36 protein-coding genes are annotated in these 41,491 nt (G+C 64.8%); 16 read left to right on the top strand and 20 right to left on the bottom strand.

What is annotated here, in order from left to right:
* Positions 1 to 40: 40 nt before the first annotated feature.
* Positions 41 to 1,288 (bottom strand): DUF6745 domain-containing protein, encoded by a 1,248-nt coding sequence (locus J1M81_RS18975; protein ID WP_206498587.1) that lies wholly within the window; start codon positions 1,286 to 1,288, stop codon positions 41 to 43.
* A 141-nt stretch (positions 1,289 to 1,429) separates the two neighbouring features.
* Positions 1,430 to 2,410, bottom strand: a complete 981-nt coding sequence (locus tag J1M81_RS18980) for a sugar-binding transcriptional regulator (protein ID WP_155289507.1) — start codon at positions 2,408 to 2,410, stop codon at positions 1,430 to 1,432.
* 122 nt (positions 2,411 to 2,532) lie between these two features.
* Between J1M81_RS18980 and J1M81_RS18985 the strand changes: the two genes are divergently transcribed.
* From J1M81_RS18985 to J1M81_RS27030, 5 genes are all read left to right on the top strand, one after another.
* Positions 2,533 to 3,387 carry an MIP/aquaporin family protein gene (locus J1M81_RS18985; RefSeq protein WP_027494674.1) on the top strand — a complete coding sequence of 285 codons (855 nt, stop codon included), beginning with the start codon at positions 2,533 to 2,535 and terminating at the stop codon, positions 3,385 to 3,387.
* Positions 3,384 to 4,901, top strand: a complete 1,518-nt coding sequence (glpK, locus tag J1M81_RS18990) for a glycerol kinase GlpK (RefSeq protein WP_032373528.1) — start codon at positions 3,384 to 3,386, stop codon at positions 4,899 to 4,901. Before J1M81_RS18985 ends, glpK begins: the two co-directional genes overlap by 4 nt.
* Positions 4,898 to 6,604 carry a glycerol-3-phosphate dehydrogenase/oxidase gene (locus J1M81_RS18995; protein ID WP_032373527.1) on the top strand — a complete coding sequence of 569 codons (1,707 nt, stop codon included), beginning with the start codon at positions 4,898 to 4,900 and terminating at the stop codon, positions 6,602 to 6,604. The genes glpK and J1M81_RS18995 overlap by 4 nt, the downstream gene beginning before the upstream one ends.
* 167 nt (positions 6,605 to 6,771) lie before the next feature.
* Positions 6,772 to 8,286 (top strand): alkaline phosphatase, encoded by a 1,515-nt coding sequence (locus J1M81_RS19000; RefSeq protein WP_206498588.1) that lies wholly within the window; start codon positions 6,772 to 6,774, stop codon positions 8,284 to 8,286.
* Between the two features lie 61 nt (positions 8,287 to 8,347).
* Positions 8,348 to 8,533 (top strand): hypothetical protein, encoded by a 186-nt coding sequence (locus J1M81_RS27030; RefSeq protein WP_327212954.1) that lies wholly within the window; start codon positions 8,348 to 8,350, stop codon positions 8,531 to 8,533.
* Here J1M81_RS27030 and glgX read toward each other — a convergent pair.
* Complete coding sequence (gene glgX / locus J1M81_RS19005; RefSeq protein ID WP_094644170.1) at positions 8,464 to 10,506, bottom strand: glycogen debranching protein GlgX; 2,043 nt, start codon at positions 10,504 to 10,506, stop codon at positions 8,464 to 8,466. The genes J1M81_RS27030 and glgX overlap by 70 nt on opposite strands.
* A 122-nt stretch (positions 10,507 to 10,628) precedes the next feature.
* On the opposite strand from glgX, the gene J1M81_RS19010 reads away from it, so the two are divergent.
* The gene (locus J1M81_RS19010) at positions 10,629 to 13,004 is read left to right on the top strand and encodes an ATP-binding protein (protein WP_206498589.1); all 2,376 of its coding nucleotides are present in this window, start codon (positions 10,629 to 10,631) and stop codon (positions 13,002 to 13,004) included.
* Between the two features lie 8 nt (positions 13,005 to 13,012).
* On the opposite strand, the gene J1M81_RS19015 is transcribed toward J1M81_RS19010, so the two are convergent.
* Positions 13,013 to 13,399, bottom strand: a complete 387-nt coding sequence (locus J1M81_RS19015) for a DUF5313 family protein (RefSeq protein WP_032388038.1) — start codon at positions 13,397 to 13,399, stop codon at positions 13,013 to 13,015.
* Positions 13,396 to 13,848, bottom strand: a complete 453-nt coding sequence (locus J1M81_RS19020; RefSeq protein WP_027494667.1) for a MarR family winged helix-turn-helix transcriptional regulator — start codon at positions 13,846 to 13,848, stop codon at positions 13,396 to 13,398. Before J1M81_RS19020 ends, J1M81_RS19015 begins: the two co-directional genes overlap by 4 nt.
* A 210-nt stretch (positions 13,849 to 14,058) precedes the next feature.
* Between J1M81_RS19020 and J1M81_RS19025 the strand changes: the two genes are divergently transcribed.
* On the top strand, positions 14,059 to 15,045 hold the full coding sequence (locus tag J1M81_RS19025; RefSeq protein ID WP_032367851.1) for an alpha/beta hydrolase family protein: 987 nt from the start codon (positions 14,059 to 14,061) through the stop codon (positions 15,043 to 15,045).
* Between the two features lie 24 nt (positions 15,046 to 15,069).
* On the opposite strand, the gene J1M81_RS19030 is transcribed toward J1M81_RS19025, so the two are convergent.
* Complete coding sequence (locus J1M81_RS19030) at positions 15,070 to 16,455, bottom strand: VOC family protein (protein ID WP_283348140.1); 1,386 nt, start codon at positions 16,453 to 16,455, stop codon at positions 15,070 to 15,072.
* Between the two features lie 184 nt (positions 16,456 to 16,639).
* Between J1M81_RS19030 and styD the strand changes: the two genes are divergently transcribed.
* Positions 16,640 to 18,124 carry a phenylacetaldehyde dehydrogenase StyD gene (gene styD, locus J1M81_RS19035; protein ID WP_206498591.1) on the top strand — a complete coding sequence of 495 codons (1,485 nt, stop codon included), beginning with the start codon at positions 16,640 to 16,642 and terminating at the stop codon, positions 18,122 to 18,124.
* Between the two features lie 40 nt (positions 18,125 to 18,164).
* A complete protein-coding gene (locus J1M81_RS19040; protein ID WP_206498592.1) occupies positions 18,165 to 19,694 on the top strand; it encodes a GMC family oxidoreductase in 1,530 nt (509 codons plus the stop codon).
* A gap of 30 nt (positions 19,695 to 19,724) precedes the next feature.
* Here J1M81_RS19040 and J1M81_RS19045 read toward each other — a convergent pair whose 3' ends face one another.
* The 11 genes from J1M81_RS19045 to J1M81_RS19095 form a co-directional block, all read right to left on the bottom strand.
* Positions 19,725 to 20,630: a helix-turn-helix domain-containing protein gene (locus J1M81_RS19045; protein WP_206498593.1), complete on the bottom strand. Its 906-nt coding sequence runs from the start codon at positions 20,628 to 20,630 to the stop codon at positions 19,725 to 19,727.
* A gap of 1 nt (position 20,631) precedes the next feature.
* A complete protein-coding gene (paaK, locus tag J1M81_RS19050; protein ID WP_027494661.1) occupies positions 20,632 to 21,939 on the bottom strand; it encodes a phenylacetate--CoA ligase PaaK in 1,308 nt (435 codons plus the stop codon).
* A gap of 18 nt (positions 21,940 to 21,957) precedes the next feature.
* Positions 21,958 to 23,052, bottom strand: coding sequence for a 1,2-phenylacetyl-CoA epoxidase subunit PaaE (gene paaE / locus J1M81_RS19055; protein ID WP_094651604.1), 1,095 nt, complete (start codon positions 23,050 to 23,052; stop codon positions 21,958 to 21,960).
* The gene (gene paaD / locus J1M81_RS19060) at positions 23,052 to 23,513 is read right to left on the bottom strand and encodes a 1,2-phenylacetyl-CoA epoxidase subunit PaaD (protein WP_052055184.1); all 462 of its coding nucleotides are present in this window, start codon (positions 23,511 to 23,513) and stop codon (positions 23,052 to 23,054) included. The genes paaE and paaD overlap by 1 nt, the downstream gene beginning before the upstream one ends.
* 41 nt (positions 23,514 to 23,554) lie before the next feature.
* On the bottom strand, positions 23,555 to 24,472 hold the full coding sequence (paaC, locus tag J1M81_RS19065) for a 1,2-phenylacetyl-CoA epoxidase subunit PaaC (protein WP_206498594.1): 918 nt from the start codon (positions 24,470 to 24,472) through the stop codon (positions 23,555 to 23,557).
* 28 nt (positions 24,473 to 24,500) lie between these two features.
* On the bottom strand, positions 24,501 to 24,878 hold the full coding sequence (gene paaB, locus J1M81_RS19070; protein WP_032373518.1) for a 1,2-phenylacetyl-CoA epoxidase subunit PaaB: 378 nt from the start codon (positions 24,876 to 24,878) through the stop codon (positions 24,501 to 24,503).
* A complete protein-coding gene (paaA, locus tag J1M81_RS19075) occupies positions 24,875 to 25,822 on the bottom strand; it encodes a 1,2-phenylacetyl-CoA epoxidase subunit PaaA (protein ID WP_027494656.1) in 948 nt (315 codons plus the stop codon). Before paaA ends, paaB begins: the two co-directional genes overlap by 4 nt.
* A 153-nt stretch (positions 25,823 to 25,975) precedes the next feature.
* Positions 25,976 to 26,746, bottom strand: a complete 771-nt coding sequence (locus J1M81_RS19080) for an enoyl-CoA hydratase/isomerase family protein (protein ID WP_206498595.1) — start codon at positions 26,744 to 26,746, stop codon at positions 25,976 to 25,978.
* Positions 26,743 to 27,594, bottom strand: coding sequence for a 3-hydroxyacyl-CoA dehydrogenase family protein (locus J1M81_RS19085; RefSeq protein ID WP_206498596.1), 852 nt, complete (start codon positions 27,592 to 27,594; stop codon positions 26,743 to 26,745). Before J1M81_RS19085 ends, J1M81_RS19080 begins: the two co-directional genes overlap by 4 nt.
* Entirely contained in the window at positions 27,591 to 28,313 is a 723-nt protein-coding gene (locus J1M81_RS19090) for an enoyl-CoA hydratase/isomerase family protein (RefSeq protein ID WP_167329803.1), read from the bottom strand. The genes J1M81_RS19085 and J1M81_RS19090 overlap by 4 nt, the downstream gene beginning before the upstream one ends.
* Positions 28,310 to 29,509: a thiolase family protein gene (locus tag J1M81_RS19095; protein WP_206498597.1), complete on the bottom strand. Its 1,200-nt coding sequence runs from the start codon at positions 29,507 to 29,509 to the stop codon at positions 28,310 to 28,312. Before J1M81_RS19095 ends, J1M81_RS19090 begins: the two co-directional genes overlap by 4 nt.
* Positions 29,510 to 29,619: 110 nt before the next feature.
* Here J1M81_RS19095 and J1M81_RS19100 point away from each other — a divergent pair, with 110 nt between their 5' ends.
* The 5 genes from J1M81_RS19100 (at position 29,620) to J1M81_RS26875 (ending at position 34,216) form a co-directional block, all read left to right on the top strand.
* Positions 29,620 to 30,231 (top strand): TetR/AcrR family transcriptional regulator, encoded by a 612-nt coding sequence (locus J1M81_RS19100; protein ID WP_027494651.1) that lies wholly within the window; start codon positions 29,620 to 29,622, stop codon positions 30,229 to 30,231.
* Between the two features lie 111 nt (positions 30,232 to 30,342).
* A complete protein-coding gene (paaZ, locus tag J1M81_RS19105; RefSeq protein ID WP_057472494.1) occupies positions 30,343 to 32,370 on the top strand; it encodes a phenylacetic acid degradation bifunctional protein PaaZ in 2,028 nt (675 codons plus the stop codon).
* Positions 32,367 to 32,684, top strand: coding sequence for an EthD family reductase (locus J1M81_RS19110; RefSeq protein ID WP_206498598.1), 318 nt, complete (start codon positions 32,367 to 32,369; stop codon positions 32,682 to 32,684). The genes paaZ and J1M81_RS19110 overlap by 4 nt, the downstream gene beginning before the upstream one ends.
* A gap of 23 nt (positions 32,685 to 32,707) precedes the next feature.
* Positions 32,708 to 33,076: a hydroxyphenylacetyl-CoA thioesterase PaaI gene (paaI, locus tag J1M81_RS19115; RefSeq protein ID WP_206498614.1), complete on the top strand. Its 369-nt coding sequence runs from the start codon at positions 32,708 to 32,710 to the stop codon at positions 33,074 to 33,076.
* A 30-nt stretch (positions 33,077 to 33,106) separates the two neighbouring features.
* Positions 33,107 to 34,216, top strand: coding sequence for a CdaR family transcriptional regulator (locus tag J1M81_RS26875; protein WP_206498599.1), 1,110 nt, complete (start codon positions 33,107 to 33,109; stop codon positions 34,214 to 34,216).
* Here J1M81_RS26875 and J1M81_RS19125 read toward each other — a convergent pair.
* Complete coding sequence (locus tag J1M81_RS19125; protein ID WP_219519219.1) at positions 34,194 to 35,609, bottom strand: FAD-binding oxidoreductase; 1,416 nt, start codon at positions 35,607 to 35,609, stop codon at positions 34,194 to 34,196. The two genes, J1M81_RS26875 and J1M81_RS19125, sit on opposite strands and share 23 nt — an antisense overlap.
* Positions 35,610 to 35,892: 283 nt before the next feature.
* Here J1M81_RS19125 and J1M81_RS19130 point away from each other — a divergent pair, with 283 nt between their 5' ends.
* Positions 35,893 to 37,194 (top strand): MFS transporter, encoded by a 1,302-nt coding sequence (locus J1M81_RS19130; protein ID WP_032400660.1) that lies wholly within the window; start codon positions 35,893 to 35,895, stop codon positions 37,192 to 37,194.
* 321 nt (positions 37,195 to 37,515) lie between these two features.
* Here J1M81_RS19130 and J1M81_RS19135 read toward each other — a convergent pair whose 3' ends face one another.
* Positions 37,516 to 38,736 carry an acetyl-CoA C-acetyltransferase gene (locus J1M81_RS19135; RefSeq protein ID WP_032399669.1) on the bottom strand — a complete coding sequence of 407 codons (1,221 nt, stop codon included), beginning with the start codon at positions 38,734 to 38,736 and terminating at the stop codon, positions 37,516 to 37,518.
* Positions 38,737 to 38,808: 72 nt separating this feature from the next.
* Positions 38,809 to 39,822, bottom strand: coding sequence for an SGNH/GDSL hydrolase family protein (locus J1M81_RS19140; protein ID WP_032365669.1), 1,014 nt, complete (start codon positions 39,820 to 39,822; stop codon positions 38,809 to 38,811).
* Between the two features lie 95 nt (positions 39,823 to 39,917).
* Here J1M81_RS19140 and J1M81_RS19145 point away from each other — a divergent pair, with 95 nt between their 5' ends.
* Positions 39,918 to 41,303, top strand: a complete 1,386-nt coding sequence (locus J1M81_RS19145; protein ID WP_027496256.1) for a cystathionine beta-synthase — start codon at positions 39,918 to 39,920, stop codon at positions 41,301 to 41,303.
* Positions 41,304 to 41,491 lie beyond the last annotated feature (188 nt).

Below are 41,491 nucleotides of genomic sequence, written 5' to 3' on the forward strand. Positions count from 1 at the left end.
GGGTAGTTGTGGGGTGGGTATCGATGGAGGTCGTGCGGAGTCACGTACGGCGGAGGAGCCGGGCGTAGTCGGCTCCGGCCAGACCGTAGGTCCAGCCTGCCGCGTCGACGGCGGAGGTGAAGGCAGCGGGGACCCGCAGCCCGTAACGGCGCCGTCGACCGTCGCGTTCACGGGAACCGTTGACGGCGAGCAGAATTCGTCCCCCGTCCTGCCAGCCCTCTGGTGCTGCGTACAGCTCCAGGGTGCAGCCCGGGTTCCCCGGATCCTGGCCGGTGTCGACAAGACGTAGGCCTGCCTGCTCCAGATAGATGTCCCAGCCGATCCGTTCGATGGCGCTTCGTCGCACTTCGACGTTGCGTTCGACGGTGATGCGGTCGACCGTGGGGTTGTCGATCACCCAGCTCGGAACGACGGTGCCGCTCAGTACGTGGACTGCGCTGCCGTCGGCGAACTTCACGGCCGGACCCTCCGAATTGTGCAGCCGCACTTCACCGTGCGGTGAATCGGGTAGCGGTTCGACGTGTACGGCGGTGGGCCGTTCTGCCATCACTGCGATGTTCTCGAACGCCCACCACCAGCCCGTCGACTCGATGAGGGCGGTTTGGACGTCGAGTAGTTCGACGTCTTCGAAGGAGAACCGGGCGAGGCCGTGGCGACGGAAAGCGTCGTAGTAGGCGACGCGATGGGCTTCCTGTTGGCCGTACCAGGTGATGGAGCCGAACGGGCGGGGAGTGGTCGTGCGGATGGAAGTGGCAATTCCGTCGAACAGGCTGGTGTGCAACGACGTACGGACGGTCCGGTCGATGATGGGATCCGGGCTGATACCGGCGAGGGCCGCCTCGATCGGGGTACCGCGGGCGACGATGCCGCGGGCTCGAAAGTCGTTGCTGCCGTTGACCGTCGACCACCGATTTTCCCGCGGCCATTCGATGTGGCGGCGCTCGATGATGCGGTCCATACGGTGCCGGGAGTCGGACAACATGGTCGCGATCGCGGCGTCCACCTCGGTACCGGCGGTGGATATCGACGGTGTTCTCGCCAAGTGTCTGCCGGCGATGAAGGTCGCTGCAGCCCGAGGCGACGGCACCCAATGGAACTCGGGCTCGTCGAACCCGGAAGATCGATACAGTTGTGCCACAGCATGTTCCGCGACAGATCTGTCGGCTGGGCCGGCTTTCAATCCGTAATCGAGCCACCGGTCGCGTTGCGCACAGACCGCGCGAATGTCTTCGGCGTAGGAATCGGGATCTTCGGAGAATGTGCCTCGACGGGGGAATGTCGACGGCATCGGCACGGCGCTCACTTCGGTGAGGCGGTGTCCGCCTTTCCTGTTGTCATGAACCAAGAGTGACACGAGAATCGGCCGAGCGCAAGGGTTGCCCACGTGCGCGGAAGTTCGTAGCAGGGGTCGAGTTTCCACTCACATGGGTCAGCGCGAGCGCAACACCAATTTCGCGGCGCTGATGTCGTCGATCACCAGATCGGTGATCAGGCCACCGCGCAGTGCGGCGGTGAGGGCGTCGAGTTTGGACTCTCCCGCCACGATGGCGACTCTGCGCGGGACGGCCTTGAGCCGATCGAGACTCGGCCCACTCGATCTGTCGTTCAACGCAATTCGGTTGTAGCTGCCGTCGGATCGGAGGAACACCGTGGCGATGTCGCCGACGACGCCGTCACGTTGCAGCTCGGCTCTGTCCTCGCGTTCGAGATAGCCGGCGCTGTAGACGTGACTCGGAACGGCTCCACTCATGACGCCGATGCTGAAGACGGCGAGGTTCATGCGATCCTGAAGTTCGAGCACGCGCCTGATGCTGCGCTCGCGCCACAGGTGCTGTCTCGTTTCCGGATAGTCGAAGAATGCGGGGACCGGAAATCCCTGTGCCGCAGCCCCGTACGCGTCGGCGAACGTCCGGATGATGTCGGTGGCATACGAGACCCCCGTGGTGCGCATGTTGGCTGCCCCGTTCAGTTGCACCACGCTCGAGTTGTGGGTTCGTTTGGGGGCGAGCTTGCGGCTGACGGCGCTGACGGTGGTTCCCCAGGCGACACCCATCACCATGTCCGACTCGAAGAACGACGTCAGCAGTCGGCCGGCGAAGGTCGCGACCCGATCGAGACGCTGCAGTTCGTCGACCGTCTCCGCGACCGGCACCACGTGTGCACGAATGTCGTACAGATCGGCGAATGCACGCTCGATCCGCGGTGCCTGACCGAGTGGGGTGGAGATCTTGATTTCCACCAGTCCCGACGCCCGCGCGAACGTGATGAGTCGTGAGACTGTCGAACGAGATACGCCCAGCTCACGGCCGATGGCCGCCATCGTCATGTCCTGGAAGTAGTACAGCCGCGCCGCCTGGGTGGCATGGCCGGTCCGCAGGTCGGATTCGGGAGTGATGCCGTTGTCCGTCACCGGCACCAGTGTACGACCGAATTGCACATATGTGCATCAGCTGTGAAACGCAGTGCAGGCCGTCTACCGTGGCAAATGGCACGCAATGTGGCGTGTATCACTGACTGTGTGGAGGCTGGAAGATGGCACGTAAGGAACCGGAATGGGGGCTACCGGCGCACATGGCCGCGGAGTTCGCCGGAACCATGATTCTCATTCTGTTCGGTGTCGGCGTCGTCGCTCAGGTGGTCTCGGGTGGTGAGTCCGGCAGCCTCGGCGGTCACGACTCGATCGCCTGGGCGTGGGGGCTGGGCGTGATGTTCGGTATCTATGTCGCGGGCCGTATCACCGGCGCGCACCTCAATCCCGCGGTGACCATCACGTTCGCACTCTTCCGCGGATTCAGCTGGAAGATGGTTGCGCCGTACATCCTCGCGCAGACCGCAGGTGCCTTCGTGGCAGCACTGCTGGTGCGCTGGAACTACAACGACATGATCAACGCGGTCGACCCCGGGCACACCACCGCCACCCAGACCATCTTCTCGACACTGCCCGGTAACGGGACACTGCCGGTGAGTGTGTCCTCGGCGCTGATCGACCAGATCATCGGTACCGCCATTCTGCTGTTCCTCATCGTGGCCGTGACCGATTCGCTCGGCACCGCGCCGATGGCCAACATGGCTCCCCTGATCGTGGGCCTCATCGTCGTCGCCATCGGATTCGCCTGGGCCACCAACGCCGGCTACGCGATCAACCCGGCTCGAGATTTCGGACCTCGCCTGGCGTCGTACATCACGGGCTACGGTGGAGCGTGGCGAGATCAATACGGTGGCCTGTACTTCTGGGTGCCGATCGTCGGACCTCTCGTAGGTGGACCGATAGGAGTGTTCCTGTACGACCTGTTGATCGGTAAGAACCTACGCAAACAAGAAGGTTCGACGCCCGAGCCGCCATCACGACTCCCAGCAGACACCCAGACCACAGGAGAGAAGCCATGACCGAGTTCGCAGGAAAGTACGTCGCCGCGATCGATCAGGGAACCACGTCCTCACGCTGCATGATCTTCGATCACGCGGGCACCGTCGTCGCCGTCGATCAGAAGGAACACCAGCAGATCTTCCCGCAGGCCGGTTGGGTCGAGCACGACGCGTCGGAGATCTGGGACAACGTGCGCGCCGTCGCGGCGGGTGCCATGGCCGCAGCGGATCTGACGCGCGAGGACATCGCCGCAGTCGGTATCACCAACCAGCGTGAGACGGCACTGGTGTGGGATCGCGAGACGGGCAAGCCGATCTACAACGCCATCGTCTGGCAGGACACCCGTACCGATCGCATCGCGACCGCACTCGGCGGCGGCGATGCCAACAAGTACACCGCCAAGACCGGTCTCCCGTTGGCCACCTACTTCTCCGGGCCGAAGATCAAGTGGATTCTGGACAACGTCGACGGTGCACGGGCCAAAGCCGAAGCGGGAGAGCTGTGTTTCGGCAACATGGACACCTGGGTGCTGTGGAACATGACCGGCGGAACCGACGGCGGATTGCACTACACCGATCCGACCAACGCCTCGCGCACGTTGCTGATGGATCTCGACACCCTGCAGTGGGACGAGGGCATCTGCGCCGACATGGGCATTCCGATGTCGATGCTGCCCGAGATCAGGTCGAGTTCCGAGGTGTACGGCACCGGCCGTGAACGCGGACCGTTCCGCGGTGTGCCGATCTCCGGCATCCTGGGCGACCAGCAGGCTGCCACCTTCGGGCAGGCCTGCTTGTCTCCCGGTGAGGCCAAGAACACCTACGGCACAGGCAATTTCGTGCTGCTCAACACCGGCACCGAGAAGGTCATGAGCAAGAACGGCCTGCTCACCACCGTCTGCTACAAGATCGGCGACCAGCCGACGGTGTACGCGCTCGAAGGCTCGATCGCGGTGACGGGTTCGCTCGTGCAGTGGCTGCGGGACAACCTCGGCATGATCTCCTCGACTGCGGACATCGAGACCGACGCGCGTTCGGTGGACGACAACGGCGGCGCGTATTTCGTGCCCGCGTTCTCGGGTCTGTTCGCTCCGCACTGGCGTGCCGATGCTCGCGGTGCCATCGTGGGATTGACGCGATTCGTCAACAAGGGCCACCTGGCCCGTGCCGTACTCGAAGCCACCGCGTACCAGACGCGTGAGGTCATCGAGGCCATGAACGCCGACTCCGGCGTCGACCTCGAGGTACTCAAGGTCGACGGCGGAATGGTCGTCAACGAACTGTTGATGCAGTTCCAGTCCGACATCCTGAACGTCGACGTGGTGCGGCCCGTCGTAGCCGAAACCACCGCTCTCGGAGCGGCATACGCGGCAGGCCTTGCCGTCGGGTACTGGGCGAGCGAGGACGACATTCGCCAGAACTGGGCCGAGGACAAGACATGGACACCGTCCATGGACGAAGACCAGCGGGCAAAGCTGTACGCCGGCTGGAAGAAGGCAGTGACACGTACTCTCGATTGGGTTGATGAAGAATGAGTTCCACCACAACGGCTTTGAGTCCAACCGCGCGCGCCGAGGCGATCGCACGGATGGAAGCCGAAGAGCTCGACATTCTGGTGATCGGCGGCGGCGTCGTCGGCGCGGGAACGGCTCTCGACGCGGTGACACGTGGTCTGAAGGTCGGACTGCTCGAAGCACGCGACTATGCGGCCGGCACGTCCAGTCGCTCGAGCAAGCTGTTCCACGGCGGTCTGCGGTACCTCGAACAGTTCAACTTCTCGCTGGTGTTCGAGGCCCTCAAAGAGCGCTCGCTCGTGCTGAACACGTTGTGCCCGCACCTCGCTCGGCCGGTCCCGTTCATCTATCCGCTCGAAAAGGTGATCGACCGTCCGTACGTGGGGCTCGGCATCGGCGTGTACGACGTCATGGGTGCCGGACGCGGCGTCCCGAGTCATCACAAGCACCTCGGTAAGAAGAAGACGCTCGAATCCTTCCCTTCCGGTAAGCGTTCGGCGATTCGCGGTGCGGTGAAGTTCTACGAGGGCCAGGTCGACGACGCTCGGCACACAATGATGATTGCGCGGACCGCAGCCGCCTATGGGGCGTTGTGCGCCAACAGCACTCGCGTCACGGGCTTCCTTCGTGAGGACGACAAGGTCGTCGGAGTCTTGGCGAGCGATCTGGAAACGGGTCGTTCGTTCGAGGTGCGTGCCAAACAGGTCATCAACGCCGCGGGTGTGTGGACCGACGAGGTCCAGCAGATGGTCGGCGGGCGTGGACAGTTCCAGGTTCGCGCATCCAAGGGCGTGCACCTGGTGGTGCCCCGCAACCGCATCAACAGCGCCACGGGCATCATCACGCGCACCGAGAAAAGCCTGCTCTTCGTCATCCCGTGGGGAAGCCACTGGATCATCGGCACCACCGATACCGACTGGAAGCTCGATCTCGCTCACCCGGCCGCGAGCCAGAGCGACATCGACTACATCCTGGGGCACGTGAACAAGCTGCTGGCCGATCCACTGGACCGCGCCGATGTCGTCGGGGTCTACGCAGGTCTGCGGCCGTTGCTGTTCGGAGAATCCGACTCCACCAGCACGCTCTCCCGCGAGCATGCGGTGTCCAGCCCGGTGCGAGGACTGACCGTCATTGCCGGTGGCAAGTACACCACCTACCGCGTGATGGCCAAGGACGCAGTGGATGCCGCGGTGCACGGGCTCGAACGCACAGTGCCCAAGTGTGTCACCGAGAACATCCCACTCGTCGGGGCCGACGGCTACCTCGGGGCGTACAACTCCCGCAATCTGACGGCCGAACGCACCGGCATGCGGGTCTCACGCGTCGAGCATCTGTTGGGTCGGTACGGCACCCTGATGGGTGAGGTGCTGGATCTGATCGACGCCGATCCCGAACTCGGGAAGCCTCTCGACAGCGCACCGGAGTACCTCAAGGCAGAGGTTGTCTATGCCGCGAGTCACGAAGGCGCGCAGCATCTCGAGGACATCCTGACCCGGCGGACCCGTATCTCCATCGAGGTTCCCGATCGTGGTGAAGCAGCAGCCGAGGAAGTGGCTCGGCTGGTGGCTCCGATTCTGGGCTGGGACGATCAGCACCGGGCCGAGGAGATCGAGCACTACCGTCTTCGTGTTCTGGCAGAACGGGATTCACAGCAACAGCCCGACGACGAGACCGCCGACGCGGCCAGGCTCGGGGCACCGGACGTGCGCGCCGGGGTGAGCTGACCCCTCACGGCGGTTCGGTGAGGTAGCGCCGCAGGGTCGGGATCGGTGGTTGTGTTTCCGACCCTGCGGCCGCGTTCCTCGTCGCAGGGCGCGACGAGCTGCAGTGGAACTCGTCTGTCTTCCTGGGCGCTACGAGCCGTTCATGTCGATGCTGGACGGTGAAGGGCATGCAGCTCACCCGTCGATCCCTCCTCCGATATGCCGCTCTCGGTGCCGCTGCCACGCCTGTGCTGGCATGCAGCCCGGCGTTGGTTCGCACCCGGCCGGTGCTGACACACGGTGTCGCCAGCGGTGATGTGCGTGCCGACGGAGCGCTGGTGTGGGCACGTTCCGATACTCCGGCGACGATGATCGTCGACACGTCCGCGACGGACTCGTTCTCCTCTGTGACGACGATGCGGGGGCCACTGCTGACTCCGCAGTCGGACGGCACGGGGGTGCTGCGCCTGACCGGATTGCCTGCGGGACAGAAGGTTCACTATCGCGTCACGCTCGAGGGCGAGGACGGTGCGACGTCGGAGCCCGTCACCGGAATGTTCTCCACAGCTCCTGACGGCCCATCCGACATTCGCCTGTTGTGGGGTGGCGACACCGCAGGCCAGGGTTACGGCATCAACCCCGACATCGGCGGTATGACCATCTTCTCGGCGATGGCCGACAGGCAGCCGGATCTGTTCCTGCACAGCGGCGACGTCATCTATGCGGACGGCCCGCTCGAGGAGCGCGTGACACTTCCCGACGGTCGAATCTGGCGAAACACCATGAGCGAGGCCAAGTCCAAGGTCGCCGAGACGCTCGAGGAGTACCGCGGCCAGTACGCCTACAATCTCACCGACGACAACTACCGCCGCTTCAATTCGTCTGTCGCTCAGATGGTCCAGTGGGACGATCACGAAACCGTCAACAACTGGTATCCCGGTGAGATCCTCGACCTGGAGCAATACACGGTGAAGGATGTGGACCTGCTGTCGCAGAGAGCGTTGCAGGCGTTTCACGAGTGGTTGCCCATCGCGCCCACAGAAGCCGTCGACGGCCGGGTGTACCGCAAGATCGCCTACGGGCCGCTGCTCGACGTCTTCGTCCTCGACATGCGCACGTACAAGGATGCGAACGGTGCGAACACCGCTGCGTCAGGGGAGATCCTCGGCTCGGCGCAGCGTCAGTGGTTGATCGACGAGCTGTCCCGCTCCACCGCGACGTGGAAGATCATCGCGAACGACCTGCCCCTCGGACTCGTCGTTCCTGATGGGAAGGTCGCGCAGGAAGGCGTCGGCAACGGCGACCCCGGTGCGCCGTTGGGCCGTGAGACCGACATCGCGCAGGTGCTCACCGCGATCGACCGGAACGACGTCACCGGCACCGTCTGGCTCACCGCCAACGTGCATTACACAGCAGCGCATCACTATTCGCCGGAGCGGGCGGCCTACCAGGAATTTCGCGAGTTCTGGGAATTCGTCAGTGGGCCGCTCAACGCCGGCGCGTTCGGCCCCAACGACTTGGACGGCACCTTCGGCCCGGAGGCAGTGTTCGTGCACGCGCCACCAGAACCGAACGCGTCGCCACTCGACGCGTTTCAGCATTTCGGTGAGGTGCTCATCGACGGGGACTCGCGCGATCTGACCGTCAACCTCTGCGACGCGACCGGGGCCGTGCTGTTCACGAAGGTACTGCCTGCCGCCTGATCGCTCGGGTCCGTCGATTCGTCGGGGTCAGGTCGGCGAGAGCGACTGCGGTCGAACGGACATCGTCCGCCGTACCGACAGCGGCCCCGCCGTCCTCGTCCGGCCCGACGGATACATCGCGTGGGCCGGACGCTCCGAATCGGAGGAGTGGCTACAGATTCTCGAACAATGGACCGATCAGCCCTGCAGCAACGTGAACGAATGCTCGCGAATCAGAATGGACGGCCCGCCCGCCTCGTACGCCTGATCCGGATCACTCGACGTCGACTGACTCCACTTGCCCTCTGGCAGCGTGAATTCGACTGTCGCAGGTGAGGCGTTGACCATCCAGGCGAACGCCGCGTCTCCCTCTCCCGCACGCATCAGAATCAGAATGCTGTGTGCGTTGCCGTCGGACCAATCCTCGTCGACCATCTTTTGACCGTCGGCGCGGTAGAAGTCGACCGTATCGGGTCCTGCCCCGTCCTCCTCGGAATCGCTGTCGTGCCGGAACCAGGTGGGACGCAACGCCGGATGCTCGTCACGCAGCGAGATCAGGTGGGTGGTGAAGTCCACGAGATCCTGATCGACCGTGCTCCAGTCGAACCAGGAGACCTCGTTGTCCTGGCAGTACGCGTTGTTGTTGCCGTTCTGCGTTCGGCCCAGTTCGTCGCCGCCGAGGATCATCGGGACGCCGGCCGAAAGGAGCAGTGTGGCAAGGTGATTACGCTGCTGGCGGGCGCGGAGTGCGTTGACGCCCTCGTCGTCGGTCGGGCCCTCGGCACCACATCCCCACGAACGGTTGTCGGATTCGCCGTCCTGGCTGTCCTCGCCGTTCTCCTCGTTGTGCTTCTCGTCGTAGGAATTGAGGTCGGCCAGGGTGAAGCCGTCGTGGGCGGTGATGAAGTTGACACTCGCCAAGGTTGGGCGCCGGGTGCTCTCGTACACGTCGGGGCTGCCGGTGACACGTTGCGCAAGAGCGGACAATGCGCCGTCCTCGCCGCGCCAGAAGTCACGAACATCGTCGCGGAATTTACCGTTCCACTCCGACCACCGGGCCGGGAACCCGCCCACCTGGTAGCCCTGGGTGTCCCAGGGCTCGGCGATGAGTTTGACCGGCGCAAGCGTCGGATCCTGGTGTACGAGATCGAGGAACGCGCTGTGGACGTCGAGGCCGGAGTCCTGACGGGTCAGGGTGCTCGCGAGATCGAAACGGAATCCGTCGACGTGCATCTCCGTGACCCAGTACCGCAGGGAGTCCATGATCAGGCCCAGCGCCGCGGGATGTCCGACGTTGAGGCTGTTGCCGGTGCCCGTGGTGTCGTAGTAGGCGCTGCGGTCGTCGTCGACGAGTCGGTAGTGCGAGCCGTTGTCGATTCCTTTGAGCGACAACGTCGGTCCCAGGTGGTTGCCCTCGGCTGTGTGGTTGTAGACGACGTCGAGGATGACCTCGATACCGGCCTCGTGCATCGCCTTGACCAGTGCCTTGAATTCGTCCACCTGGCCGCCGGTGTCGCCGGTGCTGGCGTACTCGTTGTGCGGGGCGAAGAAGCCGATGGAGTTGTAGCCCCAGTAGTTTCGGCGGCCCTCTTCGAGCAGGTGCGAATCCTGGACGAACTGGTGGATGGGCAGCAGCTCCACTGCGGTGACGCCGATACGCTTCAGGTGCGCGATCGCGGCGGGGTGGGCCAGTCCTGCGTACGTTCCTCGAATGTCTTCGGGAACATCGGGATTGGTGGCGGTGAAGCCCTTCACGTGGACCTCGTAGACGACAGTGCGGTCCAGCGGAGTGCGCGGTGCCTCGTCGCCGGTCCAATCAAAGTTCGATTGCACTGCAACGGAATACGGCATGTGCGGCGCGGAGTCCTCGTCGTTGCGGGTCTCGGGCTCCGCATGCAGATGCGAGAACACCGATTCGTTCCAGTCGACCTGGCCGGTGACGGCCGTGGCGTACGGGTCGAGCAGTAGCTTCGCCGGGTTGTGGCGCAGTCCCGAGGCGGGATCCCACGGGCCGTCGACGCGGAGACCGTATCGCGTTCCCGGGGTGACGTCGGGCACCAGATCGTGAAAGACGTGACCGGTGCGAAGCGTCAACGGTGTTGTACTGCGCTCTGTTCCGTCTTCGTTCATCACGACGACGGACACCGAGTCGGCTGTTTCGGAGTAGACGGCGAGGTTGGCTCCGTCGTCGGACAGACGCGAGACGCCCAGGGGATACGGGAGACTGGATGAGGTGGGCATGAACGGCCGATTACCCCCGGCGCAGGTGAGCGAAACGCATGCCCACCTGGTGCTCGGATAGAATCGACGAGGAGTTTGCGCCCGTCCTTGACCTACGGCCGCATGTGACTAAGGACGAGGCCATGAATCCCGCAGTACCCGGTCCCGGTTCGGCTCGGCTCGACGAGCTGTTTCCCGGTGACAATGCCACCGAGGCTCGGTTTCGCGAGCTGGATTGGAGCTCCACGGAGCTGGGACCGGTGGAGCAATGGCCGTACGAATTGATCGCGGCCATCCGCACGGTCATGCCGTCGACCATCCCGATGTTGATCTGGTGGGGGCCGCACCTGGTCCAGATCTTCAACCACTCGTACACCGATTTTCTCGGTGACAAGTTTCCCGCCGCCGCAGCGCAGCCGGCCAGGGACTGCTGGGCAGAGATCTGGGACGAGATCGGCGCATTGGCCCATCAGGTCGTCGACGGCGGCACTGCGGTGCACGGTGCTCGCCAACAGTTCATGATGAATCGGTACGGGTTCCTCGAAGAGACGTACTGGACCTTCTCGTACAGTCCGATTCACGGTCCCGAGCGCGCGGTCCTCGGCGTGTTCGTCGCGACGTCGGAGGTCACCCAGCAGCTCCTCGGCGAACGCCGCATGCAGGCGTTGCTGAGCCTGGGCACGCTGACGGGCAACGACACCGACGGTGCCGTGGACATCTGCCGTGCGGCAGTGGGTGTGCTCGCGGCCGAAGCATCGGAGTTTCCCCTCGTCGCCGGTTACCTCCGCGAAGATCTGAATGCGGACGGCCCGGTGGAGTGTGTCGTGACCGGCGGCGACGCCGGGTACCAGGCTGCGACGTGGGAGTGCGCCGACATCTCTCGAGTTGCCGACGGTACGGTCGCCTGCGCGACCGTGCAGGTGGACGGCAACGTTCCGCAGGCCGTCGTCGTGCCGTTGACGATGGCCGGTCGGGTACAGCCGGTCGGGGCGTTGTTGATCGGAGTGAGCAGCCATCGGGTGATCGACGATGCCTTCACCTCGTTCTGCGTCGTCGTCGCCGAACGCCTGTCCACCGCACTGACGGCCTCGCACGCGTTCGAGATGGAGCGCAGCCGGGTGGCGGCCTTGGCCGACGCCGATGCTGCGAAGACTCGGCTGCTCGAGAACGTCGGGCACGAATTCCGCACCCCGCTGACGTTGCTGACGGGCCCGCTCGATTCGGTACGCGAGAACGCTGCTTCGGTGCTGGACGCGAACGACCGCGAATCACTCGACGTCGTTCATCGCGCGTCGATGCGGCTGCGCAGGTTGGTGGACGACCTGCTCGACATCGTCAATGCCGAGGCCGGCCGACTCGTCTCTCGACCCGAGCCGGTGAACCTCGGCTCGGTGACACGCGATTGCGCGACGATGTTCTCGGCCGTCGCGTCGGCGCAGGGGCTCGAGCTCGTCGTGGATGCGGCCGAGGACGTCGTGGTCCTGACCGACGCCGAAATGTGGTCGAAGGTGGTGTTCAACCTCGTCGCCAACGCCGTCAAGTACACCCCGGCCGGACGGGTGTCGGTTCGTCTGGTCGCGGACGAGAACACCGCTCGGCTCGTGGTCGCAGACACCGGACTGGGAATTCCGGCCGAGGACCTGCCTCGAATCTTCGACCGGTTCCACCGCGTCGAACGAGAAGGCGCGCACAGCATCGAAGGGTCCGGAATCGGGCTTGCCCTGGTGACGGACTTGCTGACCGCCTTGAACGGGCGCATCGACGTCGACAGCGACGTGGGCCGGGGGACTACCTTCACCGTGCAGGTGCCGCGGTTGCCCGCAGAAGCTGCCGCTATCGATCGACCCGGCGCTCCGGCCGATCCGATCTCGGCGATCTTCCCCTCGATCGAGCCCGTTCCCGAGACGTCCGATCGCGCCGACGTCCTGCTCGTCGAGGACAACGTCGACATGCGCAACTACCTCGCGCGCCTGCTGACCGACGAAGGGTGGTCCGTCTCGACAGCGGGGGACATCGAGACCGCTCTCGATCGTGCCCGGACGATGCTGCCGGGTCTCGTGCTCTCCGACGTCATGCTGCCGGGGCGCAGTGGTCTGGATCTGGTGGACGACATCCGCGGCGACGCCGAGTTGAAGCGAATACCGGTCATCTTGCTGACCGCTCGTGCGGGAACTGATTTTGTGCTCGACGGACTCGGACGCGGTGCCGACGATTACATCGTCAAGCCGTTCCACGACCGCGAACTCGTCGCGCGCGTTCGCGTGCACCTCGAACTGTCACGGATGCGCGAGCAGCTGATCGCGGAGAGCGGCAATCAGGCCGCGACACTGCGCACGGCGCTCGAGACCCGCGGCACGATCGGCCGAGCCGTCGGCATCCTCATGTCGGTGTACCGCATCGACGCCGACGCCGCGTTCACGCAATTGACCGAACTCTCACAGAACACCAACCGCAAGACGCGGGATCTGGCCGTCATGATCGCCGACGACTTCACCGCCGGCCTCGCCCGCGAGCACTGACCGGCCGGTCAGTGGTTGCGGCGGTAGTTCTCGCGTTCGCGTTCGAGTTCCGCCGTCTTCTTCTCGCTCTTCAGATCGGCGGGCAGTCCGTGAATCTCGAGACGACGAGCGCGGTTCTGGTCCATGTATGCGGCGGTGTAGAACAGCGCGAGCAGCAGGGCCAACAGGACCATCGAGGCACGTAACCAGATCGCGCCGGGAAAGAGCACGAAGAACCCGATGAAGATGGGCAGGAACGGGATCATCGAGCGCAGGATGTGACGCGGTGTCGCGCCGGGGCCGACGAGGTCGCGTCGAACCCAATCCTGCATCGAGTCGGGGAGTTTGCGGCCCAGGACGGCGTAGCCCAACCATTGGCCGACGTTCGGACGGGTGCGCTGGGGTCGTGCGCTCATGTCAGTGCTCCTGCTGCGATCGCCGCGTCGTTGACGCGAGTGAGGACGCGGCGCAACTGCTCCAGTTCGTCGAGTGACGCACCGAGTCTCGCCACGACCGCGGATGGAATCTTTTCGGCCTCGGCGCGGAGAGCGGCTCCGGCGGGGGTGAGGGATACAAGCAGAATGCGCTCGTCTTCCGTGCTGCGTGTGCGGGTGAGCAGGCCCATCGATTCCAGACGCTTGAGCAGCGGAGACAGGGTGGGCGAGTCGAGTTGCAGCGCTGAGCCGATCGCTTTGACCGACATCGGCGACTCGCCCCACAAGGCCAACATCACGAGATACTGCGGATGGGTCAGGCCCATCGGTTCGAGCAACGGCCGATACACCGACAGCACAGCCCGGTTGGTGACGGCCAGGGCGAAGCAGACCTGGCGATCGAGCGCGAGTGGATCCTCGGTGGTGGTCACGATGGCCAGAGTAGCAGAATTGATTAGTGCACGAATTGTTCGTGTACGACTCGAATGATGAAAAAGGGCGGAGGTTCAGGTTCGCCACCTCGATCGGGTATCGAGTCTGCGACAGTGATGAAAGTTTGCCCACAACGTGTTACCGGGCGCGCAATTGTGCAATGCTGCACCTCGATTCACCCTTACCGTGATAATCCCGAGAGGATCGCCATGCGTCGCCGACGCATCTCCACCACTGTCTTCGTCGCAGCGTTGTCCCTGTCGATCGCCTCGGGAGGTATCGCATCCGCCGAGCCGGCTGCGCCCTCCGCCCGCATCGTCGACACCGTCCTGACATCCGACACGCTGCGCACGCTGAAGGTCGACTCACCCGCTATGGGGGCCGTCGTCGAAGTGCAGGTGCTCACGCCCGCGGTGAAGACCGGACCGCGTCCGACGCTGTACATGCTCAGCGGCATCGGCGAAGAGGATCCGCACAACAGCATGTGGTTGCGGAAGGGGCAGGCAGCGGAGTTCTTCGCCGACAAGAACGTCAACGTCGTCCTGCCGTTGGCCGGGCCAGGCAGCTTCTACACCGACTGGCAGCGCGACGACCCGAAACTCGGCCGGTACCAGTGGGAAACGTTTCTCACCGAGGAACTACCTCCGCTGATCGACGCGGCCGTGGACGGCAACGGCCGCAACGCGATCGCGGGACTGTCGATGGGCGCACAATCGGCGATGATGCTCGCCGCACGTAACCCGGACGTGTACTCCGGCGTGGCGTCGTACAGCGGCTGCTTCGCGTCCGCCGAGCCGTTGGGCCAGGCCAGTATTCGAGCCATCGTCGCAGCTTTCGGCGGCAATGCCGACAACATGTGGGGCGGACCCTTCGATCCTGCGTGGGCCGAACATGATTCGGTGGCCAATGCCGAAAGTCTGCGCGGTACCGATGTCTACGTGTCGGTGGGAACCGGAGCACCCGGACGACACGAAAGCTTCGACACTGCAGCGGGATGGGACAGGGTGGTGGTCGGTGGCCTCATCGAGGTCGGGTCCAACTACTGCACACACCGACTCGCGGATCGGCTCGGCCAGTTGAACATTCCTGCAACGTTCGACTTCACCGAGACCGGAACGCACTCGTGGCCGTACTGGGTGGAGCAGCTACCGAAGAGTTGGCCGACCCTCGCCGGATCCCTCGGTATCTCGGGCTGATACTCGGTATCTCGGGCCGATTGCTCAGTGGGTCCATGGGCAGTCGAGAGGCTTCGTCAGGCCGAGGTGCTTCTCGACTAGCGTCACCGACTGGTCTCGGAGGCGGTCGTAGATCCGGTACGGGTCGTGCAGGGTCCGTCCCAGAACGCTTTCCATCGCCTCCGCATCGAAGGCTGCCGCGGTATTGTCGGAATTGCGTGTGCCGTCGGATTCGAGATTGGACCTGAAGATGCCCGCCGCCGACTTGGGCAGGAAGTCCTCGTACACGATCGGGTCGGCCGCGAGAACACCCGACCTGACCAGATCGACGAGGCCACCGTCCCGGTCTGCAGCGGACGGGTTGGTCCCAGTGACTCGAAAGGTGAAGTAGGCGAGGTCTTCTGCCATCCACAGTGTCTCGTCGTCCGGCACCAGCGACGACCACAGTGCGGACGCGTCCTCGGGTTCCTCGGTATCGAGTCGATCCAGATACTCGTCGTAGCGACGTCGTCCGAGTGCGGTAGCTGCCGCGCCCCTGGCTTCGACCTCGCCGAACCGCACCCGTAGATGGCCGGGTTCGACGTTGCCGTTCTCGTCGAGAAACATCCGCTGCTCGTCCAGCGCTCGGAACGACGTCTGGCGCAACAGCAATCCGGGACCGGACGTACGAGGAGGCCCCTGGATGGTGTCGATCATCGCCACCCCGTGCTCTCCCATACGGCGATGCAGAAGGTCGATGTCCAGAACCCTCGGTGTCAGATGGTTGATGTGGGTGGAGGAGACACCACCGATGTCGGCGGCCACCGCCGAGACTGCCTCGAGTTCGCGGTACCACGCTCTGTCGACAGGGTCGGTCGACAACGCGAACGCCGCCGTCGCGAGGTCCAGAAAGGTAGCGGACTCCTCCGCTGCGAGGCCGTTGTCCCTCTCGCACGTGGCTGCCAGCTCGAGCAGTAGCGGAGGGAACAGTGTTCTGCGATCGAGGAATTCCGCCAGGCGACGGCCGAGATCCGGGTCGAAGAACCGTCGATCCGACGCCACCAGCATCGAGGTGAAGATCCGGAACGGGTTGATCGCCAGCTCGGCCGGATCGATCGGCCGGAACGCAGTCGACACCACCGGAATCGAACTCGACGCAGTGTCACGCAGATCGTAGAAACCCACCGGATACATGCCCATGGCACCGAATATCAGTGCCACCTGCGACATCTCACGTGCATTGCCGACCCGAATCGCCCCGTGCCGCTCGGCGGTGACGCGATCGATGGAGCCGAAACGTTCCGCATCGGCACCGCTGGTGCGCATCGTGTCGGCATTGATCGACGCGGTGACATCCAACAGCGTCGTGTACGCGGGAACCTCCCGCCCGTACAAAGTCGACAGACGAAGGGCGAACTGCGCTCGCAATTGCGTCGGTGTCACGTTCACCACCTCATACTGCGCTTTTCGTCGCCGGCACGGAACCCGTTCGACTGCCTGCTGCACTCTCGCGACTGTGCGCATCTACCGCACAATGTGTGCGCGATCACACAAGACCGGCGCGTTCGCCCGGGCGCAGTCTGGAGCAGACATGCGAGAGGTGCCTGCACACGGCACCGAGAAGGAGCGAAAACACATGACCGCAGTACAGGTAACGGCCGCACCGTCGCTGCCGACCGGCACCGCCACCGAGCTCTGCATCGCGGGGCAGTGGCACGGTGCATCCGACGGAGGAACCTTCACCGACTTGAACCCGACCACCGAGCAACCCCTGGCGGAGATTGCCGCAGCCACCGCGTCGGACGTGGACGCAGCGGTGCGTGCGGCCCGTGCCCAGCTCGGTGGTGAGTGGGGTGCTACCCCCGGGGCAGTCCGGGGCCAGCTGCTCAATCGGGTGGCCGATCTGATCGAGCGGGACGGTGACCTTCTCGCTCGACTCGAAGCTCTCGACGTCGGCAAGCCGGTCGGTCAACCGGCAATGCTCGACATCCCCAATGCTGCAGCCACTTTCCGGCACTTCGCGGGCTGGGCCGACAAGATCACCGGCAGCTCCATCCCCACTGCGGGCTACTTCGGGCAGCCGACGCACTCGTACACCGTCCGTGAGCCGGTGGGCGTCATCGGCATGATCGTTCCCTGGAACACCCCGCTGATGATCGCGGCGTGGAAGCTTGCTCCCGCGCTGGCCGCGGGGAACACCGTCGTCGTCAAGCCGCCGGAGGACGCGCCGCTGTCCATCCTGCACCTGGCTCGACTGATCGACGAGGCAGGAGTACCGGCCGGAGTGGTCAATGTTGTTCCAGGACTGGGTGAAGTGACGGGTGACGCCTTGGTCGGGCATCCTGACGTCGACAAGATCAGCTTCACCGGCAGCCCCCGGGTCGGCAAGCTCATCGCGAAGAAGGCTGCCAACACGTTCAAGCGGACGACGCTCGAACTCGGCGGCAAGTCCCCGCAGATCATTCTCGAGGATGCGGATCTCGACGCGGCGATCAACGGAACCGCGATGGGACTGTTCTTCAACCAGGGCCAGGTGTGTGCGGCCGGAACCCGAGTGCTGGTGCATCGCTCGCTGTACTCACAGGTGGTGGACGGATTGGCCGCAGCGGCCTCGGCTCAGGTGCTGGGCGATCCGTTCGATCCGTCGACGACGATGGGTGCCCTCGTCAACGCGAAGCAACGAGACAGTGTGCTGGGGTACATCCAGACGGGACGCGACGGCGGAGCTCGAGTCGCGGCCGGTGGCGGACGTCCCGACGGTGCCGGCTATTTCGTCGAGCCGACGATCTTCGCCGATGCCGACAACGACATGAAGATCGCCCAGGAGGAGATTTTCGGACCGGTCGGAACGGTAATTCCGTTCGATACGGCCGACGAGGCGATCTCCATTGCCAACGACACCGTGTACGGGTTGGCCGCCTCGATCTGGACCCGCGACGTGTCGAGGGCGCACATACTGGCCGGGCAGGTCCGTTCCGGCGCGGTGTGGGTGAACGGCTGGGCTGCAATCGATCCCGCTCTCCCCTGGGGCGGCATGAAGTCCAGTGGCACGGGCCGGGAACTCGGGTGGGCCGGTATCGAGGCCAACACCGAAGAGAAGGTCGTCACCGTAGTTCTGTAGCCCGACTCCCTCGTGCAGCAACGAAACAGCAAGGACTGACATGCCGAAGAAATCGACCGACTACGTCGTCGTCGGAGCAGGATCAGCAGGAAGCGTCATCGCCAGGAGGCTCCTCGACGCAGGCCACACCGTCCACGTGATCGAAGCCGGTCCCGTGGACACCGATCCGGCAAGCCATTCACCGCAGGGCTGGCCGATGCTGTTGGGCGGACCGCAGGACTGGGGACTGTTCACCACCCCGCAGAAGCACGCCAACGATCGGCGAATCTTCTGGCCACGCGGACGTGTCCTCGGCGGCAGCTCGTCCCTCAACGGAATGATCTACGTGCGAGGGCATTTCAGCGATTACGACGGATGGGCCTCTGCGACCGGTGATGCGGGATGGGCCTGGGAGAACGTGCTGCCGCTGTTCAAGCGTTCGGAGTCACACGAGCTCGGTGCCAACGAGTTCCACGGCGGTGACGGGCCACTGCCGGTGTCCATCATGGGTACCCCGCACCCCTTGGCGGCAGCCTTCGTCGATGCGGCCGTCGAACATGGTCACAAGCTCATCGACGACTTCAACGCCGACGAGATGGTCGGTGCCGGCTACAACCACACCACCACGCGCGACGGTGAGCGGATGAGCGCCTGGAAGAGCTTCGTCGGCCCGGTGCTCGACAATCCCGACTTGACGGTGACCACCGGTGCGCTCGTTCATCGCGTGGTGCTCGAGAACGGCCGAGCGGTGGGCATCGAATACAGCCGCGGAGATGGCGAGCTGGAGCGAGCGTTCGCCGATCACGAGGTCATCCTGTGCGGCGGAGCCCTCGGCTCTCCGAAGACCCTGCTGCTCAGTGGAATCGGACCGTCCACACATTTGGCCGAACTGGAAATCGACACCGTCGTCGACCTGCCGGGGGTGGGCGAAAACCTGCACGATCACCTGCTGCTGAGCAACATCTACGAGTCCCTCGAGCCGCTCGCAGCCGGTACGAACAACCTGCTCGAAGCGCAGCTGTACGCCCGCAGTACCGGATGGGCCGGCGCTGCACCCGATCTGCAGCCCCTGTTCATGCACATCCCCTACCCCGCCGACGGATACCCGGTGCCCGAGAACGGCTACACGATCGCTCCGGGAATCGTGGCTCCGTGTTCACGCGGCACGCTGCGATTGGCGTCCTCGGATCCGAATGAACTGCCGCTGGCGGATCCGAACATCCTGGCCGATCCGTACGACCTCGAGGCGATGGTCGACGCGGTGGAGATCTGCCGGGAGATCGGTGCCTCCGATGTCTTCGCGCCGTGGCGTAAAGCGGAGGTGGTACCGGGACCGAGCGCCCGCACCCGCGACGACCTGCGGGCGTACGTCCGACAGACTGCCGGTACGTACCACCACCAGGTCGGAACCTGCAAGATGGGAGCCGAGTCGGACTCCGATGCCGTTGTCGGAGCCGACCTTCGGGTCCGCGGGGTCGATGGATTGCGGGTGGCGGACGCGTCGATCATGCCCACGGTGCCGTCGGGCAACACCAACGCGCCGTCCATCATGGTCGGTGAGCGGGCCTCGGATCTGATCCTCGGAAAGTAGTTCGTGGTCGGGTGAGGGCGGCGTGCGCTCTCACCCGGCGCGGTACTCCCGCGGCGACATGCCGTACGTCTCCTTGAACAGCTTCGAGAAGTTCGAGGAATCGATCAAACCGTGACGCGCACAGACGGTTCCGATACTGTCTGCGGCGAAACGAGGGTCACGCAGGTCGCGGTGGCACCTCTCCAGACGCCTGGATCTGATGCAGCCGGCCACCGTGCGACCGTCCTGCTCGAAGAGCTTCTGCAAGTAGCGCGTCGAAATATGCAGGTGCGCAGCGAGAGACGCCGTGGACAGTGTCGGATCGGACAGCTGAGATTCGACGAGACTCTTGGCCTCGATCAGGAGTGTGGATCCCGGCGCATCGTGGGGAGCCGCGTCGTCGAGAGCGGCGCAGAGCAAATCGAGGACGGCGTTCTCGAGCATCGGTGTCGTTGGTAAAGTGCCGTCGGCGGCGTTGCGACGCAAATTGAACAGGAACGGCGACACCAGCGCGCCGACGCCGTGATCGCCCTCCACACGACGCGCGGCAACGGTCGTCAAGTCACGGGAATCGATGCGGAGCGCGTCGCGTGGAAGCATCACCACGAACATCTCGAAGTCCCCGGCGAAGTGCAGATCGTAAGGGGCACTGGTGTCGTAGACCGCGAAGTCGCCAGGATGGAGCACGGCCTCGCGCTCGTTCTGGACGATCGTGCCGCACCCCGTCAGTTGCAGACCCACCTTGATCAATCCCGGGTCGGACCGCCGGATGGTCGCGCGTGTGCGCCTGACGTCGACCTCCCGGCCGGTCACCTCGCTCAGTTGCAGCGCCCCGAGCGTCGACGACACCAGCGTGCCCTGGAACGACGACGGCCCGGTGGACACAGCGTCGAGAGGCACGAACGCCGTGGAGACGTTCTCGCGCCATTGCTCGAAATCCTGTGCCACCGGGCTCATGTCATACGGTCGGACGGTTGTCGATCAGACGGCGGGCCTTACCGATGGAACGCTCGAGGGCCGCCGGTGCAACGACGTCGACCGCGACGCTGACGCCGATCCGGTCCTTGACCAGCTTCTTCAGCGTTGCTGCGGCAATCGGATGCGTGTCGAGCGCGGCATCGGGTCGGGCTTCGACGAGGACGGTCAGTGAGTCCATGCGTCCGGCACGCTCGAGCACACACTGGAACTGCGGTGCCAGAACGGGAACCGTCAAGATCAGCTCCTCGATCTGCGTCGGGAAGAGATTGACCCCGCGCAGAATGATCATGTCGTCGGTGCGGCCGGTGACCTTCTGCATCCGACGCATCGTGCGAGCCGTGCCCGGCAACAGTCGCGTCAGATCGCGGGTGCGGTAGCGGATGATCGGCATCGCTTCCTTGGACAAGGACGTGAACACCAATTCACCCTCCTCGCCGTCGGGCAGAACCTCGCCGGTCACCGGGTCGATGACCTCCGGGTAGAAATGATCCTCCCAGATGTGGAGTCCGTCCTTGGTTTCGACGCATTCCATCGCGACACCCGGTCCCATGACCTCGGACAGGCCGTAGATGTCGACGGCGTCCATGTCGAGAGTCTTCTCGATCTCCTTGCGCATCTCCTCGGTCCAGGGCTCCGCGCCGAAGACACCGGTTTTCAGCGAGGTCTTCGCCGGATCGATGCCCTTCTTGACCATCGCGTCGACGATCGTGAGCATGTACGACGGCGTGACCATGATGGCGTCGGGCTCGAAGTCCTCGATGAGCTGGATCTGACGATCGGTCATACCGCCCGACATTGGAATCACCGTGCAGCCCAGACGTTCTGCGCCGTAGTGCGCGCCGAGTCCGCCGGTGAAGAGGCCGTACCCGTAGGCCACGTGCACCTTGTCCGACGGCTTGACGCCGCCGGCGCGGAGGCTGCGGGCGATGAGATCGGCCCAGTTGCTGATGTCGTTCGCGGTGTAACCGACGACAGTGGGACGTCCGGTGGTGCCCGAGGACGCGTGGATGCGCGAGACCTTGTCCTGCGGCACCGCGAACATGCCGAACGGGTAGTTCTCCCGCAGGTCCTTCTTGGCGGTGAACGGGAACTTCGCCAGATCCGACAGATCTTTCAGATCGGTCGGATGCACCCCGGCGTCGTCGAATGCCTTCGTGTAGTGCGGAACGTTGTCGTACGCGTGCTGCAGCGACCATCGCAGGCGCTCCAACTGCAGCGTGGAAATGCGGTCCCGAGAGGCGAACTCGATGTCGGGGGTATCGGTGGGGGCGGACAGCACACTGGTCATGATCGGTCTCTCGTGGTCTCAGGCGTCGAAGTCGACGGTGACGGTGTCGCTGAGTGGGAAGGTTTGGCAGGTGAGCACGAAGCCGGCATCGACCTCGTTGTCTTCCAATGCATAGTTACGACGCATGTCGACCTCTCCGAAGGTCACCTTCGCGCGGCAGGTGCCGCACACTCCGCCCTTGCATGCGAAGGGGAGGTCCGAGCGCAGCTGCTCGGCCGAATCGAGAATCGACTCGTTCTGCGGCAGAGCGCCTTTCACCTCGCGGCCATCGAGGATGATCGTGACCTCACTGCTGGGGCCGGTGATACCGGGCTCGCGGTGCTGCTCCTGCGGCGGCGGTACATCGTCGACGTAGAACAGTTCGTGGTGAATGCTGCTCTTCGCGACGCCGAGTTCCTTCAGAACGTCCTGGGCATCGTTCACCATCCCGAACGGACCGCACAACCAGAAGTGGTCGATGTCCGGTGTTGCGACGACGGTGTCGAGTATCTCGCGAAGCCGGTCGGCATCGAGCCTGCCGCTGAACAATTCGACTTCCCGTGGCTCGCGAGACAGTACATGAATGACGTCGAATCGACTGCCGTACTGGTCCTTCAGATCGGCGATCTCCTCGGCGAACATCACCGTTCGCGTCCGGCGATTGCCGTACAGCAGAACCACTTCGGAGTCGGGATTCGCCAGAACGGATGCCGCAATCGACAACATCGGGGTGATACCGGAACCGGCGGCGATGAGCACGTGCCTGCCGGCCTGGGCCGGATCAGCGTGGAAGGTGCCGCTCGGGCCCTGCACGTCGATGCGGTCGCCTGCTTTGACGTCGTGAACGAGCCAGGAGGAGAACAGACCGTCGGACACCTCACGGACACCGACGCGGGGACGCGCACCCGCCGGGGCGCAGATGGAGTATGAGCGGCGGTGCTCGACGCCGTCGACGGTGCGGCTGAGCATCAGTGACTGGCCCGGTCGAAAGTCGAACTCTTCGCGCAATTCTTCCGGGACGTCGAACGTGACGGCAACGGCGTCGTCGCAGAGCGATTCCACGTCGGCAACGGTCAGTGAATGAAAAGGCTTGTTGCGTAAATTCTTCTGAACGGGCTCGGCGGTGACGGTCATCAGATTTCCTTCACGTGGTCGAAGGGCTCGAGGCAGTCGTCGCACCGGTACTGGGCTTTGCAGAGCGTGGCGCCGAACTCGGACGTGAGCCGGGTGTTGCGCGAGCTGCATTGCGGGCAGGTGAGCTGACGGGGTTTGACGGTCAAGGTCAGCGGCACCGGGCCGGATGTACGTTCCGGGGCCGGACCCGGAGTGGAGTAGCCGGTCTCGCGCAGCTTGCGCAGGCCCTCCTCGGAGATCCAGTCGGTACTCCATGCCGGCGTCAGGCTGGTGACGATCTCGACATCCGCGTAGCCGTGGTCCTGAAGCTTGTGAGCGATGTCGTCCCGCATCGTCGCCATGGCGGGGCAGCCGGAGTACGTCGGAGTGATCGTGACGAGCACGCTGCCGTTCTCGCGTACCTCGACGTCGCGCAGGACGCCGAGGTCGTCGAGGGTGAGCAGCGGCATCTCCGGATCCATGACGGTAGCTGCGATTTCGCGTGCGGTTCGTTGAAGTGTGGTCACCAGACTCCCTCCGGATGTGCCCTCGCCACGACCTGCATCTCGGCAATCAGCGGACCGAATGCTTCGGTGTGAATGCCGCGACGGCCACCACGGCCGCCGATAGTGCCCACGGACTTGCCCTCGGGGGCGTCCAGCTCCGCGGCGTGCAGCACCTGTGCGAGAACCGAATCGAACTCCTCGCGGACGTCACGGGGATCGACGGCGACACCGACTTTCGCGAGCGCGGTCTCCTCGTCCGTCGGAATGAACAGTTCCGAGACGTACGGCCAGATCCGAGTCACGGCGTCGCGGACGCGTCGCTTCGATTCGTCCGTGCCGCAGCCCAGGGTGACGACCCACCGGGCGGCGTAATCACGGTGGTAGGTCAACTCTTTGACGCCCTTGTTCGCAACCGCGGCGAGAACGGGATCGCGGGATTCCTGCAGGCGAGTGAAGACGGCGAGCCGCCACGTCGAGAACACCAGCAGACGAACCAGCGACTTCGCGAAATCGCCGTTGTCGAGCTCTGTGAGCCGAACGTTGCGGAAGTCGGCCTCGTCGCGAAAGAACGCCAGAGCATCCTCGGCGGGTGCGGGTGACGTGTCCGAGATGAACGGCACCACTGTCGGATCGGCTTTCGCAGCGCGGGCCAGTAGCAGCCGGGCCTGGCCGAGCAGATCGAGGCCTACGTTGGCCAGCGCCACCTCTTCTTCCAGTTCCGGTGCGCGAGTGCTCCATTCGGCGAGGCGCTGGGAGCTGATCAGCGCATCGTCGCCGAGCATGAGGCAGTACGCGGCAAGGGCTTTCAGGTCGACGTCGTCGGGAACGGTGGTGTCGACTCCGGCGAGCGGGTCGTCGAAGCTCGTCCCGAATGCCCACTGCCCGTGCGAGTCCTCGTCGACGAGGCCCTCGTAGGCGCTGTCGTGATCGGTCATGAGTGCTAGTCCTCTGGGAGTATGGGTCTCACATGTGGGGAACGTTGTCGGGGATCTCGTAGAACGTCGGGTGGCGGTAGACCTTGTCGCCACTCGGCGCGAAGAACGGATCCTTCTCCGACGGCGACGACGCGACGATCGAGTTGGACGGAACCACCCAGATGCTGACGCCTTCGTTGCGGCGGGTGTAGACGTCGCGAGCATGCCGCAGGGCCATGTGGTCGTCGGCGGCGTGGAGTGATCCGACGTGTACGTGGTTCAGGCCGCGCTTGCCGCGGAGGAACACCTCGTACAACGGCCAATCGGCTTTGACCGCTTCCCTTTTCGGCTCGACCGGAACACCCTCGGTGGGCACTGCGCCGTGGCCGCCCTCGGCGGTGAACTGGGCCTCTTCAGGGCGTGTCATGATGCTGCGTTCCTTTCGGCGAATGCGGTTGCGGCCTCACGGACCCAGGCTCCGCCGTCGTGAGCTGCTCGACGGTTCGCGATGCGCTCGACGTTGGAGGCACCGTTGCCCTTGATCACCTGCATGAACTCGGACCAGTCGGGCTCACCGAAATCGTGTGACTTGCGCTCCTCGTTCCACTTCAGGTCCGGGTCGGGGAACGTGACTCCGAGTGCCTTCGCCTGCGGGATCGACATGTCGACGAAGCGTTGGCGCAGTTCGTCGTTGGTGTGGCGCTTGATGCCCCACTTCATGGACTGCTCGGTGTTGGGGGACTCGTCGTCCGGCGGGCCGAACATCATCAGTGCCGGCCACCACCAGCGGTTGACCGATTCCTGAACCATGGCGCGCTGTTCGTCGGTGCCGCGCATCATCGTGGCGAGCAGTTCGTAGCCCTGGCGCTGGTGGAAGGATTCTTCCTTGCAGACCCGGATCATCGCGCGTGCGTACGGACCGAAGCTGCTGCGGCACAGGGGAACCTGGTTGCAGATCGCCGCACCGTCGACCAGCCAGCCGATGGTGCCCACGTCGGCGTACGTCAGGGTGGGGTAGTTGAAGATCGAGGAGTACTTCTGCTTGCCCTCGATGAGCTTGACCGTCAGGTCGGCGCGGTCCGCTCCGAGCGTTTCAGCGGCGGAGTAGAGGTAGAGACCGTGACCGGCCTCGTCCTGCACCTTGGCCATCAGGATCGCCTTGCGGCGCAACGACGGTGCGCGGGTGAGCCAGTTGCCCTCCGGCTGCATGCCGATGATCTCGGAGTGCGCGTGCTGGGCGATCTGGCGGATGAGCGACTTGCGGTAGCCGTCCGGCATCCAGTCACGGGGCTCGACGCGCTGCTCGTGGGCAATGGTCTCGTCGAACCCGTCCTGCAGCGTCTCGGTGGACAGGGTATTTGACGTGGTCATAAGTCCTACTTTCATTACCGAATGATCGGTTGGTAACCAGTATGCATCGAAGTGACCCCGGGCACAAGAGCGGCTTCGCCGCACGTGCGTGAAAGTTCGTAGCAGGGGTCGAGTTTCTGTTCACATGGGTCGTTCCGCAGGCTCCACTCCCGCTCACCTGCCGACGAAGGAGGCTCTCTTCTTCGCGAGGAAAGCATCGACGGCGGCCTTGTGGTCGGCGGTCTGTCCCAGAGCGGTCTGTGCCTGCGCCTCGCGGTCCAGGGCGTCGGACAGACCGGACCGCGCGATCAGCGACTTGACCTGCTTGTACGCCAGGGTGGGTCCCGCAGCGAGCGTTGTGGCCAGCGTGCGCGCGGTCTCGAGAACGTCGGCATCGTCGACGACGCGATGCACCAGACCCCAGTCGAGAGCCTGCGCGGCGGTGACCTTGTCTCCGAGCAGCATCAGTCCCGCGGCCCGGCTCGCTCCCAGTGCGTCGACCAGCGTGTAGCTCAACCCCGAGTCGCTGGCCAATCCGATGCCGGTGAACGCCGTGGCGAACGACGACTTGGTGCCGGCGACGCGGATGTCTCCGGCGAGTGCGATCCCGAGACCGGCACCGACGCACGCGCCGGGGATGGCCACGACGATCGGCACCTCGAGCGCTGCGAGCTCTCGGATGACCGGGTTGTAATGCTCGCCGACGGTATCCATCGCCGTGGCCGGGTCGGCTTCGAGTGCGGTGACGTGCTCGCCGAGGTCCTGGCCGACGCAGAAGTTCTTGCCCTCCGCGGTGATGAGCACCGCGCGCACACTGGGTGCGGCGGCGTTCTGCACTGCAGACATCAGGCCGACTTTCGTCATGACGTCGAGGGCGTTGTGTGCCTCGGAGCGCGCGAGGGTGATGGTCGCCAGGCCGTCGGTGACATCGAACCGTACCGTCATGCGTTCGTCCAATCGTAAAAGCCGCGACCGGACTTGCGTCCGATGTCGCCGCGAGCAACCATGTCTCGCAACAACTGCGGGGGAGTGAACCTGTCGCCGAGGGTCGACGCCAGGTGTTCTGCGATGGCGAGCCGAACGTCCAACCCGACGAGGTCGGTGGACCGCAACGGACCCATCGGATGCTTGTAGCCGAGTTCCATGGCGCGGTCGATCGATTCGGCGTCGGCGACGCCTTCCTCCAGCATCCGGATGGCCTCGAGTCCGAGGCACACGCCGAGCCGGGAGGTAGCGAACCCGGGGGAGTCGTTGACGAGCACCTCGGTTTTGCCGAGCAGTGACACCCACTGCTGCACTCGCTGCACGACGTCTAGGGAAGTGGCCGGAGCGCGCACGATCTCGACGAGGGTCGACGCCGGAACCGGGTTGAAGAAGTGCATCCCGATGAAGCGGCTCGGATCGCTCAATGCTGCGCCGAGTTCCGCGATGGAGATCGAGCTCGTGTTCGACGCGATGACCGTGTCGGGCCCGGCGATCTTGTCGACGAGAGCCAGTACCTCGACCTTGAGCGACGGAATCTCGGGAACCGCTTCGACAACCAGGTCCAGGTCGGCAGCAAGATCCGCGGGGCCGGCGACGGTGGAGACCCGGGCGAGAATCGCAGCGGGGTCCTCGCTGAGCTTGTCGCGCTCGTGCGCCCGGTCCAGCCCGGTCGAGACTCGTCCGAGGGCTGCAGTCTGGTCGGCTGCTTCGGCGATGACGACGATGGAGCCGAGGGCCGCGAAGACCTGCGCGATACCCGCGCCCATCCGTCCGCCACCGACGACACCAACTTTCACAGGAACTGTCATTTCTTCTTCTCCAGAAATGCCGTCATGCGGCGTTGTTTGTCTTCGGTCTCGAACAGCACGGCCTGCGCGATGTCGTCGGCCCATGGGTGCGAACCGGGTGCATCGAGAATCTTCTTGGTGAGTGTCAGTGCCAGTGGTGCTTGCTTGGCGATGCGATCCGCGAGGGAATGCGCTGCGGCCATGGGCTCGTCGACGACGTCCAGCACCAGACCGGATCGGAGTGCCACCTCTGCGTCGAGTGTCCGGCCACCGAGAAGCACCTGCTTCGCTACGGACGCGCCCACCAGCGTCGGCAGCCGGTAGCTGGCTCCGGCGGCAGCCATGATGCCCAGTCCCGGTTCGGGATTACCGAACACGGCAGTCGACGACGCGATCCGGATGTCGCAGGCATAGGACAGTTCGGCTCCACCGCCGAGCGCGTATCCGCGGACGGCTGCAATCGTCGGCAGGGGCAATGCTGCAATGCGATCGAACAGGTTTCGGTTGATGCCGCGCAGTGCGTCGTCGCGAGTGCGGGCCCGCAACTGGTTGATGTCGGCACCGCCGGCAAAATGCTCGCCTGCTCCGGTCAGGATCACGATCCTGGGATCCTGCTCCACGAGCGCGCACACCTTGTGCAGCTCGCTGATCATGTCGGAATCGATTGCGTTGCGCTGCTTCTCGCGACTCAGGGTGACGACAACGCGGTCCGTCGACTCCTCGACGATGAGCGTGTTCACGGTGCCTCGATCAACATCGACACGCCTTGCCCGACGCCGACGCACAGTGTCGCGAGCCCACGGGAGGCCTTCTCTCGTTCCATCCGGCCCAACAGCGTCAACAGAATTCGAGCACCCGACGAGCCGAGGGGGTGGCCGAGGGCGATGGCCCCGCCGTCGGCGTTGACGATGTTCTCGTCGAGCTTCAGCTGGCGGATGACGCCGAGGGACTGTGCCGCGAAGGCCTCGTTGAGTTCGACGGCACCGAGGTCGTCGATCGACCATCCCGCGCGAGTGAGCGCCTTCTGCGTGGACGGGACCGGACCGAGTCCCATGATGTGGGGCGCGATGCCGGCGCTCGCGCTGGTGACGATGCGGCCGCGAACCTCGAGGCCGTACGTGCGCACGGCTTCTTCCGAGGCCACCACCAATGCCGATGCCCCGTCGGTGAACGGTGACGACGTGCCGGCGGTGACGATTCCGCCCTTTCGGAACACGGTCTTCAGGGTGCCGAGCTTGTCCAGAGTGGTTCCGCGGCGCGGCGTCTCGTCCTCGGTGACATCGCCGTTCTTGGTCGTGACGGGCACGATCTCGTCGGCGAAGCGTCCGGAATCCTGTGCGGCGACGGCACGCTGCTGACTGCGGAAGGCGAAGGCGTCGGACTCTTCACGGGTGATGCCCTCGCTGAGCGCGACCTCTTCGGCGGTCTCGCCCATCGACAGGGTGATCTTGGGGTCGATCCCCGCGTCGTGCGCTGCGAAGGTCGGGTTGGTGAATCGCCAGCCGAGGGAGGTATCGAAGATCTCGCCGGGCTTGGCCCACGCCGTCCCGGGCTTGGCCATGACCCACGGCGCGCGCGTCATGGACTCGACGCCACCGGCGACGATGATGTCGGCCTCACCGCTGCGAATGGTGCTCGCGGCGTTGGCTACTGCGGTCAGTCCGCTCGCGCACAGGCGATTGACGGTGTATCCCGGCACCGACTGGGGCAGACCTGCGAGCAGAACCGCCATTCTGGCCACATCGCGATTGTCCTCGCCTGCCTGGTTGGCCGCACCCAGAATCACCTCGTCGATTCGATCGACGGGTACGCCCGCTCTGCGGACCGCTTCGGCCACGACCAGCCCGGCGAGATCGTCGGGGCGCACCGAGGCCAGGGCGCCGCCGTAGCGCCCGTGCGGGGTACGTGCGCCGGCCACGAGAAATACTTCGGCCACTTCGAAACTCCTTCGTCGGTTGCGTCATTAATAACCGAACATTCGGTCGTTTGGCAAGGTCTGCTGCCCGTGGTGCTGTGGAATCGTCCGCCGACTGCGAAGATGTGGCAATGACAACCGCACGCGCGCCGCGCAAGACCGGACAGCCAGGGCGGCCGGGATACGACCTGGATTCCCTCTTGGCCGTGGCGGTCAAGGTCTTCAACGACCGTGGGTACGACGGCACCAGCATGGAGATTCTGGCGAAGCGGCTCGGTATCACCAAGTCGTCGATCTACCACCACGTATCGGGCAAGTCCGAGTTGCTCGAACTCGCGCTGTCGCGGGCTCTCAATGCGCTGTTCGCCGTGACGACCGAGGATCGGGCGACCACCGGGCGGTACATCGATCGCCTCGAATACCTGGTGCGTCGCAGCGTCGACATCTTGTGCGCGGAACTGCCCTACGTGACGCTGCTGCTGCGGGTGCGGGGCAACACCGACGTCGAGCGGCGCGCTCTCGCCCGCAGGCGCGAATTCGACACGTTCGTCACCGGGCTCGTCGTCGCCGCCGCCGAGGAGGGCGACCTGCGTCCCGGTGTCGACCCGGCTCTGGCGTCCAAGCTCGTCTTCGGCACGGTCAACTCGCTCATCGAGTGGTACCGCCCGCGCACCGGCGGATCCGTCGAGGAATTGGCCGACGCCGTCGTGGCTCTGACCTTCGACGGCCTGCGCCGCACGTAGCGAGGACATGCTCAGCCGGGTCGTTCCGCAGGCTCCACTCCTGGTCTTGACTTCTCGGCGTTCGGCGGCGATGGTAATTACCGACCGAACGTACGGTGAGATGGAGGCGTTGTGAGCAGACTTCTGGAAAGCTATGCCCAGGGCACGTGGTATTCCGCGACCGACGAGGGAACGCCGCTGCTGAGCGCCGTCGACGGCAGTGAGATCGCCCGGGTGTCGTCCAGCGGTCTCGACGTCGCAGGCATGATCGATTACGCCCGCACCGTCGGCGGCCCCGCGCTCGCAGCCCTGACGTTCCACGAACGTGCAGCCCTGCTCAAGCAACTGGGTCTGACACTTTTGGCAGGCAAAGAGGAGTTCTACCAACTCTCCCGGCACACCGGAGCTACCACCCGCGATTCCGGCGTCGACATCGACGGCGGTTTCGGCACCGTGCTGAGCTACGCGAGCAAGGCTCGACGTGAACTCCCCAACGAGACGGTCTACCTCGACGGCGCCATCGAGCAGCTCGGCAAGAAGGGCACCTTCCTCGGTCAGCACATCTACACCTCCCGGCGCGGCGTCGCCGTGCAGATCAACGCGTACAACTTCCCCGTCTGGGGCTTCCTCGAAAAGCTGGCACCCGCGTTCATCGCGGGCGTGCCCTCGATCGTCAAGCCCGCCAGCCAAACTGCGTACCTGACCGAGCTTGTCTTCCGTCGGATCATCGAGTCGGGGTTGCTGCCCGAGGGGTCGGTTCAGTTGCTGTGCGGCAGTGCCCGCGGTGTCCTCGACCACCTCGGCGGCCAGGACTCGGTGGCCTTCACCGGATCGGCCGATACCGCTGCGACCCTGCGCTCACACCCCAACGTCGTCGGCGAGGGACTCCATTTCACGGCGGAAGCCGATTCTCTCAACGCGTCCATCCTGGGTTCCGATGTGGCACAGAGCGATCCGGAGTTCGATCTGTTCGTCAAAGGTGTCTTCACCGAGATGACATCCAAAGCCGGCCAGAAGTGCACGGCCATCCGCCGCGTGCTGGTGCCGCAGGACTCGGTCGAACCCGTCATCGAGGCGCTGAAGGCCAAGCTCGACAAGGTCGTCGTCGGTGACCCGCAGGACGACGGCGTCACAATGGGTGCACTCGCCAGCATCGACCAGCGCGACGAGGTCCTCAAATCCATTCGTGGACTGATCAAGTCGGCCACCGTCGTCTTCGGTGATCCCGACTCCGTGGATTCACGGCCTGGTGCCTTCATGGCGCCGGTCCTGTTGAAGGCCGGCGACAAGAGCGCACCCGAACCGCACGAGATCGAGGCATTCGGGCCCGTCTCCACCGTCATCGGTTACGACAGCACCGCGGACCTGCTCGACCTCGTCGCCCGCGGAAAGGGCTCTCTGGTCGCATCTCTGGTGACCAAAGATTCGGCCATCGCGCGCGAGATCGTCCTGGGCACCGCTCCGTATCACGGGCGCATCCTGGTCCTGAATTCCGAGGACGCCAAGGAATCGACCGGTCACGGTTCGCCGCTACCGGTACTGGTGCACGGCGGACCCGGCCGCGCAGGCGGTGGTGAAGAACTCGGCGGTATCCGCGGCGTCCTGCACCACATGCAGCGCACCGCAATCCAGGGAACCCCGGACGTGCTGACGGCCATCGGCAACAAGTGGGTCACCGGAGCGAAGCAGACGACCGGCGACGTTCACCCGTTCCGCAAGAACCTCGGCGAACTGCGACTGGGCGATACCATCGTCGGTGGCCCACGACAGGTCACCCGCGCCGACATCGATCACTTCGCCGAATTCACCGGCGACACGTTCTACGCGCACACCGATCCCGAAGCGGCAGCGGCAAATCCGTTGTTCGGCGGCATCGTGGCGCACGGCTACCTGGTGGTCTCGCTGGCCGCAGGGCTGTTCGTCGACCCGGCACCGGGCCCCGTCCTGGCGAACTTCGGCGTCGACAGCCTGCGCTTCCTGACGCCGGTCAAGGCCGAGGATTCGCTGACGGTCACGTTGACGGCCAAGCTCATCACACCGCGCCAAAGTGCCGATTACGGCGAGGTGCGGTGGGACGCAGTGGTCGTCAACCAGGACGGTGACCCCGTCGCCACCTACGACGTACTCACTCTGGTCGCGAAGCCCGAGGCCGCGTCATGAGCGTGCGAGTAGCCGTCTGTTACGGAATACCCGAGGACCCTGCCGCCTTCGATCGGCACTACACCAAGGTGCACGTGCCCCTCGCTCGCGCAGTTCCCGGCCTGGTCGACTTCACCTGGGGCACGCTCGACTCGCTCGACGAGTCCCCGCCGCCCTACTACGCAATCGCAAGTCTGTACTTCGCGGACGAGGCATCGCTGAAGGCAGGGTTGGCTTCGCCCGAGATGACAGCGGCAGGCAAGGATCTGCGGAACTTCGCGACCGGTGGCGTCACGATGTTCACCCAGAACGAGCAGTCGGTGTTGCGGCCGTGACCGATTCGCCTATTGCGCGGGAGATGTTCGAGGTCGATGCCGCGTCCCGCAAGCTCGGCATCGAACTGATCGAGCTGTCACCCGGCCACGCCAGAATGTCGATGGTCATCACCGAGGACATGGTCAACGGCTATGCAATCACCCACGGCGGCTACGTGTTCCTGCTTGCGGACACCACCTTCGCGATGGCCTGCAACTCGCACGAGGACTCGGCCGTCGCGGCACGATGCGACATCCGCTATCTCCGTCCGACGAAGGCCGGTGACGTGCTGGTTGCGGACGCCATCGAGCGTGCGCGGTTCGGCCGGAACGGCCTCTACGATGTGTCGGTGACGTGCCGAGACGAGCTGATCGCCGAATTCCGAGGCGACAGTCGCACGATAGCGCGCTAGCGATCCGGCGCGTGGAAGTACTGTGAGTCGGTGACCACTGCAGACCTGTCGGCGCTGGCAGACGCCACGGCGGCTGCTGTGGGCGGCGCGGTATCCGTCATGGACCCCGCCGGCTACGTCGTGGCCTACTCGTCGCTGCCCGGGCAACCGATCGACGACGTGCGACGCGACGGAATTCTCGGCAAGCAGGTGCCGGCCGAGTACATGGCGCACCACACCGACGAGGAATTCCGGCGCAGTTCCGCGGTGCGGGTCGTCGCCGTAGCCGGCGTGCTGCCTCGCCTGGCCGTCCCGGTAACCGGTGGCGACGAGTATCTCGGTTCTATCTGGTGCATTGTCCCCACCGCGGAGGTATCGCCGCCCGAGCCGACGGCTGTGGCCGCATTGCAACGGGCAGCAGCTGATGCAGCGCCGTTGTTGAGCCAGCGAGCGCAGGCTGCTGGCATCGAACGCCCCAGGGCGCGTGAGTTACTGACCGACCCAGCTGCCGTCACACCCCATGGGCAGCTGTACACGGTAGTGGCGGCCAGGACGGCGTCGGATCGGCCGGAAGCCGCCGCGTCACGACTGCGAGGGATGCTCGAGCTGACGTTCGGGCAGCAGCAGGATTCGGGTGCTGTCGTGATCGACGGCGCCGTGTACCTCGTCATGAGGTCCGAGAACTCCGTCACAGTAGGCGAATTGGAGCAGCTTCGACTCCGGGCCGTGTCGTCCCTCGGTATCCCGGTGATGTTCGCAATCGGTGGACCGGATGAGCGCCCGTCGACTGCACGAGTGCATGCGCAGTGGGCGCTCGACGCCTGCGAAGACGGTTCTCCGACCGTTCTGTTCGATGACGTCCGAGTCCACGCCACGCTGCGTAGGGCAGGGGCAGCTCTGTCGGAGGTGTCGTTGGCGTTGCCTGCCGTCGAACGCATGCTCGCCTGCGATGCCACGGAAGGCACCGACTACGCCGCGACGGTGCTGGCTCTGTTGGCACACGAATCCAATGTCGCTGCCGCATCGGCATCGCTGTATTTGCATCCCAACACCTTCCGCTACCGGCTGCGGCGTACCAAGGAGTTGTTCGGACTCGATCTCGCGGACGCGGACACCCGGTTGCTGGCGTGGATGTCGCTCAGGCTCGGGGGCGAGCGGTGAGTACTTTCCCGGGGTTGAGCAGGTAATGCGGGTCGAGCAGTTCCTTGATGCCGCGCTGCAGTTCCGCTGCAACCGGATCGAGTTCGGTCTCGAGTAGATCGCGCTTGAGCAGGCCGACCCCGTGCTCACCGGTGATGGTTCCGCCGAGTGAGAGAGCGAATGCTGCCATCTCGTCGAATGCTCGGTGCGCCTTGACCAATGACGCGGGATCGAGGGGGTCGACGATCACCGTCGGATGGATGTTCCCGTCTCCGGCATGGCCGACGACTCCGATGACGATACCCAGCCGGTCTGCAACCAGGCCCACCTCGTCGATCATCGCGGCCAGCTGTGAAATGGGAACGGACACATCGTCTACCAACGGTGAACCGAGACGCTCGAGCGCCGGGTACGCCAGACGACGGGCCTGCACGAGTTGCTCGGATTCGACCTCGTCCTCGGCGACGGCCACGTCGGTCGCACCGGATTCGGTGCACAGTGCGGCAATCGCCTCGAGCTCCTCCACAGCGCCTGCACCGATGTCGGATTGGGCGATCAACACGGCTGCTGCGTCGGTGCCGAAGTCCATCCGCGCGTAGGCGTCGATGGCGGCGATGGTGGTGCGGTCCAACAACTCGAACAGGCTCGGAGTGATACCAGCGGCACGTATACGTGACACCGCCTCTCCCGCCGCGACGGTGGACGGGAAGGTCGCTGCCATGGTCAAAGGGGTCGCAGCGGGAAATTCGAGGCCGACGGTCGCCTCGGTGATGATGCCGAGTGTGCCCTCGGATCCGACGAACAGCTCCGCCAGAGAAAGACCGGCCACGCCCTTGACGGTGCGTCGGCCGACGAACGTCGCCCGGCCGTCGGCGAGTACGACTCGCAGCCCACGGACGAATCGTGCTGTGACGCCGTATTTCACGCAGCACAAGCCGCCGGCGTTGGTGGCGATGTTGCCCCCGATCGTCGACGCCTCCCAGCTGGATGGATCAGGGAGGTACGTCAGTCCTTGTTGTAGGGCGGCATCTTTCAACTCTTTGTTGGTGACGCCGGGTTGCACGACGGCAGTGCGGTTGACGACGTCCAATTCGACGATCGCGTTCATGCGCCGGGTGTTGAGGGCGATGACCCCGACGCCGGCATTCGCCGCTCCCGCCAGACCGGTCAAAGCTCCCTGTGGCACCACGGGAATGCGATGTGCCGAAGCGATTCTCATGATTGCCTGCACGTGCGCTTCCGTGCTCGGCAGTACCGCTGCCAGCGGAAGGGCTGATTCGCAGAGGGCGGCTGCGTCGTGTCGAAAGCTCTCGAGGATATCCGGGTCGGTGACCACCGCATCCGTACCCAGAGCGCGCATCAGGTCGTCGATGATCGGAGAGAGATGAACGAAAGTCGACGTGGGTGCGGCCATGAGTTCGAGTATGACCGGCGTCACTGTCGATGTCTGCGTCGTTTCGGACGAAGCGAGGGGCTCGGATCGGTAATTCCCCACGAAGTGGGTCGATTGCGCTGTGGAGATCGCGACCACCTTGACAAACTACGGTGGTGCCGGTCACAGTAATTACCGACCGAATGGACGGTGAGTTTTATCCGGTTCGTCGGTTGTCGAGTCCGCCGCTGTTCCTACCCCACGACACTCCGAACTGCCGCTTCCTCTCACGAGCGCCGGAGCCCGAACGAAACGAGACAAGTCGATGTCAACACAGGTCGAGACGCCTACCGGGGTGTCGCGTGAGCATCGCCGCGCCGCGATGGCCAGCATGGTCGGTACCACCGTCGAGTGGTACGACTTCTTCATCTACGCGCAGGCAGCGTCTTTGATTTTCGCCAACCTGTTCTTCGCACCGATGGGGACCGCGGGCCAGCTGGTTGCCTACGTCACCATCGGCATCAGCTTCATCTTCCGGCCTCTCGGTGCCATCGTGGCGGGCTACTTCGGTGACAAGATCGGCCGCAAGAAGGTGCTCATCGCCACCCTGACGCTGATGGGTGCCGCCACCGTCGGTATGGGACTGCTGCCCACCTACGCGACCATCGGCATCTGGGCTCCGATCATCCTGATCGTGCTGCGCATTCTCCAGGGCTTCTCCACCGGCGGTGAATGGGGCGGCGCTGCGCTGATGGCCGTCGAGCATGCGCCGAAGGGCAAGCGCGGAATCTACGGTGCGGCAACTCAGATGGGTGTTCCGCTCGGCATGCTCATCGCGGTCGGCACCTTGGCACTGTGCACCGGCTTGCTGAGCGAAGAGCAGTTCGAGGCCTGGGGCTGGCGTATTCCGTTCCTCATCAGCTTCGTGCTGATCCTCGTCGGCTTCTACATTCGCCGCCGCGTCGAGGAAACTCCGGTGTTCAAGGAGCTCGCAGAACGCAAGGAGCGCAACCACACTCCCGTTCGCGCACTGTGGCGCACCAACAAGAAGCAGGTCATGCTGGCCGCTCTGTCGTTCATCGGCACCAACGGCAACGGGTACATCATCGTCGGCGGTTTCATCGTGGCGTACTCGACGCGTGAACACGGGCTCGCTCGGGTGGACGTGTTGGTGGCCAGCCTGTTCGCGGCCATGGTCTGGGGAGTGTTCACACTTCTCGGTGCGTATCTGTCCGATCGCTATGCCCGCACCACCATCATGAACGTCGGAAACGCGGCAATGGTGTTGTGCGCCATTCCGTTCTTCCTGCTCGTCGACACCGGTGAGTTGCACTGGATCTACGTGGCCCTCGGTCTCTTCGCCGTCGGACTCGGACTCTCCTACGGTCCACAGCCGGCTCTGTACGCCGAGATGTTCCCCGCAGCAGTCCGATTCAGTGGAGCATCGATCGGCTACGCCATCGGCACCGTGCTCGGTGGAGCCTTCGTCCCAACGATCTCAGAGGCTTTGTTCAAGGGCACGGGTACCTCGATGTCCATCTCGATCTACCTGATGATTCTGGCGGCCGTCTCCTTCATTGCGACCTCACGGATCAAAAACCGTCGAGACGGGGATTTGAACGTCTGACACTCGTACGACGAAAGCCCCGAAACGATAGGGCGGATTCTAGGGGTCCTCGCAACACCTGATGGTCAGATGCCTGTCAGTAGATCACGTAAACGCTCGGCTGGAGTTTTCCAGCCGAGCGTTTTGCGTGGACGGGAGTTGAGGCGGTGGGCAACGTTCGGCCGCGCTGACATTCCCGTCCTCACGGTCCAACGCCTCGAAAAACCGCACCTTCAACCCAGCACATGCCACGATCCCCGCAACTCCCTCAAATCGAGGGTGTTGCGGGGATCGTTAGAACCCGCCATCGGAGGGCGGGGCTTTTCCGTTGTGCGTCTCGGATCAGCTGAGACGTTCGAGCACCATGGCCATGCCCATGCCGCCGCCGACGCACATGGTCTCGACACCGAACGTCTTGTCGTGTGTCGTCAGGTTGTTCAGCAGAGTCGTGGTGATGCGGGCACCGGTCATGCCGAACGGGTGGCCGATCGCGATGGCACCGCCGGAGACGTTGAGCTTGTCCTCTTCGATGCCGAGGTCGCGTGCCGAGCCGAGGACCTGCACGGCGAAGGCCTCGTTGATCTCGAACAGGTCGATGTCGGAGATGGACATGCCCGCGATCTTCAGCGCTTTACGGGTGGCCTCGATCGGCCCCAGGCCCATGATCTCGGGAGACGTGCCGGTGACGCCGGTGGAGACGATGCGGGCCAACGGGGTCAGGCCCAGCTCCTTGGCCTTGGTGTCGCTCATGATGACGAGCGCTGCTGCGCCGTCGTTGAGCGGGCACGCGTTACCCGCCGTGATGGTGCCGTTCGGACGGAAGACAGGCTTGAGCTGGCTGATCTTCTCGTACGTGGTGCCGGCGCGAGGGCCGTCGTCGGTGCTGACGACGGTGCCGTCGGGCAGGGTCACCGGGGTGATCTCCCGCTCGAAGAAGCCGGCGTTGATGGCCTCTTCCGCGCGGTTCTGGCTGCGGACGCCCCAGCGGTCCTGATCCTCACGGCTGATGCCGGTGAGCAGGGCGACGTTCTCGGCCGTCTGGCCCATCGCGATGTACGCGTCGGGCAGCTCGCCGTTCTCGCGGGGATCGGTCCAGCTGTCCGCGCCCTCTTCCTGTGCCTTCTTGGTACGGGCCTCGGCGTCGGCGAAGATCGGGTTGTGGCTTTCGGGAAGCGAATCCGAACTGCCGTGGATGAAGCTGGACACGCTCTCGACGCCTGCGGAGATGAACACGTCACCCTCGCCTGCCTTGATCGCGTGCAGCGCCATGCGGGTGGTCTGCAGCGAGGACGAGCAGTAGCGCGTGATCGTCGTTCCGGGCAGTGAGTCGTAGCCGAGCTGAACCGCGACGATGCGGGCGAGGTTGTTGCCCTGCATGCCGCCGGGCAGGCCGCAGCCCAGGAGCAGGTCGTCGATGTCCTTCGGGTCGAGCGAGGGCACCTTGGCCAGCGCGGCGGCGACCATCTGAGCGGTGAGGTCGTCGGGACGAATGTCCTTGAGCGAACCCTTCATCGCCCTGCCGATCGGTGAGCGCGCGGTGGCGACGATGACTGCCTCTGGCATGAGATCTCCTTCGATATCGATACTGCTTATCTGCTCTGTTACCGCCGAGTAGGCGATGTCTCCTGATCGAACTTACAACCCCGCCGAACGGCCATCGCCACGACGTAGGAGATCCTCCGCCGCGCTGTCGATCTCGGCGTCGAGCTCGGCAGTTCTGCGCCGGAGAAAGCGGTCCACTGCGGCGGTGGCGCGGGGGATGGCTCTGCGTGATTCGGCGGCGGCGGACACCGTCGGCAGTTCGGGCAGTGGACCGCCGTGCCATACGCCGAGGGCCGAGGCGAGCACCGGCAGAATCTGTTGCGCGGCCAGCTCGTAACCCGCAGCGGACGGGTGGAAGCGGTCCGCCGAGAACATCGTGTCGGGGGCGGCCAGAAACTCCGGTGCCAGCAGATCCGCCAGGGCGACCGGATGCCCGCCGGCGCCGAGAGTCCTGGCCGTTTGGGCATGGGCCAGCCGCCGACCCCAATTGCGGACGACGGTACGCAGCGGTTGCGGAATGGCCGTCACGACACCGAGATCGGGGCACGTTCCCACGGCGACGACGCAGCCCTTGGCCGTCAATCGTTCGACTGCATCGCCCAGCCTGGCCGCTGATGCCGGAATGGAGAATTTCTTGGTGACGTCGTTCGCGCCGATGAAGATCACCGCGGCATCGGGCGGCGGGCCCGCGACGAACATGGCGTCGACCTGACCTTCGAGTCCCTTGGACGTGGCACCGGCAATTGCTTTGGTGCTCAAGCGGATTCGTTGACCGGTTTCCTCGGCCAACCCGCGGGCGAGCAGGACACCCGGGACCTCGTCGGCCACAGTGCAACCCACGCCTGCCGCGGTGGAGTCGCCGAAGATCATCAGATGAATATCTGCTGAACTTCCCATGCGCCACCGCTCAGGTGCTGCGCAGCCGGCGGTGTAGACCCCGTCGGCCTCGGGTGGCTTGGCAATGTTGCGTCCGATGACACCGCGAGCCGCGGCGGCCTGTCCCATCAGATGTCGGTACGCGGCCCAGGACGCAGTCCCTGCTCCTGAGCCTGCAAGTACCGTCGCGGCGCTCGCTTTCGCGGCGGTACGCCATCCGCTCGCCGTCACAGATCGATCCCTCTCGTCGTGCCCCCTCACCATCGTATGCGGGTGTCGACAGCCGTGGCCGAGAGTCCGATACCTGCATCTGGGAAGATGGAGCAATGCGCATCGCACAGCACATCACCGAACTCATCGGCAACACCCCGTTGGTGAAGTTGTCCTCCGTCATCGGCGACGGCGCCGGCACGGTCGCAGCCAAGATCGAGTACCTCAACCCGGGTGGTTCGTCGAAGGACCGCATCGCCGTCAAGATGATCGACGCAGCCGAGGCCTCGGGCGAGTTGAAGCCCGGCGGCACCATCGTCGAGCCCACGTCCGGTAACACCGGCGTCGGCCTCGCGCTCGTCGCTCAGCAGCGTGGCTACAAGTGTGTGTTCGTGTGCCCCGACAAGGTCGGTGAGGACAAGCGCAACGTGCTGCGTGCCTACGGTGCCGAGGTCGTCGTCTGCCCCACGGCCGTCGCGCCCGAAGACCCCAACAGCTACTACAGCGTCTCCGACCGACTCGTCCGCGAGATCGAGGGAGCGTGGAAGCCGAACCAGTACGCCAACCCGGCCGGCCCGGCCAGCCACTACGAGACCACCGGGCCCGAGATCTGGGCCGACACCGACGGCAAGATCACGCACTTCGTCGCAGGCGTCGGCACCGGCGGCACCATCTCCGGCACCGGCAAGTACCTCAAGGAGGTCTCCGGCGGCAAGGTCAAGGTCATCGGCGTCGACCCCGAGGGATCGGTGTACTCCGGTGGCACGGGACGTCCGTACTTGGTCGAGGGTGTCGGTGAGGACTTCTGGCCGACCGCCTACGACCCGTCCATCCCGGACGAGATCATTGCCGTGTCCGACAACGACTCGTTCGACATGACTCGTCGCCTCGCCCGCGAGGAAGGCCTGTTGGTCGGCGGCTCGTGCGGCATGGCTGCTGTCGCGGCCATTCAGGTTGCCGAACGCGAAGGTCCCGACGCGTTGGTCGTCGTATTGCTGCCCGACGGTGGCCGCGGCTACCTGGCGAAGATCTTCAACGACTCGTGGATGTCCTCGTACGGATTCCTGCGTTCGCGGTTGGACGGCACCACCGAGGAGACCTCGGTCGGCGCAGTGCTGCGCGGCAAGTCCGGTGCCCTGCCCGATCTGGTGCACACCCACCCGTCCGAGACCGTGCGTGACGCCATCGAGATTCTGCGCGAGTACGGCGTCTCGCAGATGCCCGTCGTCGGAGCCGAGCCGCCCGTCATGGCAGGCGAGGTCGCCGGCAGCGTCACCGAACGCGATCTGCTCAGCGCCGTGTTCGAGGGTCGCGCAGCGTTGGCCGACCCGGTAGCCAAGCACATGAGTGAGCCGTTCCCGCTGATCGGTGCCGGCGAAACCGTCTCCGACGCCACCAAGGCCCTCGGGGAGTCCGATGCGCTGATGGTCGTCGAAGAGGGTAAGCCCGTCGGCGTCATCACCCGCCACGATCTGCTCGGTTTCCTCAGTAAGGGTGCCTAGGCATGTGAGTGGAACTTCGTAGCAGGCTACGAGGTTCCGCTCACAAGCGGCGCAGCCGCCTTCATATGGAGGTCGGCCTGTCAACGACGGCATGGTGAAGCGGTGGCACGCACCGTCGTGTGTGCCACCGCTTCCTGTTGCCGGGATGGTGATCGATGCGAGTGGGAGGTGAGCGTGTCGTAGTGTTC

The organism is Rhodococcus sp. KRD175 (assembly GCF_017168275.1).
Lineage (GTDB): Bacteria > Actinomycetota > Actinomycetes > Mycobacteriales > Mycobacteriaceae > Rhodococcoides > Rhodococcoides fascians.

Coding starts and splice junctions, on each gene's coding strand:
- J1M81_RS18975 (WP_206498587.1), bottom strand. CDS start 1,288: ATGCCGTCGACATTCCCCCGTCGAGGCACATTCTCCGAAGATCCCGAT.
- styD (WP_206498591.1), top strand. CDS start 16,640: ATGACCGCAGTACAGGTAACGGCCGCACCGTCGCTGCCGACCGGCACC.
- paaE (WP_094651604.1), bottom strand. CDS start 23,052: ATGACCGTCACCGCCGAGCCCGTTCAGAAGAATTTACGCAACAAGCCT.
- J1M81_RS19025 (WP_032367851.1), top strand. CDS start 14,059: ATGCGTCGCCGACGCATCTCCACCACTGTCTTCGTCGCAGCGTTGTCC.
- J1M81_RS19130 (WP_032400660.1), top strand. CDS start 35,893: ATGTCAACACAGGTCGAGACGCCTACCGGGGTGTCGCGTGAGCATCGC.
- J1M81_RS19100 (WP_027494651.1), top strand. CDS start 29,620: ATGACAACCGCACGCGCGCCGCGCAAGACCGGACAGCCAGGGCGGCCG.
- J1M81_RS19045 (WP_206498593.1), bottom strand. CDS start 20,630: ATGAGCCCGGTGGCACAGGATTTCGAGCAATGGCGCGAGAACGTCTCC.
- glgX (WP_094644170.1), bottom strand. CDS start 10,506: ATGCCCACCTCATCCAGTCTCCCGTATCCCCTGGGCGTCTCGCGTCTG.
- paaI (WP_206498614.1), top strand. CDS start 32,708: ATGTTCGAGGTCGATGCCGCGTCCCGCAAGCTCGGCATCGAACTGATC.
- J1M81_RS19015 (WP_032388038.1), bottom strand. CDS start 13,399: ATGAGCGCACGACCCCAGCGCACCCGTCCGAACGTCGGCCAATGGTTG.
- J1M81_RS19110 (WP_206498598.1), top strand. CDS start 32,367: ATGAGCGTGCGAGTAGCCGTCTGTTACGGAATACCCGAGGACCCTGCC.
- paaB (WP_032373518.1), bottom strand. CDS start 24,878: ATGACACGCCCTGAAGAGGCCCAGTTCACCGCCGAGGGCGGCCACGGC.
- paaA (WP_027494656.1), bottom strand. CDS start 25,822: ATGACCACGTCAAATACCCTGTCCACCGAGACGCTGCAGGACGGGTTC.
- J1M81_RS19080 (WP_206498595.1), bottom strand. CDS start 26,746: ATGACGGTACGGTTCGATGTCACCGACGGCCTGGCGACCATCACCCTC.
- paaK (WP_027494661.1), bottom strand. CDS start 21,939: ATGACCAGTGTGCTGTCCGCCCCCACCGATACCCCCGACATCGAGTTC.
- glpK (WP_032373528.1), top strand. CDS start 3,384: ATGACCGAGTTCGCAGGAAAGTACGTCGCCGCGATCGATCAGGGAACC.
- paaC (WP_206498594.1), bottom strand. CDS start 24,472: ATGACCGATCACGACAGCGCCTACGAGGGCCTCGTCGACGAGGACTCG.
- J1M81_RS19085 (WP_206498596.1), bottom strand. CDS start 27,594: ATGACAGTTCCTGTGAAAGTTGGTGTCGTCGGTGGCGGACGGATGGGC.
- J1M81_RS19000 (WP_206498588.1), top strand. CDS start 6,772: ATGCAGCTCACCCGTCGATCCCTCCTCCGATATGCCGCTCTCGGTGCC.
- J1M81_RS19125 (WP_219519219.1), bottom strand. CDS start 35,609: ATGGCCGCACCCACGTCGACTTTCGTTCATCTCTCTCCGATCATCGAC.
- J1M81_RS19135 (WP_032399669.1), bottom strand. CDS start 38,736: ATGCCAGAGGCAGTCATCGTCGCCACCGCGCGCTCACCGATCGGCAGG.
- paaD (WP_052055184.1), bottom strand. CDS start 23,513: ATGGATCCGGAGATGCCGCTGCTCACCCTCGACGACCTCGGCGTCCTG.
- J1M81_RS19040 (WP_206498592.1), top strand. CDS start 18,165: ATGCCGAAGAAATCGACCGACTACGTCGTCGTCGGAGCAGGATCAGCA.
- J1M81_RS18995 (WP_032373527.1), top strand. CDS start 4,898: ATGAGTTCCACCACAACGGCTTTGAGTCCAACCGCGCGCGCCGAGGCG.
- J1M81_RS18985 (WP_027494674.1), top strand. CDS start 2,533: ATGGCACGTAAGGAACCGGAATGGGGGCTACCGGCGCACATGGCCGCG.
- J1M81_RS19145 (WP_027496256.1), top strand. CDS start 39,918: ATGCGCATCGCACAGCACATCACCGAACTCATCGGCAACACCCCGTTG.
- J1M81_RS19010 (WP_206498589.1), top strand. CDS start 10,629: ATGAATCCCGCAGTACCCGGTCCCGGTTCGGCTCGGCTCGACGAGCTG.